Source organism: Chroococcidiopsis cubana SAG 39.79 (genome assembly GCF_003991895.1).
Classification (GTDB): domain Bacteria; phylum Cyanobacteriota; class Cyanobacteriia; order Cyanobacteriales; family Chroococcidiopsidaceae; genus Chroococcidiopsis; species Chroococcidiopsis thermalis.
The window spans coordinates 1-56,196 of the sequence record NZ_RSCK01000034.1; the positions used below are offsets into that span (position 1 = coordinate 1).

Below are 56,196 nucleotides of genomic sequence, written 5' to 3' on the forward strand. Positions count from 1 at the left end.
TGGGGGTCGCCCCACGGGACAATAGCTCCGCGCCAGGTCGATTTTTCAATCGAAGCCTCTCTAGGAATAGAGGGGCTTTTGCTATTTATCTATAGATATTTTTTATAACTACTTATATTTTAGAGAGCGCATCAAAATTATACCAATAATCAATCCAATCCCATGCATCCAATAGCTAAGATTAGAAGGATTTATACTGCTATGAATGCTTAAATTACCAAAACCATAAAATAGCTGTTGAATAAACCACCAATACAAATAAAAGGATGCTGGTATTTTCAGGGGAATAAATATAATTAGTAAGGGTAATATAGTATCAATTTTAGTTTTAGGAAACTTGTAGAGATAAGCTCCTAAAACTCCCACAGTCGCACCATTCGAGCCAATTAAAGGTAAGTTGAGTGTAGGCTCAACTAAAATCTGCAATCCAAAGGTTAAAACGCCACACAGTAAATAAAAATATAAAAACTTGAGATGTCCTAATAAGTTCTCTAAAGTTTTGCCAAATACTAATAAAAATAGTGAATTACCGATTAAATGGCTGAAACTACTATGCAAGAATAGTCCTTGAACTAGGGACAACTGAAGTAAAAGCCAAGCTATCCAAGCAGCAGGATTCAAGGTAGTAAAAGCTGCTGTCGTGACATAAAATATTTTTGTTGGAGTCACTCCCCAACTATTAATGATATAGCTTAGTTCTCCTTTAACATCGAGTTTCCATTCCCAGATAAATAAAACAATATTTATACCTATTATTAAATAGACAACAACTGGTTGCCTACCGCTAGGAATGCGATTGCTAATTGGAATCATAGTAGTTGGGGTAAAAACTCATTCTTTTGTCAGACATCGATTGGGCAGACAGAGGGCAGAATAGACGTAAATACTAGAATAGGAAAAAGGTATCGTCAGCATACATTGCCGAAGTAGAGAAACACGCACTGCGCTCACAGTGACATGGAGAAATGACAGAAAAGTTAGGTAAATTTGTTCGATTTGAAGAGAATGAGAGCGATCGCGCAGGTCGATCGAAGAATATGATTTAATAGAATTTTTTTCTTTCTCATTTTTAACTTATAATCCCATCACCGCACGATAGCGAACCTCAATATCTGTCACAGTTTTAGATTGGCGCTGGCTACTCCATTGGCTGCGATGAAATAGTTTTTGTCGTAGTTCGTCAATATCAATAGTTGTTAACTTCCCACCACTCACAATTTGTTTGCCATTTACCCAGACACTATCAACAACCTGAGTTGGACGACCTAATATTAGTAAACCAATTGGATCGGTACGAGGTAGGAGCGATAAATTAGTCAAATTATAAACTACTAGATCGGCTTTTTTTCCTACTGTTAAGGTTCCTATTGTATCTGAAACATTTAGTCCTTTTGCCCCGCCGCAAGATGCCATTTCTACTGCTTGACGGGGTGTAATCCAGTGACGATAATCTGGATCGGTAACAGTGTGTAGAATTGAACCAATTTTGATTGCTTCTAGCAAATCTTGCGAATCGTTACTCGCAGAACCATCGCAACCAAAACTCACGTTTATTCCTGCTTGACGGTATTTTAAAATAGGGGCGATGCCGCTACCTAAACGTAGGTTACTTAAGGGATTGTGAACTACAGTTGATTTCGTTTTGGCAAGGATAGCAATGTCGTCGTCATCCAACCATACACAATGGGCTAAAGAAGTGCGATCGTTCAAATAGCCAATTTGTTTTAAGTGTTCTACAGCACTGCAATCGTACTTTTCTCGTGCTAATTTTTGCTGGGCTTTGGTTTCGAGTAAGTGAGAATGACGACAGAGATTGTAGCGATCGCTCAATTCAATACACCCTGTAAATAAAGCATCAGAACATAGTTGAATTCCTGTAGGGGCGACGAGTAGATTAATTCCTTCCTCTGGGCGGTGGAATTGAGTCACAACGTCCTTCATCATTGCCAATATCTCATTTGTAGAACGAAAGAAAGCTTCTTTTTCTACTTCCTTCCCTCCAGTTGGTATTCCCGCAGTCAAAGCTTCATCTTGAATTAGGGGCGCAACGAAAGCCCGAATGCCAATTTCACGATAAGCCCTCACTGCCGCTGCTACAGTTTCAATTTCCTTTCCTGGGATCAAAACTAAGTGATCGACAACGCTAGTCCCTCCTGAAAGTAGGGTTTCCACTGCCGTACCCAAAGCACTGAGATAGACTTGTTCGGGATCGAGGGGGGCAAAATCGTACAGTTCGGCAAGCCACAACTCTAAAGGTACGGGAGGAATCATCCCCCGTTGCCACATTTCAGAAGAATGCGTGTGAGCGTTAAAAAAACCAGGTAGGAGTAACTTATTTTTACCATCGATCGCCGTGCCGTTTATAGGTAATTGGGGAGCAATAGCAGCAATGCGATCGTTTTCTATCTGCACGTCTACTGTTGTGTAACCGTCTTCAACCGGAATTAAGGCTTGTTGAATCGTATAACTCACAAACTTATCCTTAAATATCAACAAATATAAAATCTTGTTATTTAGTGTGACACCAATTCTGTAAAAAAGATTTCTACTCAGAGTACAAAGTCACTGAATAATAATCTTGCATATAGAGGCGTGCGATGCATCGATCGAACCGCATCTGGACAAACATTTATGCACGCCGACTCCCGACTCCCAACTCCCCTCTAATATGAACCACCTAACAACTCTAGGAATACCACCCAACGCCTGGGCAGTCAATGAAGCGATCGCAGATATCACTCGTCCGCCTCTAGACACAAAAATTATTACCCTACTAACTCAAACCAAAACTCTACGCCTCGACTTGGCAAAGTCTGCCATTCTAGTTATAGATATGCAAAATGATTTCTGTCATCCCGATGGCTGGCTGGCACATATTGGCGTGGATGTGACTCCCGCCCGCAGCCCGATTTCACCGCTAAAATCTTTACTGCCAGTTTTGCGGCAAATTGATGTCCCTGTCCTCTGGATCAACTGGGGCAATCGTGCCGATTTAGTTAATATTAGTGCTGGTTCGCGCCACGTTTACAACCCCACAGGTACGGGAGTCGGGTTAGGCGACCCTCTCCCTACCAACGGTGCTAAGGTACTAACGGCTGGAAGTTGGGCGGCGGCGGTAGTAGATGAGTTAGAACAACTTCCCCAAGATATCCGCGTCGATAAGTACCGCATGAGTGGTTTTTGGGATACTCCCTTAGATAGTATTTTGCGTAATTTGGGCAGAACGACGCTATTTTTTGCAGGCGTAAATGTCGATCAATGCGTCATGGCAACATTACAAGATGCTAATTTTTTAGGCTACGACTGCGTGTTAGTCGAAGACTGTACCGCTACCACATCCCCAGAATATTGCTGGCTGGCAACTTTATACAACGTTAAGCAATGCTTTGGTTTTGTCACCGATTCCCAAGCTATCGTGGAAGCAATTAAAGATACAGTGACTAGTGACCAATGACCAGTTATCAGTTACGTCTCGCCTCTTGCCTATTACCAACTACTAATTACCACGTATGAATACAAATCGTTGTGTAATTCCCGTTATTAAGTCTCCCCAAGACTACCAAGCCTTTCGGATTAGCCCTCAAGATACCAACAGATTGGCGCTTGTCTTTGACACGGCAACTGCTAACAAGTCACTGACGATGTGTGTAGAAATTTTTGATGTGGATGGCAAGACTCCTCCTAATCGACACCGACGGGCAGTAGAAATGTTTTTTATCCTCAAAGGCGAAGGACGAGCAATGTGTGATGGGAAAACGGTTTCTATCCAAGCCGGAGATAGCATTTTAGTCCCTGCTACGGGAACTCATATCATAGAAAATACTGGTTCGACTCGGTTGTATGCCCTGTGTATCATGGTTCCAAACGAAGACTTTGCCGAACTAATCCGTAGCGGTACGCCTGTAGAGCTGGATGAGGAGGATATTTCCGTGTTGCGTCGCTTACCTGCACCAGTTTTATGTTAGCAGTGCGCCCGAAAAAAACTGTTTCGATGCTGACGCGCGATCGCGTGCGGTTGGATGCAGATGTCTACTATCCTGATGCTGAAGGTGAATTTCCCGTATTATTAATGCGTCAACCCTATGGTAGAGCGATCGCGTCTACTGTAGTCTATGCCCATCCAACTTGGTATGCTGCCCGTGGATATATTGTCGTAATCCAAGACGTGCGAGGGCGAGGCACATCAGAGGGAGAATTTAAGTTATTTGTCCATGAAATTGAAGATGGTGAAGATACGGTAAATTGGGCAGCAAATTTACCTGGTAGTAATGGCAAAGTTGGGATGTATGGCTTTTCTTATCAGGGAATGACGCAGTTGTATGCTGCTGCTGCCAAGCCTCCTGCTTTAAAAACAATTTGCCCGGCGATGGTTGCCTATAACCTTTACAGCGACTGGGTATACGAGGGTGGGGCTTTTTGCTTGCAAACGAATTTGGGCTGGGCAATTCAACTCGCTGCCGAATCCGCCAGGATACAGGGTGATGTTGCGGCACATTACACTCTCTACGCTGCGGCTCAAGATATATCTGTCTACGATCGCGTTCCTAGCTTAAACGAGTGCCTGCGTAAATTCGCGCCTAATGCCTTTTATCACGGGTGATTGGAACATTCTCAAGATGATGACTACTGGCAGGAAATTTCGCCTCAGTGCTACTTGCAACATGTCGATCTACCGATGTTTCATATTGGCGGCTGGTTTGATACTTACCTGCGCGGGACGCTGCGTTTGTACAAAGATATGGCAGAACGGAGTCAATATCGTCAGCAATTGCTCGTGGGACCTTGGGCGCATTTACCTTGGTCGCGCAAAGTCGGTGCAGTTGATTACGGGCTGGAAGCTGTCAGTCCCGTAGATGAGATGCAAGTTCGTTGGTTCGATCTGTTTTTAAAGGGTTTGGATACAGGCTTAGAAGCAGAGTCACCAATTCGTTGGTTTGAGATGGGAGCTAATATGTGGCACACTTTACCCATAATAAGCAAATCAAACCAGAAATCGTATTTTTTGTCAAGCACTGGATTGGCAAGTATTCGGGAAGACTCAGGGATGCTAAGCGAATCTTGTCCCGAATCCTATGCTTCAGATGTCTTCGTTCACGACCCTTGGCGACCCGTGCCAGCGTTGGGAGGTCATGCAGTCGTACCCGCAGGATCGTTTGAGCGATCGCAAATTGACTGTCGTACCGACGTTTTGACTTATACTACTGCACCCTTAGTGACAGATTTGCATTTGGCGGGGGAAGTGATGGCAGAGATTTGGTGCAGTGCCGATACACCCAGTCATGACTTGTGTGCGGTGGTTTCTGAGGTACACCCGAATGGGAGTGTCTATAACCTGACTCAGGGTTACATTCACGTTCCGTCAGGGCAAGATCGACCTTTAAAAATGTCTCTGCAAGCGACATGTGTGTGTATTAGAAAGGGGAATGCTTTGCGGTTGAGTTTGAGTGCGGCTTGTTTTCCGGCTTATCCGATGAATCCTGGTACGGGTTCGCCTTTGGGTAGCACGCGGTTGATGGATGCTCAAGTTGTGACTTTGAGGGTTGAGTGTGGTGGCGATCGCGCTTCTAGGTTGTTGTTGCCAGTTGTGGATCTTGGTTGAAATGTCACGCAAAGACGCAAAGACGCAAAGTAAGGGCGCAAAAGGTATTTTGGTTGTGATGCAAGGTTGTTAAAACCAAAGTCGTGTTTTTTGCATTTCTATTGTTACTTCTGGTTCAATATCCGTACTCCCAAGGTAGCGGGTTGGGGGAGAAATGGGGCGATTTTTTGCATTGGTTGATAGCCATGATGCTGCTACTAAACAGATGTGGACAATTGAGTAAGTAATGATGAGTTCCATGTTTCGTTTAGTCAGAGTGGTAGTAGCGTTGCTCGATCCAAATTCGCATTTCTGCCTCGGAACTGAGACTAGTAGATTTACGGGTTTTTGGATCGAATGCTTGCCAGTAAGCGTTACCATTACGGTCTTTTTTGCGCCAAACTTGTAATTCATGACTGCGAGTTAAAGCCTGAATTAATTTTTCAATAATTGCCTTGAAACTCTCAATGAGCAATAAAGATATTTTTGTTTTTTGCGTAGGTAAAACTGAAGTTTTCATCATAATAAACCTGGCGATCGTATTTATTTGCAGCAAAATTTACGGGCAATTTTCTATATTTTTGCCTTTTGACTTTTGCCTTTCGACTTGCTTACATATAGTTTTATCCACACCCGTTAAATCTGATAAGGTACGGATTCAGATATTTTTAATAGAACAGTTGACTCGATCTAAAACTGTTCTAGGTAAATAAAGTCAAAGTGTACCATCACAGATTCAGATGAATCATTTATCATATTCAAACAGGCTGAATTCTCATCTTTAAAAAGGATTGCATTGTGAGAATTCCTATTGAAAGACACTCATCTACGGCTGTTTATCTCCAGATCTGCGATCGCATCCGTCATTTGATTGAAACTGGTGCATTGCGATCGGGGGATAAACTTCCTTCCATTCGCACCTTGTCTGCTAGTACGCGGGTAAATAAGCTTACCGTCATCGAGGCTTACAATGTCTTGGCAGCAGAAGGACTGGTAGAAGCCCGTCAAGGATCTGGCTACTTTGTCTGTCCGGCAAAAATCGATCGCGTCGAGTCAAAGCACCAATTTGCGCCACCCCAAGACACGATTGTTCTAGAACAACCCCCCCTACCACCACGAATTGAAGAATTCCAGGGCGGTTCGTCTTTCAATCTCTACATGAAATCGGTGCAAGCCCGTCAGCAACCAGGGACGATCGATCTTAGTAGCGGTTTTTCTTTAGCTTCTGGATTGGACGATTTACCGCGTGTTGCCCGACGCGCTGTGAAGCAAATATCGGGTAGTTTATTTAACTACGACTTACCTCAAGGACAGTTCGTACTACGGCAACAAATTGCGCGGCTATTGGTACAGCAGCACGGTTTAAATGTTACGGCAGACAATTTAATTATTACTAACGGTTCCAAACAAGGAATATTGTTAGCCGTACATCACTATGTCAAACCTGGTGATTGGGTGTTGGTTGAAAGCCCCACCTGGTACGGTATGCTATCCCTGCTGTACAACATGGGTGCAAGGGTCATTGGTATACCAATGACACCCGAAGGTATAAATTTGGAGTTGTTGGAAAAAAATCTTTATACTTACCGTCCCAAGCTGATTTTTACCGTTAGCACTTTACACAATCCTACAGGTCTTACCACTTCCTTAGATCATCGCCGTCAATTGTTGGCATTAGCCGAAAAATATGATTGTGTCGTACTAGAAGATAATGCTTATGAAGGACTGAATTTTGAACCCGTGCCAGTGCCAATTAAAGCATTAGATACAAGCGATCGCGTCATCTACGCTGGTACGTTTTCTAAAACCATCATGCCAGGTATCCGCGTCGGCTATCTCGTTGTCACTGGAGAAGATTATCAGCCTTTGGTAGAGCGTAAATTGCACTACGATATCCACGTATCTACAGTTTCCCAAGCTATTGTCAGCGAGTATTTAGCATCTGGACATTATCGCCACCATTTAGCACATTTGCAAGCCGTCCATCTGCAAAGTCGCAATGCCATGCTAAATGCCATGCAGCGTCACTATCCTCCTGCTACTTATTGGACGATTCCCAAAGGTGGAACCTTCTTGTGGGTGCAAATGCCTGCCCACTTACCACTAGCAGAAATTTGTCAAAAAGCGTTAGCTAGAGGTGTATTCGTTGCCGAAGGAACGCCATTTTTCCCAGGCGGACAGCAAAGCTATCCTGCTTTGCGTTTGAATTTTACCCTTTTACCAGAACAAATCGAGCAAGGGATCGCCATTCTAGGAGAAATCTTGCAGAAGTACGTTTAGTCAAAATCAAATGTAGAATGGGCAATCCCCACCTTACTAAAAATCGTCAGCAAGACAAATAAAACGTACTATCAAGCTGTTGTAGAATTAGAATGAGATTATTAGCTCAATGTTAGAATCTACTTCACCTAATTTCTCAGACGAATTATCAAATATTCAGAATATTCAAATTATTACCTACCAGTCTCAGTATCAAGCAGCAATTATCAAGCTCATTTTAAACATTCAACAACAAGAGTTTGGCTTGCCAATTACTCTTAAAGATCAACGCGACTTACTAGACATTCCAAACTTCTACCAACAAGGTAACGATAACTTTTGGATTGCCTTATACCGAGAAAAAGTTATTGGTACGATCGCAGCTATTGATATGGGCGATCGTCAATTAGCTTTAAGAAAAATGTTTGTCGATCCTAACTATCGCGGCAAGCACATCGGGGTTGGTCAAAATTTATTGCATACGTTGCTAAATTGGGCGCAAAATAAAAATATCTGCGATATTTATTTAGGAACAGTTGATGTTTTTCAAGCTGCTCATCGTTTCTATGAGAAAAATGGTTTTACAGCAATTAGTAGAAAGCAATTACCCGTAACTTTCCCTACAATGGCAGGCGATACAACCTTTTATCAATTGAAGCTAAAGTAATAATTTTTTTTCAGAATCTTCTTTGTGCTTTTCTTCGCGTCTTTGCGCCTCCGCGTGACATTATTTTGCTATAAGTTTATTGAAGCGATCGCGAGTAGAATTAGATGACAAATCTCAGCGTTAATTTGAATAAGGTTGCTTTGTTGAGAAATACTCGAAATCTTGGCATACCAAGTGTTGTAAACGCAGCACAAATTTGCATTGATGCAGGCGCAAGTGGAATTACCGTTCATCCTCGTCCCGACGAACGACATATCAAACCTTCAGATGTTTATGAGTTAGCAGAGATGTTATCAGTTGAGTTCAACATTGAAGGGAATCCTTTTCAACCTCCATTTATGGAGATAGTTCGTCGAGTAAACCCAACTCAATGCACTCTGGTTCCAGATGCACCAAATACATTCACTTCAGATTGCGGGTGGGATTTGGTGCGAGATGGGGAAAAGCTGATACCAATTATCAACGAATTAAAATCTTTAGGAATTCGCGTCAGTTTGTTTATGGATACCGATCCAAATCAAATTCAAATTGCTAAAAAGATTGGTAGCGATCGCATTGAATTATATACAGAACCTTATGCTACAGCATTTCGTCATGGTAATGTAGAATCAGTTTTTCAACAATATGCTGCTGCCGCTAGACAAGCTCAGGCGATCGGTTTAGGTGTCAATGCCGGACACGATTTGAACCTACAAAACTTGGCAAAATTCTGCTCAATTCCCAATATACTTGAAGTCTCAATCGGTCATGCTCTGATAGCAGATGCATTGGACATGGGACTATCAACAGCAGTAAAAGAATATCTGAAAGTGCTGCCAGAGTCAAAAATTTGAAAAAGTCAGACATCGGTTTTACCGATGTCTGACTTTTTGTCGTTGAACAAATCTATCTTTCGAGCTATTAAACTTGGTCACGCTTTCTGCAAAAATAGCTTGATTTTCCAAAAATCTAGCTCGATTTGCCTCTTTCATAGCTAACAAGTGGCATTTTTCTTCCGCCAGTTCTAATACAGTTATTCTCCTGCTGGGGAAGTTACTAACAGTTTCCTTGGCAAATACTTCTGATTCAATTTCTAATTCACTCAAATCACTATCATTTATTGCCTCAATTCCCAACGCTTGCTGTACGATCGCTAAATTCTTCTGAATGACTTCTCCAATTGCTTTAATTTTTGTTAAGTCTATATCTTCTGGCATAGCGCACCCCATAACTTGACCAGATTTTGTCCGTTCAACTTGTTAATACTCTTTGCTAAAACTACTAAACCATAAACCTAATACTATTGTTTGTTCGCTGACAGACAAGTTAATCTATCTAGCCACAGAGATTTACATACAGCTTTAGAGCGAATTCTAATCGTTACCAAAGCTTTTTTTCACTGTGTTAAATAATACTTCGTTTAAATTCTTACAGGCGCACCAGGAGCGAGGAGCCAGGCTAATCAGATCTAGATTGCGAATAAAATTGACCAACAAATGCTAAGTATGCTGCCAAAGCATAGATTGCCCAGCGTAAGCCCTGGCTCTCGTTCGAGGCAGGTTGGTTGATACTAGTACCAATTACCATCTAATTTTTCACAATTGCGGCACAGAATCAGTCTCTTGCGATACCGCTATTTGTTAAACGCACAAGATATCGTGCTAGTCTATACAGAAGCTCGTTGTGGGTTTTAATGTTACTTCAACTGTAGACAAGTGGCTAAGGATTCAAAGCAGTGGATCACCTTCAAAGTTTCGGAGCTAGAAATGCAAGCGCTCGAAACATATTGTCATCAAACTCAGAGAACAAAAACTGACTTGCTGCGGGCAATGATCCGCAAGCTACCTACATATTCTGAGGACAGTCAAACCGAGTGATTTATGGCGACGCGCCTATTTCACTCCCTAAGCGGCGTGCCAATGAGTTTTGGCTAGCCTGTCATACTTCACCATTAATTCCGCTAGCTGAGTAATTTCCGCACAATCAGCATCCTCGGTGACATCGTTATACAAACAGTAGTAACATTCATCGCCATAGGCTATTTGCATCGTCCAGTCACCCCTGCTGACACTATAGATAACCGCACCAGTTTCTTCATCGTAATCGTCATATAGAAAACCATTGTTAGCCAAAAACTGCTCTAACGCGGCTATTTGAATTGGTGTCATGTTGCTGCTGCGCTCCAATTCCGAGTTTATACTCAAGAACTTATAACTATTAACCTACAGGTGAATTCCAGAGACGGCAATTCTCGATCTAGTTAGAGACACACACCCCATAATCAGTCACTCACATCACTAGCCATGTTCAGAAGAATTATTCTGCTAGCTGTCTAGCGACATAGTTTTATTCTTTTAGATAAATTTGAACTATATGTTAAACCACTACTAAGAACAAGATACATTAAGATACGCTATAAGTGCTCCCGATTTCGAGCAGTAACGAACATTGTTTACAAGTTCTTTAAATAACAGCGATTAATTGACCATGTTTATGAATTTTAGATTAAATCTTGCGCTCGGTTGTTCGTTTTTGGTAAGAGGCGAGAGGCAAGGGACAGTAGAAAAATAGCCAGTCTTAGGGGCGATCGCTAGCAACTTGCAAATCACAGCCCGTCCTCTAGCGATCGCGATCGAGATTGCTATCACGAGATTGCTATCAATAGTTAATAAAATATCGTGCGGGTTCGGTGACGCGGACGTGCTTTGTATTCAGGTTGCTGTCCGCGATTCCAAAGGAAATAGTCTAATTTTAAGGCAGAAACTTTATGCCCTAAGCGGCGCAACTGTGCGACTATCAACTCCGCAGCGTGAATAGTACAGGCACGGATCTCAATTTCTTCCTCAGTTCCCGCACCAATTAATTCTTCGGCATCGATTTTTGCAGCCAAACTTTGCTCGTATTGTAAAACATTATCGACACGCAAAACGTGAGGAATGAGATTGTCAGCAAAAATTGTCAATCGTGGTAAGTCGTTGAAAAAACCAAAACTTTGATTTCCTAGTGCAATGGATAAATCGGCAGCAGTTAGTTGGGCGCGTTTATAAAATGGAACTTCTACATTGCTATATGTTTGTATATCTTGAAAATGAGGCATTTTTGCCAACAATTCTACTAAACGCTCGGCTGATGAGTCAGCAGCATTGACTAATCCGACAAAATCTCCTTCATAGCGATCGAGTAGATGTCGTCCTAATTCATTCCAAGCTGAGGCAAATAACCCCATCAACTCTCGAATTGGTGGTTTAATGAGATTTTGCTCGAAAATATTCGCACAATCTTCCGGCGTTAGGCGACAAAGTTCTCGCGCTCTAAAAGCTCCACGAGTTTCAAACCGCTCTTTCAAACAGGTGGCAATGGTAAAGTATCCCGAAAGACGAGGACGTTTTTGTAGGTGGGGAAAGTAGCCAGAACCAAAGTTGATCGCATTGAGCGTGAGAATATAAGCGACTATTTCTCGCGGATCGCCAAGATAATGATAGCGGGGATCGAGTTTGGGCGAACTAGCCTGTTCTATGGGCAAAGAAGCAACATAGGCTGGAATACTTGACTCGTCAATGCGGACGTAATTTGCCCTAACAGCAACTTCTTGCGCGGCTGCACGGACTCGATCTAGTATACCTAAACTCATCTCCACTCCCCTAACTTCATAGCATCGGCATCTTACACCAATTAATTACAAGATGCACGGACGGCATTCCTCAAGTAAATCCCACAAGTTGTGGCGGAAATTCAAATTTGCCATTTGCGCCTCGTGCAAACTCGATTACCTTAATTACAGCATCTATGTTGAGCGAACCGTAAATATGAGGATATTGCTCCTCGGGTTCCGATTCTTCATATTTAATCTCAACTAGCACGCGCCGAGAATCGATCCAAAGCACGATTAATTCTTGATGCTGAAAGAAAAACTTATTGGCTACTTTCACAATTTGTGCTGGCGTAGAGCAGTGAATAAACCCTTCAGTATCGAGCGTGTCACCTCGATAGATTCCTTCTCTACGTGCTTGTTCCCATTGCGATCGCTGCGTGATGTGCAAGATAAGTTGTGGAGCAGTCGTATCTGCCTGAACTGACATGAACCTGAGCTGACATTAAATTTACTATCGGCAATATTAATCCCTACTATTTATGATAGTGTTACGCTGAGTCATATTTGGCATTTTTTTATTTTTTAGTAATGTTTTATAGCGATTTTTAATAGAGGATGAGATTTGTTTAAACTGAGCGGGGCGCGGTGTGTGAAAAGAAGTCACTGATTATTGATAAACTGATAACTGATAACTAATTTTTAGTACAAAACAAGAGTTAGTTGCTTGCGATAGCTCTTAGTTAAGGGATGGTCGTCTCCTAGTAAGCCAAAAATCGTTATCATCGCTTTGCGAGCGGCATCATTTTGATACTCGCGATCGCGCTCTACCATTGCTAATAAAATAGATAGTGCTGATTCGTAATCCCCCTTAAGAGTCAATTGAGCTGCTTGCAAATATTGTTGGTCTAAATCTGTTTCTGGTCCCAACTGTGCTGCTTGATGCTGCCATTGCATCAACTCTCGCAGCGTTCGTACTTTAGCATCGTATTCTCGACTACCAGAAGGGACTGCTGCCAGCAATTTTTCTGCCGATTCCAAACTACCAATTCCAATTAAAAACTCTACGGCAGCGATCGCTAATTTGGGATTTTGAGGATAGAGTTCGATCAGTTCGCGGAAGCGTTGCTTAGCTGTTTCAATATTACCAGCAGCGCGATCGAGTTGGATTGCTTCTATTTCGGTATCTAAAGTAGATTTTAAGCCGTATTGAGCTAGTAATTCCCGAATTTGTGCCTCTGGTAGCACGCCGACAAATCCTGGCTGCATTTGTCCTTGGCTAAAAATTTTGACATCGGGAACCCCTTCCACGCGATACGCCTGCGCTAGTTCCGGGTTTTTGTCGATATCGACTTTAGCCAGGGTAAAGTTATATTCTTCTACAAGTTTTTCGAGAATTGGTTTGAGAACCTGACAAGGACCGCACCATTGAGCAAAAAAATCGACTAAAACGAGTTGTTGTTGCGATCGCTCGATAACCTCAGTGGCAAAATTATTTTGATTTGCTTCAATCGATCGTCCCATACGGTTGTCAGTTATCAGTTATCAGTTATCAGTGTACAGACGTTATATGTAACGTCTGTACAAAGTTGTCAGAGAGTAGTTAACTGTCAACCGTTAACCGTTAACCAACAACTATCCATTACCAATTTAATCGCGACTAACTAACTTTTCTGTACCAGAGACAAAACTTTTCGCCCCTGGTTGCGCTTCTGGTTTACGAGTATACCACCATGCCCAAGCAATTAAAACTGCTTGTAACGGCAGCCTCACCCAATACATAATCGGGCTATGTGGAATGCCTTCAATGACAATATCGCTGTGAGTTGCTAAATAAATGTTGGCGGGAAAGACAGCAATAAATAAAATAATCAGCCCCCAAGCCGCAGCAACGCTAATAAAGGGAATTAACAAACCAATGCCGCCCAAAATTTCAAAAAAACCGCTGATATAAACTAGTTCGACGGGATTGGGCAGTTGAGGCGGAACAATCTTAGCGTATTCTAATGGTTTGAGAAAATGAGTCATTCCTACAATAATAATTGCTACAGCCAGAATGCCTCGAAAAATTTCTTTGCGTCGATTGGGCTGACTGGTACTTGAGTTCATAGAAAAGTCAAAAGTCAAAAGTTAAAAGTCAAAATTGTGACGAGCGGTTCTCTTCTGCCAGTTCTAATGATGATATGAGTGGAAATGCTTCTATCTAAAGACGTAATTTCTAAGTCTTCCTACACCTTACACCCCACACCTCACACCCTTATTGCCAATAGGAAGTAACACGCTGTTGCCATTGTTGCCAATAAGATGCGATTGCTTCTGGTTCAAACCAAAAGATTTCTGCTGGCGCTTGAGGAATTGCGACAACAATTAAGGCCCGATTCAACTGAATTCCATAGTCGCGATAATAGTGATTGACTGCACCTAAATAAGCTACTAATTGCAAAGGATAATCAAATAGCCGTTCGAGGGTTCTTTTTGGTCGATCTGCTGTTTTCCATTCACAGACACAAGGTACACCTCGATAACTGGCAACGCAGTCTACAATTCCAGCATATTTCAAATCTGAGTGAAAAACTGCCCCTTCAATTAATCTGACGACATCAATTTCTTCCAAGACTGGTGCGATACTCTCCCAGTAAGGACGGCTGGCTTCAGAACAAGATATATCTTCACCCTGCAAGTAACGCTGAATGTATTTGTGCGTTTGCGTACCGCGACGGCTGGCGGTGGAGGAGATTTGATTTGCAGTTTCTACACCAACACGCTGTTTCCAGTTGAATAGTCTATCTCGATCTGCTTGAGGTTTTGTAGCGTTGAGGATGGTAGAGACGCTAGGAAGGCGATCGCCATTTGTACTTAAGTAATATTGCTTGCCATTCTCGCGCACGGATTTGGCATGAATGCTAGGTAACAGCTGAATCTCAGATGGCATGAGTTAGATTATTTGCAGATCGATGCTGTTTCATTTTAATCGCCTTAATCGCTTTTCAATTATCTCTGTGCTTGCTTTGCACCTGTAGGCAGAAATACGGCTGAATCGTAGTAGGTGCGGAAGGCTTGTACTAATCCATTGTCAATTTCAATAATGCTGACACCTCGATAATGTACGTCTTCACCATTGGATAAAGTCCCTTGCGATCGCCACTCCATAACCGCAGTGTTGCTATCTGCGGTGACATGGGTGAAATCAGAGTGGATGCGATCGAACACTGAGAGATACTTTTGCCAAAATCGCCGCACGCCATCCTTTCCCTTGAGTGGTTCTACCATTGCTAGGTTAGTCGCTTCTGCATCCTCGGCAAACATTTCAACTAATGGTTTTACATCGCCACTAGCTTCGATTTGCTGTAGCGTCTGCATGAAGCGATCGGCAATTTCACTCCTCATTTCGCTGAACTCCTATAACTTCCGTTCTAAAATTATTAATTTTTGTCAAGGTAGCTACCTCTATCTGTAGAGACATCAGGAAGTCAAAAGCCAAAAATCAAAAGTCAAAAGTCAAAAGTCAAAAGTCAAAACGACAAATTCTTCCCTTTTTAGGGATGATTAGGGGGAATCGAGATCTCGATGCTTCAATTGCGTAACTCTCGAGCGCAAAAAAACCTAGCTACTGCGTGAAGCTAGGCAAGTTGATTCTGTGATTTTATAGACAGAAAAAAGTGCAATAAGGGAGTAAGAAGAAATTTTCTTACTCCCTTATTGCTTATCCCTCTAAATTAACTTTGACCACTTTATTTTTTTCTGCCGTAGTCTTAGGGAGAGTCAGATTCAAAATTCCATCTTTATATTCTGCGGTAACGTTGGTGTTTTGAATCCGTGCTGGCAAAGGAATGGCACGCTGAAACTTACCGTAGTAAAATTCGCTGCGAGTCTTGCCGTTTTCTTCCTGCTTAGTTTCAGACTTGCGATCGCCACTAACGTAAACAGCAGCTTCTGTAACTTGCACGTCTAAATCTTTCGCTTCCATTCCAGGTACTTCTAGTTTGAGGTAGACGGCATCTTCAGTTTCAGAAATTTCTGCGGCTGGCATTTTAGCGATGTTACCATTCACGACAGAATTAGATGCAAATGAATCTTCAAATAAGCGATCGATATGACGTTGCAGAGTATTCATTTCTTGCCAAGGATTCCAGCGAACTAATACCATAACTACACCTTAATTGATTGCTTTAAGTTTGTTTTCCGGGTTCTTGCTTCTTATCTTACTGGTGTAGAAAGTTCGAGGAAATTCGGTTTTTATGAATGCTGAAATGATGATTACCGAACTGAAAATATCAGTTGAAAGGTAGGTAAAAGTTTGTACGGATATCTGCAATATTAGGAGTGCGGGAAACCTAACCTAGTTCGACGCTTCGACTATCCTAGTTTCTGTTTTTCAATTATTTTTGGATTTCAAAACAACAACACCCAAGCATCTACTTGCTTAGCGATTTCCTCATGTTTGTAATCCTATCTGGGGTTGCACCGATCGCAATTCCTGTTCAGAGAAAGGTTAGATTGCCGGTTACATTGCCCTCTGTTTTCAACTAGGAGGAAATATCAGCGTTCGAGTTGGGTGTTGCTGTCGGTCGGTCGGACAGATAGTAAAACAGCTTCTTTTACCTCTTAACTCAGTTGATCTATCGGACTTTTGGCTGTTTATCTGCCACAGAAGCTATGGAAAGCTTCTATTTGTAAGATACTACTAACGACTAGAAAAACACATTTCCTGCAACTAATCTTTACTAATTCAGTTATCAGTTATCATTTATCAGCAAGTGAGGGTGAAACGATGCTCGCCAACTTTCATCTCAGTTCCCAGTACGGGTAGGACGAGATAAAAACCGCAACCATGCGCTCGGTACAATACGGCGCGATCGAGATCAATTCTACTCGCGTTTGTGCGTGCAGCGTGGCTCCACGGCTCATGCAATAATAACCAACTACCACACACTAGGCTGTTCAAACTGTTATTTCTGAGATTGTGGCAAAACGCAAACTCTTTTAAACTGCACTCTTATCGAGTATTTATTTGCGTTCTGGAAGCAATTCATGAGCAACGAGAGCGAGTACATTAGAGAAACTGAAGCCACGCGGGTAAGAATTCTCAGCGAAGCACTACCCTACATTCAAAAATTTGCCGGACGAATCGTTGTCGTCAAGTATGGCGGCGCAGCGATGAAAGAAAGCACCCTGAAAGATAAAGTGATTCGCGATATCGTGTTTTTAACTTCTGTGGGAGTGCGCCTTGTCGTAGTTCACGGCGGGGGTCCAGAAATTAATAGTTGGTTAGATAAACTCGGCATTGAACCGCAATTCAAGCACGGACTGCGGGTAACGGATGCGCCGACAATGGACGTGGTAGAAATGGTGTTAGTTGGCAGGGTGAACAAGGAATTAGTTTCTCTGATCAACCGTGCTGGTGGTTCTGCAATTGGGCTATGCGGTAAAGATGCTAATTTAATCAAAGCCCGTCCTGAAGGTCGCGAGGGGATTGGCTTTGTCGGAGAAGTAACGAGTATGGACGTGCGACTGTTGAATTCCCTACTCAAAGAAGGTTATATCCCGGTCGTCTCCAGCGTAGCAGCAGACGAAAACGGACAGGCATACAACATTAATGCCGATACTGTAGCGGGAGAACTCGCCGCAGCCCTGGGAGCAGAAAAATTGATTTTACTGACAGATACAGCCGGAATTCTCAAGGACTACAAAGATCCTTCAACGCTACTACCTAGATTGGATATTCAAGAGGCGCGAGATTTAATCGCTGCTGGTGTTGTCGGTGGCGGGATGATTCCCAAAGTTAAATGCTGCGTGCGATCGCTCGCCCAAGGAGTGCGTGCTGCTCACATTATCGACGGTCGCATTCCCCACGCCCTTTTACTAGAAGTATTCACTGACGTAGGGATTGGTTCGATGATCGTTGCTTCTGAATACACCTACTAGCCCCACATGTAACTTTCTCTTCTTCCCCCCTTTTTAAGGGGGGCTAGGGGGGATCTTTAAGTTTTCACACAGCGCGATCGCCAATAGCCTATCTGTAAGGATCGAGTCCATTTGGAATTGGGGGAGCGGGTATAACTTCTATAGTACGTACTCTCGGATACCCCACTTCATTTGGATAGCGATCGTGCGGATATCGGTCATACGAGCGATCGACATTGATAATCGTGATATTTTGGTCTCTGCTAGGAGCGGAATCGGGGTAGCGATCGAAGTAGCGATCGGCGGGTTTAGGAGTCATCCCCGTTGCTGGATTAACTGGAATAGGTGAGGGAATAGGACTACCGTAGATGTAGGGGGCAGACTGTGGCTGGTTCCTGCGATAATAGTTGCCATCAGAATAGTTCCCACCACCATTGATAATAATTGTAGATTGTGCAGATGCGGGTGTTGCATTGACTAATAGTATTCCCAATGGTAAAAGCGCAGCAGTTGAGCAAGCCACTCTACCCCATCTAACCCAGCTTGTATATATATGTAAAATCTGTTTGCGTGGTATGTGTGGAACCTCGGTGATTTTTCTCATATCCAGAACCTAAAATTTTGAGTAACGCTTAATACCCAAGCGCGATCGGCAGTCTAAACACTCTGATGTTGCATTGTTGTCTCTATGTTCCCGATATTTCAGCCCACTATCTAAAATTTTAGATAATTATGGCGATTAATGTTGCGTAAAATTGTTACTTAAGTCAGATGTCGTTAAGCTGCCCATGAGTGACACAATCGAGAAAGAGAGATTCATGCAATCAAACGTGAGTTCCCAATCCCAAGAAATTATCAAGACCGAGTACAAAGCAGGTTTAGCAACATTTGAGCGAGGACAGTACCGCCAAGCCGTACAACACTTAGAAAAAGCTAGCGCCTTATCTAACCGTAACAGTCGCCAGGGTGGTGAAGTGCAGCTATGGTTGGTTAATGCTTACGAAGCTGCTGGACAAAGACAAGAAGCGATCGCGCTATGCGAACAGCTCAAACGTCATCCTCACTATGAAATTAATAAGCAAGGACGGCGGTTGCTGTATATTCTGCAAGCACCGCAATTGCAACGCCCCGCCGAATGGATGACTCAAATCCCCGATCTGGGGGCAATATCAGATAATGAGTCGCAAATCAAACTGAGCATCAAGAGCGATAATCGCAAGCGATCGCCACAGTCAGAACCAACCCGCGAAATCGAAGACCTGAGCAAAATCAACACGAAAGACAATCGCTTTATCGTCGTTGCTCTATTCGCGATCGCTCTAACCCTTGGGGCATTGATTTGGTGGGGACTATAGAATGCTGGGTTAAAATGCTAATTATTTGGGGTAGGAAAGCTCTTTTTCGGAATGTCTTGAAGTTCTTCGTCTGCCAAGCTCGAAAAAGCCCATTCAATATTGGCGCACAGTCCATCAAGATCGGGAAATAGCGTTGCTGAATTAACCTCCAAACGATCCAATTGAAAGCGAATGTGGGCAAACGCATTAGAGGGAATGATTATTTTTACTAGACGAGACGCATAGGATGAATCATTTTCTAAAGCAATAAATTTCTCTTGTTCTAAATTGAAATAATGCACGGTAAACCAACCAAACTGTGCTTGAATGCGAGACGCAACCAATTTACCTCTCAACAAATAAACTCTACTGATGCTGGTTGGATCTGCTTGCTTTGAGGGTACAGCATAATCATTAGCATCAGGATAAAATAGCCACACTACGCCGGACTCGTTCTCAGCAGGTGGTTTGCAGACGCAAAACCAAAGAGCCGCTAGGGGATTAAGACTCCAATCTAGCAATCTCGTTGCTAGCCCGTGGTGCTGCATGATTGTCAGCCAGTCCCAATCATTATCGGGGTGCTGCTCAAGCAGAGGAAGACTTCTGAGTTTAAAAACTTCGAGCATTTCCCGTTCTGCTTGAAGAATAGGTAAGTAAGTTGTGAGGCGAGCAATTTTAGGTAATAGGCTCCGATCGCGTCGCTGACCACGGTAAACAGCGCGTCTTCCACGGTTAATATCCGAAAGACGCTCTACATATTCGGAGACAGTATGGATGGTGATTTCTTGCATAGATCCTTCCCTACGACTTCTAACTTCTGATGAGTAGTCTTATGGATCGAGTAAAAATACTATGTCATCATGCGACAAGCAATGATGATATCAATAGTAAATAAGAGCGATAACTTTATTAAGTTGCGCCCTTCACGCCAGAGTATTCAGAGGGGGATCTGTGAAACTATCGATCTTGATGGCATCAGCCAGACAAATTATCGGACAGTTGCGCTTATTCGGAATCGTGCTGCTGTCGTCCTTACTGCTTTCTGGCTGCGTTCAGTATCAAGTCGGAGTGAATTTTGACAGCCCCAACTATGGCGAAATCGTGCAGCACATCCAGCTAGACGAACGGCTGATGAGTTTGAGTGGTGATTCGGTAAAGACTTGGCTAGACAGCATCGAACGTCGCGTCAAGCAACTGCACGGAAAAGCCAAGCGGCGATCGGATCGAGAAGTCACGGTCACAATTCCGTTTAAAAATGGGGCGGACTTAGCAGAAAAATTCAATGCATTTTTCCACTACATTGACAAGGAAAATCCAAATAATTTAACAGAAACGGATTTGCCACCAATAGACTCTCAATTGAGTTTGAAGCAAAATAATTTTTTATTATTAGTGAGAAATCGGTTGATTTTCGACTTAGACTTGCGATCGCTCTCCCTAATTTCTACAAACACAAATCTCGCCATTAACCCTAGTTCGATCTTAGATTTTGAATTCAGCCTCAACGCCCCTTGGGGAGGACGCAGCATCGAGAAGGCAGAAAACGCCATTCCCGCTAACAAACAGGGTAATCGGTTGATATGGCGGCTGCAACCAGGACAGATGAATCATATAGAAACTATTTTCTGGCTCCCCAGTCCCCTGGGAATTGGCACAATTTTCATTATTTTATTCATTGCGTTAGGGGTTTATTTACGCGATCGAACTGCGCCAACTTCAGGAGGGAGTAGGGAGCAGGGAGCAGTATAGAGACGTTACACGTAACGTCTCTATACCCTAAGGAGACAACCGCTCGATCGCCCAACTACCGTTTTCTAGCAGGCGATAGCGGAGGCGATCGTGCAATCTACTCGGTCTACCTTGCCAAAATTCAATTGCGTTAGGAATAACGCGAAAACCTCCCCAGTGCGGCGGACGGGGAATGTCTCGATTTTCATACTTGGTTTGCAATTCTTGCAAGCGCTGTTCTAAAGCTGCGCGACTTTCCACCACTTGACTTTGCTCGGAAGCCCAAGCTCCCAAGCGGCTATTTAACGGACGGCTGCGATAATATTCATCTGACTCTTGGGCTGAAACTTGTTCTACCCGCCCTTCAATCCGCACTTGGCGTTCGAGTTCCGCCCACCAAAAAACTAGCGCTGCATGGGGATTGGTTGTTAGTTCTTGCCCTTTATGACTTTGATAATTGGTATAAAAAACGAAACCGCGTTCGTCAAAACCCTTGAGCAAGACAATTCGAGCCGAAGGTATAGCATCAGTCGTAGCAGTGGCTAAGGTCATAGCATTTGGTTCGGGAATTTGAGCTGATAGGGCGCGATCGAACCAAATTTGAAATTGACGCAAAGGATTCGGATCGACATCAGTTTCCTGCAAACCTTCAAGTTGATAATCTATGCGAAGATCGGCAACATTAGGATTCATAGTTTTAGCGACTGTAATGGGTAATGGGTAATGGGTAATGGGTAATGGGTAATGGAAAAGTCGGAAGTCGGGTATTCGTAAGTGAAAAGAGAGTACCCACCAACTACCAATGACCAATGACCAATGACCAACTACCAATTTGCCTTCTCAAGCGTGTAACGACAAATTACAATTAAAGTTGAAGTACTAGACCATTGTGGTTAAAAATCTATGACACCTTCTTTAATGAACTTCTTTTTCAGTTTGCTGGCAGGTTTGGCAATTGTGGTGATTCCAGTCACAGTTGGTTTGATTTTTATTAGCCAACAAGATAAGATTCAACGTTCGTAAGAGGGAACAGGGAGCAGGGAGTAGGGAGAATTCGGAAGCGCGGAATTCGGAAGCGCGGAATTAATGGAGAATTCCCTTACCCCTCACTCCTAACTCCCGATCCCTCGTTTACCCAGCAAATTTTGACGATCTTCTAGTTGACTCGCTAGGCTAGACATACTTGAGAGAACGAAAATGGTCAACTTCAACTTTAACTTTGCGAGTATTTCGGGCATTGTCTTAGCTGTAGCTGGGGCAGCGCTATATTTCCTCCGCAACTTTCGCCCTGGATTGGCGCGAGATCACGACATTTTTTTTGCTGCGATCGGTTTAGTCTGTGGTTTCGTCCTGATTTTTCAAGGTTGGCGGTATGACCCAATTATGCAATTCGGTCAACTGCTGCTGACAGGAGGAACAATATTTTTTGCTGTAGAAAGCGTGAGGCTACGGAGCGTAGCTACAGAACAAGCTCGACGCAATACTCGAATTGTAGACGAAGAAAGACCCGTCAGCTCTGCATATCAATACGAAGCAGAGTTAGACGAATACGATCCTTTAGAGGAAGAACGCACGATCCCACGGCGGATTCGAGGGAGCAGAGATGGACGTTCCACGCGCACAAACGATTACGATCGCGAGTACGATCGCGAGGATGAAATCCCCCGACGCTATCGCCGCGATGAGGAAGAACCACCCCGCCGCTCGTCAAGCCGTAGCGGAACTGAAAGAATTGCACCTGCCGACCGAACTCGTACCAGCACCAGCAAGCGTCGTTCTCGTCCAGAATCTCGTCCCCTCCCGCCAGACACACAAGATGAAGATTGGAACGATTCAACTCAGGCAACTAGAGAAGATGACTGGGAAGAAAAAGTGACTCGTACCAGCAAGCCGCCTCGCTCCGGTAGTAACGGCTCCAGACGTGTGGAACCAGCGGATACAGAAGTGTCATCTAGACCCAGAAAACGTCGTCCGCCTCAAAATTCAGTTTACGGTCAGGATGATGTCCAAGTTCCAGCTTCCGATTATGTCGATTACAAGCCAATCGAGCGGTTTGACGACGATCGCGGCGACAATTCGACTAATTTTGACGAGCCATAGTTTCGCACGGATGGCGACAGCATAGATGAAAAAATCTACGCTGAGACGGTGGCTGAAGTGGCTGTGTTGGACGCTCACTATAAGTATCTTGAGTTTGGCGATCGCAGCCTGTAGTCCTAGCGATCGCCAAGTTTGTTTGTCAGGCTTCCTGAATAGCCCCTATAGCGACGAGCAACCAGCCTTGAGCGGTGATGGGCGTTGGTTAGCGTATGTCTCAAATCGCGATGGCAAGCACCGTTTACTGTTATACGATCTACAAGACCGCTGCCTCATTTCTCTACCGCGCATTCCCGCCGCAGCGATCGCAGAACATCCGAGCTTGAGTTATACGGGGCGCTATTTAACTTATTTAACTGGCGATCGCGGTAAACTTGTTTTGACACTATACGATCGCGCTACGCAACAAACGCAGATTGTCAGCCAGTGGTATCAGGCATGGGTGCGCAACCCCAGCATCAGTCCTGACGGGCGTTACATTGCCTTTGAAAGCAGTAAAAACGGGCAATGGGATATCGAAATTCTAGACCGAGGCGATCGCGTTGAGTTGGATATTCCAGATGGTACGATGACAGTTGTTAGGGAGTAGGGAGCAGTTATCAGTGACCAGTGACCAGTGACCAGTGACCAGTGACCAGTTAGTTATTTTATCTCCTCAGCTCCCTTGTCCCCCTTGTCTCCCTTGTCCCCCTTGTCTCCCTTGTCCCCCTTGTCTCCCTTGTCCCCCTTGTCTCCCTTGTCTCCCTTGTCCCCCTTGTCTCCCTTGTCTCCCTTGTCTTCCTCGCTCCTTGTCTCCCTTGTCTACCTGTTTCTCTCTATTGATATTGCTCCTAGTTAGTTTCCTGAGTGGCTGTAGCGGCTCTCCCCATCTTTTAAGCTATCCCTTCGATCTAGGGGGACGCAGCCTCAACAGTCCTGCCGCAGAATTGTCTCCGCGCGTTGCAGGTGAATACGTAGTGTTTACATCCGATCGCTTCGGGCGACAAGATGTTTATTTATTTAATTTGAAAACGAGTAGTCTCGTAAATCTGCCAGGGTTAAACTCTGTTGATGCGATCGCCTCCGATCCCGACTTATCAGCCGATGGTCGCTACATTGTGTTTACTAGTAGTAGGCGAGGTCAAGTTGGTATTTTTCTCTACGATCGCGAAACTCGCCAATTAAGGAATTTGACGGCAAATTTAGCAGCAGAAGTGCGCCACCCTACCATTAGCAACGATGGCAACAGGATTGCCTTTGAATCGAGCGCTAACGGTCAATGGGATATTTTAGTTTGCGATCGCGCTGGTAACTTGATTAACGTGCCGATGAACCCGCAGTGAACGGTTGTCAGGGGAGAGTGAGGAGTGAGGAGTGAGGAGCGAGGAGTGAGGGGTAAGAGAGTGGTGCATGTTTTAATTGCGACTTGCGACTTGTCTTGCTCCCTCAGCAACCTTGCGCTCCCGCAACTCTTTTATCCCCTTATACCCCTTGTCTTCGAGAGTCCCCTCACTCCTCGCTCCTCGCTCCTTCTTTCACAGCTTCAATCAGCGATCGCACTTCTGCCACGCCTTCGGAAGGCTCGAATTTGAGCGGGAATTTGCCGCGTCCGAGCATTCGCAATCCTAAAGGTCCTAAACTGAGTAAGCCCCTAAGATCTCGCAGGTAATTTGATACAACGTGCAACCCAAACTTACGCTCGTCGATCCAGCCACCTTCTTTGACTAACTCGACTAAAACTTTACGGTGGCGGATGGAACGGCTATCGGCAGCATCTTTTAATGGTAAGATTTCCTGCTTGATCTGACTGATGCGATCCATCGGTGCAACATCCATTGGACAAACAGTGTTGCAGTAATAACAACGAGTGCAGCCCCAAACGCCTTGGGTTCCTTGGTTATACTTTTCTAACCGAGTTGCGGTTTCAGCATCGCGAGTATCTGCTACCATGCGGTATGCTTTGGCTAAAGCATGAGGACCGACAAAATCGGGATTGATTTCGCGAGCATTGCATTCAGAATAACAAGCACCACACATAATACAGTTACCCGTTCGATCTAATTGCGATCGCTCTGCTGGTGATTGCAAAAACTCCCGTTCTGGGATTTTTCTTGCCCCCGTGCTGACATAGGGATCGACTGCCTCTAGATGATTCCAAAAACTCTTCATATCCACTACCAGATCTTTGATGACTGGCATATTCCCCAAAGGAGAGATAATGATTTCTGGTGTCTTAACATCTCTATTCCTGCTCTCACCCGTGCTTAATTGCAGTCGGCTGACTTCGCTACCAATATTTTCTTTACAGGCTAAAGCCGAGCGACCATTAATTCGCATTCCACAACTACCACAAATAGTATTGCGACAATTTTTACGAAATGCTAAGCTACCATCTTGCTCCCACTTAATCTGATTTAAGCAGTCCAAGATTGTATTTCCTGGTTCTACCTCTAGCTGATAAGACTGAACGCGAGGCGCGGAATTTTCTGATTGTCGGATGATTTTAAATAGAACTTGCATTGCCATCAACTAAATTTTGTACATAGGAGCGATCGCGCTGATAAATCGTTGTTAACGCTACTTGACATTTAATCCATCCTTTCAAAGGAGATTTTGCTGTCTGGTTAGTTAAATTACTGCTCTGTAGTCGATCGCGCTGGAACTGCTTCTAGTCTAGAACGATCGACCTAAATCTGGTGGAATTTATCTAGCCCCAGGGTCAAGTTTCAGGTTTGTCAACCCCTTTTTTAAAAAAATATATTTTCCCTCTTTGTGGGCGCATGAGTCGCTGGTGCTAAAGAAATGAAGCTAGAGCAATTTCGTACTCGTAAAGGTCAGGGATTTTAGATTGATACCAATTTTATCTGCTCTGACAACAGATCCGATTCCCTGACCTCTTTAATGATTTGGGGGCTAGGCAGATCTCTTTTCTCGCCATAAATCAGTAGAAAGGGATGACCTCTTTCCTCCGATTTTACCTGTCTCGATCGAACTTTTTTTGGTTCTTTGCTGTGAAAGCTAAGCGCTTGCAACCATTTTTGGGAGTTAGATTCTGCTATGCCTAACCAAATTGTCCCCTTATGGCTAGCGTTTAGTTCAGTCTGCTACAGAAATGGGAAAAATTATTGATGTTTGTTGCATTTCCCAGTTAGAGTCCGAGGAGTGTCTGCTTGACTAAAAAACTTCGATGTTAGCGATCGAAGATTGTATATTTGGTAAGGTTGGTTAAAAAATTAAGATTAAATTTGCAAAGTTGAATTTAAAATGGGTAGTATCTAATTATGGAAAAATTTTTTGGAGAACAGGAGAGATTTGGACATACTTCTTCTATAAAATAAGAGATTAGCTACTTGGCAATTAGCCAGAGCAGTCGGCGATCGAAGATCGCATGTCAGTGGCAAATAAACAGCCTACAACTGACAAAGTGTAACTGATGGCTGAAAAAATCGCACAAACAATGTGCGACTAGCAAAGAGCAACTTGACGATAGACAAAAAGCAAACAGCTCAGTCAATATCTGTCAAGCAAACTTTACCCACTTTGGAGAACGTAAGGATATTTGGAGCGTGAGTACTGAAACTGCAACCCATCCATTAACTGGAAAAGCATTGCTGCAAAAGGTAAAAGAACTTTCTAACTTACCTAGACGAGAAAGAGCAAAAGCCTGTGGCTATTATACGGTCACAAAAAACAGCCAAACTCGCGTCAATTTAACCGATTTTTATGATGCCTTACTCGCAGCAAGGGGCATTCCTCTGAGTCCTGAAGGACCAAAAGATGGTCGCGGACGGGAACCAACCTATCGCGTCAGCGTACACAAAAACGGTCAAATTGTAATTGGTGCTACTTACACCGAAGCAATGGGCTTAAAGCCAGGTGATGAATTTGAGATTAAATTAGGTTACAAACACATTCACCTAATTCAACTCGATAGCGATAAAAGTAGAGACGATAACTTAGACGATGAAGACGACGAATAAAAATGGTCGTTGGTCAATTATCATTGGTTAGCCACCAGCAATCAATGGCAAGTGACCGATGACAAATTTTATCTGAGGCGTGCTAATCGCGGATCGTAGTAACTGCCAAATCTTAATGTCATTCCAGACAATTGCACCTGTATCGATGATACAGGTGACAGAATTTTTTCTAGTATGGACTGCTTGCTGGCTACCATTAGCAATTGGCTGCGCGATCGCAATTAAATGGCGACCGTCTCAACCAATTACAAGTGGACAAAAATTACCACTGCTTGCCTCACTTTACGCGATCGCGCCCTTGATTTTATGGCAAGCCAGCCAGATTTTGGCAGTACCTTTTACCGATTGGGGCTTCACCTGGAATTGGCATCTGTTAATTTCTAGTGGTGGGGGTTTTGTAATTGGCGCGATCGGTATTACTAGTTTATTTGCCGGACAAATAGCTCTTGGTTGGGTGAAATGGCAGCAATCCGAACCAAAAAAATCTAGACAAATTGCATCAGTTGTGCTGCTAACTTTACTATTAGCAGTGTGGATTAGCGGCACGGAAGAATTAATTTTTCGCGGCTTCGTTTTCACTCAACTAAAACACGACTTTTATTTAGGCTGGGCAGCTGCGATTTCCAGTCTAATTTTTGCTTTGTTACATCTAGTTTGGGAGCAAAAAGAAACATTGCCACAATTACCCGGACTGTGGTTAATGGGTATGGTGTTGGTGCTTGCCCGTTGGGTAGACAATGGAAGTTTGGGCTTAGCTTGGGGACTCCATGCGGGTTGGGTATGGGCGATCGCGTGTTTGGATACCTTACAAGTCGTAGATTATACGGGTAATGCAGCAGAATGGGTCACGGGGAAATATGGCAAGCCTTTGGCTGGTGTTGTAGGGTTACTATTTTTACTTGCAACAGGCACGCTTATTTGGTTGTACCGAGTTTTTTACGCTTAAATAAAAGCGCGATCGCGCCAGGATGTTAAAACATGCAGAAGCTCGGGAAATGCTGCAAAGCGATCGTTAATACCGTCATGTAGTATCCAACGTTCAAATTTTTATGTCACGCAAAGGCGCAAAGGCGCAAAGTGGCTTCTCGTAGAGTAGGCGTGAAGAAGATCGCTAAAGGTGTTTAGCTGTGATAATTGTAACTGGATTCAGAGGAGCAAAGCGGGTGAGTTGCGCTATGGGTACGGAACGGGAGAGTTGGACTTGCAATAATTGATATTCCCAGCTATTTTGATGCTTGAACCAGTCTAGAGCTGTACTGAGGTGTTCTAGGGTAGCAAGAGCAATGACTAAAACTCCGCCAGAAGATAAGCAGGAACAGGTTTCTAGAATAGAGGTTAAGTTACCACTGCTACCACCGATAAAAACGCGATCGCATCTAGGAAGATCCTGTAAGATTTCTGGAGCAGTACCGTGGATTGACATAACGTTTTTGACTCCGAATCGTTGGCAGTTTTGAGCAATTAACGTGCTACCAGCTGCCGTTTTTTCAATTGCGTAAATTTTACTAGTAGGAAATAAGCGAGCAATTTCAATCGAAACCGAACCAGTTCCCGCCCCAATATCCCATACAATTTGTTCGGGTTGCAGCGCCAGTTCGCCTAAAATCAACAGGCGTACTTCTCGTTTTGTCATCAATCCTGGGCGATCGCTAAAACTGAGAAATAAACGATCTGGTATCCCTAGTTGCGGTAAGTTGGCTAAGTTCAGTTGCAGTTCTGACTCGGATTGGCGGAGTAAGACAACAATATTTAAAGGTGCAAAAGACAGATTGTCTGTAGAAACGTTACAGTTAATCTCTCGACATACTTCGTCCTCGCTACCCAAATTTTCGCATACCCAAAGTTTGTATCGAGCGAGTAAATCTAGCGATACTAATAGACGAGCGATCGCATGAGGGTTATTTGTGTTATCCGTCAATACGGCAATCTTCTCTACCCCTTGCTGCAACGCCTGAATTAATTCATCTAGCGATCGCCCGTGAGCGCTGATCGCTCTAGCATCTTGCCAGGGAACTTTGAGCCGATTAAATGCTAACTGGATTGAGCTGAGGTGGGGATGAAAAGTTAGGTGTTCTGGTGGGAGTTCCGCGAGTAGCAATCGCCCTAAACCAAAAAATAACGGATCGCCCGATACTAAAATTACAATACCATCTTTCCCATCTGCTAAATAACGGCGAATTTGAGCGATCGCTTCGATGAAATCTCCTAGTATCAGGCGTGGTGCTGGGTGGTGTGGGAAGTAATTTAAATGGCGATCGCTCCCTACAAGTAATTTTGCCTTCACAACCAATTGACGTAGTGAATCAACTAGTCCCTCAGTTCCATCTAATCCAATGCCAATTACGTGTATTGGTGTCATTTAATAATTATCAGTTGACAGCGATCGGCGATCGGTAGAAAGTGGTGCGTGGCGTGGGAAATACTGACGACTTACGACTGACGATTTACGACTTACGACTCCCGTTCTAATGCCAACATAATTAAAGCATTTAAGATCGCAGCAGCGATGGAGGAACCTCCTTTGCGTCCTTCTACACGAATTTGATTGACTGGGGAGCGAGCTAATGCAGCCTTAGATTCAACTACTGAGATAAAACCTACTGGCGCACCAATTACCAAAGCTGGTAGCGTACTGGCGCTTTCTAATTCTTGACATAAAGCTAAAAGCGCTGTGGGAGCATTACCGATCGCAAAAATTGCTGTAGGAAACTTTGCATAAGATTGGATTAATCCTGTTTCCGTGCGGGTTTTGCCTGGAAGAGCTACTTCAACTCCTTCTACAGCACTAATGAGTGGATTATCAAAAGTTTTTCTGAGCAAACTCACTACACCCTGTTTCACCATTCCTACATCAGTAATAATCGGCACGCGATCGCGAACTGCCTGAATTCCTGCTTCAATGGCGTTGGGACTAAAACGAATCAAATGCTGAAACTCAAAATCAGCCGTACTATGAATTACCCGTCTGACGATCGCATACTCAGCCGGACTAAATTTATCTTTATACGTGCCAATTTCGCGATCGATAACCGCAAAACTCTGCGTCATGATGGGATGGATAGGGAAGTTCACAGTTGTCAGCTATCAGTTATCAGTTATCGTAGGGGCGGGTTTAGCCAATAGATTAACAATTAAAACAGTAGATCGGGAGTCAAAACCCGCCCGTACAGACGTTACTTTGTAGAGACGTTACATGTAACGTCTCTACAAAGTAACGTCTGTACAAAACTAGTTCCACCATAAAACAAGTTTACTCCACTGAAACTATACTTCTCATTTGATTTGGTCAATGTGCGACGATCGAGATGCTAGAGTATGTCAGTTGTCAGTTGTCAGTTATCAGGAAGCAGGGAGCTTCTGAGTAGTTACTTACGAATTACGACTTACTAACCGTGCCAATCTACTTCTACTGGGGTGAGGATGAGTTTTCGTTGCAACAAGCAGTCAATGGCTTGCGCGATCGCTGCCTCGACCCAAATTGGATGAGTTTTAACTACACGCAAATTCCGCCTACACAATCCGATGCTGTAATTCAGGGACTCAATCAAGCGATGACACCACCATTTGGGATGGGTAGTCGTCTTGTTTGGCTGGTGGATACCACTGTTTGTCAAAATTGTTCGGATGACTTATTGGCTGAACTAAAACGCACCCTACCAGCTATTCCCGAGACTTCAGTTTTGTTACTGACAAGTCGCAATAAACCGGATGGCAGGCTGAAATCGACTAAACTTTTCCAAGAACATGCCGAAGTGCAGGAATTTGCGCTGATTCCACCGTGGAAAACAGATTTACTGCTTCAGCAGGTACGACAAGCCGCTCAAAGTTTGGGGGTGAAGCTTACTCCCAGTGCAGTAGAAGCGATCGTTGAATCTGTAGGAAATGATACGCGACTGCTTTATAACGAACTGGAAAAGCTCAAACTCTATGCAGGTGAGAATTCTCCACCCATAGGCGAGAGTATTGTAGCAGACTTGGTTAAAGTCAATACTCAAAATAGCTTAAAGCTAGCAGAAGCAATTCGTCAGGGAGATACAAACAAAACTTTGATTCTCATCGGGCAGTTGATCGGTCGCAACGAACCCGTACTCAAAATCGTGGCGACGTTGATCGGACAGTTTCGGACTTGGCTATGGGTAAAGCTAATGTTAGAACGAGGCGAAAACTCGGAACAACAGATCGCTCAAGCAGCAGAAATTAGCAATCCTAAACGAGTATTTATTCTCAAGCGAGAAGTGATGCAGATTTCTACACAGCAACTGATCGCTGCTTTACCCGTCTTGCTGGAATTAGAAGTGAGCTTGAAACAAGGTGCAGAACACATAACGACGTTGCAAACAAAAGCGATCGCCCTTTGCCAGATTTTTTCATCATCTAACAGCTAGCTGTAAGCTGGAATAAAGCGCAGTGAGAAATGGCTGGAACTTCTAACTCTGAAAATGATTCAAAAGAACTGATGCCTCCGGTATGACATTTTCTGCCAACATAAAATATGACTAAATTTTGCTATCTCTATTTACTGACCAACTTCAACCGGATGTTATCGCGATCGCTGCTGATTGGGGCAATTAGCGCGTTGAGTGTAGTTGCTGGACTACCCGATCTGCACAATTTCAGCAATCTCAACTTCAGCACTGCTGCATCTGCTCAAGACTTCAGCGAAGCAGAAGTTAACAATTATGCTAGGGCTGTTTTGGAGGCAGAACCAGTCCGCCAAACGGCTTTAACCGATCTCAAACAAAGTATGGGTTCTGAAGAGTTACCCCGCATTGCGTGCGATCGCGAAGATAGCATCTCTAACCTACCAGATAACGCTCGCAGTATTGCCAAAGGCTATTGCTCGCAGTATGAATCAATTGTGAAAAAATACTTTAGTTCTTTTGAAGAATTTAATCAAATTACCAAAACAGTCCAAAATAATCCCGATTTAAGACAGCGAATTCAAGATGAAATGCTGCGATTACAAGGTAGCCCTTAACGAAGTCGTAATTCGTAATTCGTAATTCGTAATTCGTAATTCGTAATTCGTAATTCGTAATTCGTAAGTAGAGAATTAACTGCTCCCTGCTCACTGGTCACTGGTCACTGGTCACTGGTCACTGATAACTGCTCCCTACTTCCTGATAACTGATAACTGATGTTAACTATAACCGATCGCTTACCAGCTATTAACAGTGCTGTCAATGCTTTTACCTTGGTGCTGACGGCGGAGGAACGTACGAAAAGCCGCCATCGCTTTGAAACTGAGGAAGGAGAAACGGTATTTCTACGTTTACCCAGAGGAACGGTGTTGCGAGATGGAGATATGCTGCGATCGGATAATGGCGAATATTTGATTTTAGTCAAGGCAAAATCAGAACTAGTCTTGACGGTCACAGCAGCTACATCTTTAGATTTACTGAGGGCTGCATATCATTTGGGTAATCGTCACGTACCCCTAGAAATTGGTACTAACTATCTTCGCTTATCTCCCGATCCAGTATTGCAAGCAATGTTAGAACATCTGGGAGTCATCGTAATAGAAGAAAACGCTCCATTTCAGCCTGAAGTTGGCGCATATGGACACCATTAGGAATTCGGAATTGGCGCTACTAAGTTTGCTGCAATTGGCGAGTCCGGCTTTACCAGTAGGGGCTTATAGTTATTCTGAGGGTATAGAAACGCTGGTAGAATGGGGGGCGATCGCAGATGCTCAAAGTTTGCAACATTGGTTAGAACGGGAATTGCATTTTGGCGCAATTCGGATTGAAGCGGCGATGACGATCAGAGCATATAATGCTGTTTTGGCAAGCAATTTAACAAATTTAAATTATTGGAATAGTTGGCTATCGGCGGCGCGGGAAACGGAAGAGTTGCGTAATTCTAGTTGGCAAATGGGGCGATCGCTGATGCGGTTGTTGTTGGAACTTGAGCCACAGTTAGAATCTATATTTAATGCGGTAGGTATTTCGGTGAATTATGCGATCGCCTTTGGAGTGGCTGCGCATTGCTGGCAAATTTCCCAAGAAACTGCTGTTTTAGGTTATTTACACAGTTGGGCAACAAATTTAATTACTGCTGGGATTAAACTGATTCCCCTCGGACAAACTGCCGGACAACAGATTTTAATTAATTTACAAGCTCATATAGTTGATGCAGCTGCTCGGATTTCAGTCTTAACTGATGACGAGTTGAGTAGTTGTAGCTGGGGTTTATCGCTGGCTAGTATGGCACACGAAACTCAATATACGCGCTTATTTCGGAGTTAATAGTATTTCTGACTAAAAACTATAAGTAGAAATTGCGATCGCCCCAATTCCTAATCCCAACCAAATGAAAAAACTATGCCGCGTCAGTTGTAGGGCTTGATGAATCTTTTCAGCTGTGATGGGATAAATCGGTTCTCCAAGTAAAGGCTTTTGCTTGGCTACTCCGCGATACCAATTTGTCCCCCCCAGTTGTACGCCTAAGACAGCTGCATAAGCGCATTCACTCCAACCTGAATTAGGACTAGGATCTTTAATGGCATCTCGCTGACACATTTGCCATACATACAAAGGCTTAAGCGATCGCAATGCGAGAGTTAATACTGTTAAACGACAAGGCAACCACGTTAATCGGTCTTCCAACTTAGCGCTGAATCTGCCTAAATGAGTGTATGGTGCTTCTCGATAACCTACCATCGAATCAAGAGTACTTGCTGCTTTGTATGCCAAGGGCAGAAACGCCACATTTGTATATGGTATGAAGGCAGAGGCGATCGCGTAAAATAAGGGAGCCATCACCCCATCAGTGGCATTTTCCCCTACTGTTTCTAAGACTGCTCTCAAAATTTCTGGTGCTGAGAGTTCTTGCGTATCTCTACCAACATAAAGACTTAATTTTGCTCTCGCTCGTACCAAATCGCCAGTTTTTAAAGGTTGCAAGACATCTTCTGCTGCTGTTCTCAGACTGCGCCCAGCAAAACAACTGGCTAATAAAATGCTATCTGTCACTAGACCCAATAATGGATGTACTTGGCTAGCAGCATAAACCAATAACCAGCTAACAGCACCACTACCAAGAATTAATCCCAAACCTAAAACCACACCCGCCCAGTAGAGCGATCGCTCGGATTTCAAATATTTGAATGCGAAATAATTAAACTGAGAAATTAGCCATCCCATCACCCGCACCGGATGTGGAAAACCCCAAGGATCGCCAATTAAGTAGTCTAAAACTGCGGCGATGAGAAGAGGGCTGGGGGAACTGGGGACAAAATTCAAAATTCAAAATTCACGCATTCAAAATTGGGACAAGGAAGACAAGGGAGACAAGGGAGACAAGGGGCTTCAGGTGCAACTACCAACTACCAATTACCAACTACCAACTACCAATTACCCACATCATACTCATTCCTCGCTTCTCACTCCTAAACCACAAAATTTGTTTCTTCTCCTTGAGCGGCTTGCCAACTACGGGCATCGTAGTAGAGATCGGCAAGAGTAATACTATACAATGCTTCTCTCATTTTTTGATGCAATCGTTGCCAGAGCGTAAAAGTGACCCAATCTTCTGCTTGTCCTGGTTCTGGTTGATGGTGGGGCAAAGGTTCGATAGTTTCTCCGACAGCAGCGAGAATTTCACCTAATGAAATTGCCGCAGGCGATCGCGCTAATTTGTATCCTCCTTGAACTCCCCGCACCGATGTTACTAATCCTGCTCGTCGCATTTCAATCAGTAATTTCTCTAAATAAGGAGCAGGAATTTCTTGCCGAGCGGCAATTGCTTTAACTGCTACCGGAGTGTAATTTGGTTGCAGGCTCAGATCGAGCAATGCTTTAACGCTGTAGTGACCCCTAGTTGTCAGTTTCATTTCTCAGTTATCATTTCTCAGTTATCAGTTATCAGTGAGTGATGAGTCATTAATTGCGACTTGCAACTTGCAACTTGCGGCTTGGAGACTTTTGACTTTTGGCTTTTGACTTTTGACTTCTATCGCCCACTCTTTTTATATTTAGAGAAAATTACTTTACACATTGATGCGTGCAGCAAAAATCACGTAGTTGTCTTTTGGGGGAGAGCAATTTTTCAGTTTAATTACCTACTGAGGGTAGATAAATAGACGAAGTCACTCGTTCCCGAACGAATAAATTTTCCCGAAGATGACGATCGCGATCGCTACCACACAACCAACAGTACTTCAGTCAGTTTTTGCCGATGCTATTTCCTGGGGATGATTCGATTGGATCGGGGATTGACAAAGTTCGGACAGTTATTAGGATGATTCATACTATTTTCAATCAAAAAAAATTTCAAAATTAAGATCGAAAAGCTGAAAGAATTACTATAATCAGTGTATTATAGTTAGCTAAGCTGATATAAAGCTAAATTAAACTAAATCATAGCTTCAGTTAGCTGACAATCAAAACTGTAAACCACCTGCTCCAGTTAAAACAGAACTAAGTTGATGAATAAAAAGAAAAAGATCGAGCCTCTAGCCGGAGAAGCACTGCTCAAGAAAGTCAAAGAGCTAGATAGCCTGAGTAAAGAAGAAAAGGCAAAGGAATGCGGCTACTACACGACTACCAAAAATGGTGTAGAGCGTGTCAATATGATGAAGTTTCTCAACGCGCTAATAGATGCGGAAGGCATTGAATTAGATAGCACTTCCAACTCAAATGGGCGTGGCGGACGTAGTGCCAGCTACCGCATTAGCGTTCAATCGAACGGTAATTTGCTAATTGGTTCGGCATATACGAAGCAAATGGGTCTACAACAAGGAGATGAATTTGTCATCACTCTAGGGAAAAAACACATTCATCTCAAGCAAATAGATGGAGCAAAAGAAGACGTAGAGGCTACAGCTTGAGATTTAGGGGACGCGATCGCATCCAAATCGATCTGCTATTTCGTCAGACTTCAAGCTCAATTTTATCAGCAGCAAACAGTACCTCAAGTTTTGCTAGAAAAGCGCTTTTTGAGAGTTGCAGAGTTAGTTTCTCACCCGAAAGTAAAGCTAGCGGGTGAAAAACTAAGCTGTTCGACTTGTAAGAGTGCGATAACTTTATTGAGTTACTTAGGCGGGTACTTATCGAGTTCCCATTGGAGAAACGCAGCTTAACAAACTTGCCACCAGAGGCAAGCAATTTATTGTTAAGGTTTCCTGACTAGAACTGATAAAGCCCGCCACTATATTTTCGATCGCAAGTTCAATTTGCGATTGACAGGACGTTGACGATTAAATCTACTACTCGCTAGCCACTAGCCATTACTCACTTTTTGGCAACGCTAATTCTTCTACAGGTAGTGAAACTTTGAGATAAGGATGAAGCGCTTTGCGAGTTGTTGCTAGTTTACAAGTTAAAGCAATTTGTTCCCGTTCGAGCAAGCCTAAAACTTGTTCTGGCTGATCTCGATCGACAATTGGTAACTGATGTAACCCCCTGGCTCCCATTCGAGATAGAGCCTCAGATAAAGGTTCATCCGTGTAAGCATAAAGTAAATCGGTCGTGCAAATATCGACCAATTGAGCATCAGCATTTTCCCAAGTTGCGATCGCCCGATTAATATCTTCTAAAGTCACAATTCCTAGTAGTTGCAGTTCGGGATTGACCACCAAAGCACTACGACAATGAGCGTTAGTCATGGATAAACCTGCTTGAGAGACAGACATAGAATCTGGCAACATGAGAGGCGATTCGTAAATTGCTTCTCTTACCAATATTTGCTGCACAATTTCTCGATCTTCGTCCCCAACTAAATTCAAATTCAACTGTTGTAAATTGGCGCTAGATTCAGGAGTTACGCTTTTTTTCAGCCGTTCTACTAACCAGACACTTAAGCCAACCGCCGCCATCAACGGTAAAACAATGCGATAGTCGCGCGTCAATTCAAACAATAATAGAATTGCTGTTAAAGGAGCTTTAGCACTTCCAGCTAGTACAGCTGCCATTCCCACCATCGCGTAAGCTGGCGGACCAGCCATATACATGCCAATTTGTGGTAGCAGTGCCGCTAAAATTTTGCCATATGCTGCTCCCAACGAAGCACCGAGAAACATAGCTGGAGCAAAAACCCCGCCAACCAAACCGCTGCCCATACTAATCGCCGTGGTTACTAGCTTCAGCACCAGCAGAATTAACAATAGCAGCAAAGAAAACTCAACATCCTGAAGCATAGCTTCTATGGTTTCGTATCCAATGCCTAAAATCTGCGGATAGAGCAACGCCACCAAGCCGACACAAGCACCACCAATCACCGGATGCATTGGCAAGGGAACGCGACCCAGCCAAGCAAAACCTTTAACTTGTCCGCGAAAACAGGCTCGTCCCCAAAGGAGTAATTGAGTGTAGGCGATTGAAATAATGCTAGCAGCTATTCCCAAGCCGACATAGAGCGGTAACTCTAAGGGGCTGCGAACCTCGTATACAGGTAAAGCAAAAGCTGGCTGTCCTCCCAAACCAATTTGGGCAACCAGCGCCGATACAACCGCTGCTAGCAAGACGACGCTGACAGCCGAATTCGCAAATGTCGTTCCCAACACCACTTCTAGAGCAAAAAATACTCCCGCAATGGGAGCATTGAAACCCGCTGCCAAACCTGCTGCTGCCCCTGCACCTAAAAGTAGACGCTGGCGTTCTTGCGAGACTTGTAGAACGTGAGCGAGTAACACGCCAAAATTAGCTCCAACTTCGACGCTGGGACCTTCAGGACCGAGCGAAGCACCACTACCCAAAGATACAGAAGCAGCTACCATCTTGGTTACAGGCTGAAGCCGCTGCAAAATAGCATGTCGCGTGGCACTACCAGAAGCCGCAGCAATTAAAGAAGACAGCCCAGGACCGAAATCTTGCCTGCGCGTCAGCATCAATCCGACAATGAATCCGCCCAGAGTTGGAACCAGAGCAATTGTCCACGCACCCCAAGCGGAGAGCGTCCCCATCAAATTAACAAAAGCAACGTAGTGAACGAGTTCGATTAAATAGTGAAATGTCACCACACCCATACCCGTACCGCCGCCAATCAAGACCGCTAGAAGTAAGACAACGGCTTCTGGAGAAGGCTGAAAGCGATTGAGAATGTGGGCAATAGGGTTAGAAGGAGCAGCAAGCCCGCCAGATTGTGGCTGACTCACCTCAGACAGGGAACGATCGGTCATTTAGAGATAAAAAACGAAAAATAAAGTTAAATTTTTTTCACAATCTACTATTACTCATTCTCAGCGATTTTTCTGAAGCCAGACAAGTAGATAGTTGCGATCGTTTAAGAAGCTTTGCTAAGCAAGTGCGATCGCGCTCGAAAAAGAGTTATAAGAGTGCTTAAATGTAGGTTGGGAGCTAATTAGCAATCCCTAATCCGCTCGCGTTCGTCATAGGCAACCGCAAATGACAAATGACTAGAGTAAAGTGAGTAGTGAGTAGTGGCGATATGAGTTGGTAGCAACGAGAGCTGGTGGCTAGCCACTCACAAATGACAAATGACAACAAACACCATCTAGCTTGTAGCTTAACTATTTTCAGTATGCATATAAAATCAGACGATATATTGAATTAGCGTTTAAGATAGAAAAAATAAAAATTTATAGATTCACGTAATCGAACGCTCTAGGCGTGAAGAAACTCGTAAAGCCCCGAATACTCTCAAAGATAGGGGCTAATATCAGAGCGGCTGGTATATACTTCTACCAGTTTTGTCAAAAAGATTTGGCAGGAGCTGCCTATTGCCGTGGTTTGCATCCGCCAGTCCTCGTTATCTCTTGTGAACAAAAGCTAAATTTTTAGTTTGGTTCGATCGCGATCGCTTTATTAGTTGGAATTAGCAGTTTTACATTGCTTATGCCAACAATTTCTCACGCTCCCCAGGTTCGACGCATTAGGTTATCGCTGATGAACACTCACACTGGAAACCACTCTCTCACTTGCCCGATTTGTCAACGTACCGAACAGCTCAAGCCAATCAAAGGCAATCGTGGGCTTTTTACCTGTCCTAATTGTCAAGAAAAATTAGTTGTCAGTTGGAGCGGTCATTACGTGCGCGATCCCCAATGCTTAAAACAAGTTATGGTAGCGCACGCGCTGCGTCGTCAAAGCCGACCTTGGGCAAGAATCATCCGCGACCTTGGTTCGCTCAAACGTCCTGTAGCAGTCTTAACGGCGGGTAGTATCTTTTTGTTAGGGATTAGTATCTTCAGTCTAGATAGCCTCAACAAACAACAATCTCCCTGGGACAGATTGGTAGAAGATGTGAAGGAAATAGCAAATTGAGTCAGTTATCGGCGAACAGGGTGTGGGTAATTGGTAATTGGTAATTGGTAATTGGTAATTGCCCCTCTGCTCCTCTGCTCCCTGCTCGATCGCTCGTGCGCTCCCTACTCCCTTGTAACTAACATCCAGCCAGAGGCTTGACCGAGGGATTCGATCGCTGGTAGCTTTAAACGTTCTAGGGTAGGGCGATCTAGAAGTAAATATGGATGTGGTTGCTGCCACTGTTGTTGCAGTTGGTTGAAGTTACTACTAATGACGCGGCGATCGCTGTAAAAATCTAAGGAAGGACGATTATAGGCGAAGGAAGTGTAGATTTCTCGGTTTGGAGGTGTGCGAGCTTGAATGAGAGCAGCTACGGGTTTGACTTGGTAGGCTTCTGCTAGTTCCCAAACCCAGTGGCGAGAGGTGACGAAGAGTAACAGGGCAACGTACATGCCCCAAATAAGTACGGCGATAAATTGTCTATCTCCCCTCACAGCTAGCCAAGCACTGAAAGTCATCGTGCCTGCTACTGCTGCCAAAATCCACTGTAATTCCCAGTCGGGATCGGTATTCCAAGGACTGTAGTAGAAACTGGCTGCCCACGTCGCCACCGCTAGTAAAGTTAAAAATGCGATCGCGTAGCGGGGATATTTAGCTGGATAGGGTTGCTGCCAAAACTGAGCCAATTGGACTCCTACAGCCAAAGCGATCGCGGGGTAAACTGGTAAAACATACCAGGGCAGTTTAGTTCCCATTAAGGAAATTGCTAGCAAGTAGCCTCCGCCCCAAACTAAGATCAGTTTTGCCCACCTCCAGTTGCGATGATTCCAGGTATAAAGCAGACCGCTAGGTAAAAAGATTAACCAGGGAAAGCAGTATTTGAGAATTTCAAGCAAATAAAACCAGGGGGGATGTTGGTGGTTTTCTACCGCTTGCCAAATCCGGCTGAGGGACTGATCGACGACAGCGCGATCGGTAAACTGATGTCCGTATTGCCACCACTGAGCAGCATACCACGCTGCTACAGGCAAGCTCCCGATCGCGATTCCACCCCATAAATACCAACTACCTAACAAGCGGGGCGTATCCCAAAAGAGAAATAACAGGGCGATCGCTCCGAGTAACAACCCTACCATACCCTTAGTCAGTCCAATCAGTCCTAAACCGATGCCTACGCCCAAGCAGTAGCGCAGATTGCGACGCGATCGCAACAAACACCAAACTGTAAATAGAAAAAAACTGACGATCGCACCATCTAGCATTGCTAGCCTGCCGTGACGTAGCACGGGTAGCATGACTAGGTAAACTAAAGCCGAGAAAATTGCTGGCTGGCGATAGTGAAAGATTTCTCGTCCAATACTGTATAAAATTGGTATACCAAGCGCGGTTAGTAATGCCCCTGGTAAACGAGATGTCTGCTCATTTACCCCACCAATTGTATAGGTGAGAGCTATGAGCCAATGCATGAGGGGTGGCTTATTTAAATAAGGTTCGCCGCCTATAGTTTTTGGGTGCAGCCAGTTTGCAGGCGATCGCCATATTTCTCTTGCGACTTGCGCCACCGTGCCTTCGTCCCAGTCTCGCAACGGTAAGTCACCCAAGTTCTTAGTATATAGAAGTAGTGCTGCCAAGAGCAGTCCCCCAATCCATAACCAATCGGCTCGGCTATGCAGCTGAGATTTCCAATGCTTAGCATTATCCCCAGTCAAAATCCAACGACGCATCTAAGTTTTAATACTCAAGGCTAGGTGTCAATAGAGTAGTGAATTAACGTTCCACTTTGTAGCTGTTTGGCTTGTCTCAGGTGTCAGCAGGGAACGAGTACAATTTACCACTTCTTTCTATTCTTGCCACAATGACGCGATCGCCCAAATTTTGAAACTATCCTAGATGCTCCACGGGCTGCACTGACAAGGCGATCGCTTACCATTCTTGATATAGCTTTTGGGCGTAAAACATAATTTCTTCGTTTGGCAGGCGGATTTTTGGTTTTTGCCTGGGATATAAATTCTCGATTGTTTCTGTATCTTGGCGGATGACTTCATCTACTGCTTTGAGGAGCGAATTCTTTAATAAGATTTTTAAAACTAAATTCTGAATTTTGGCAAAAACTAAAACAAATGTCTTAGTACGATTTTCTGTTTCAGGATATAAAGAATGAATTTGAATGAATTGACCAGAAGGAATTGTAGCAATAAATGAAGTTAGAGAAGGAAAGGAATATTCAAATTGATTGACAAAAGTTTTGGGAACGGTGAACAACACTGGATTACTGGCAAGTTCCTTGAATGTGTTGTCATCTCTAGTCACTTTTTGTAGAAGCTTAGTAGTGTAACCATTTTCTTGATAATCGTTCACCTCAATTGCTTTAATTTTGAATATTTCTCGATGCGTACCATTTTGATGATTGTAATCGTAATTAATTAAAATATTGCTTAAAAAATCACCTTGAATGCTTTTACTTCCAGCAATCCCAACAAATTCAAAACCAGGGGTAATTCTTTCAATTAATTCGGGAATGGGAATTTTCGGCTCGCATCCCCCATACGTCCAGATATTATCGCCAATAACCGTCAAATCTAATTTTTCTAACAAAGGTTGAGTTACTGTTTCCTCTCGGTACAACTGTCCTTGCGTGTCAAATTCTAGGGCGTGAAACGGACAAGTAATGGTATCTCGCGCTCGACAAATCCAGCCATCGGAGAGCGGGGCTTGCATGTGAGGGCAAATATTATCTAAGCCAAAGACTTCGCCTCTTTGATTTTGCCACAGTACGTAATCTCGACCGTTAAGAGTAATTTTATGAGGTTTATTAACTCCTAGCATCGAGCGATGAGCAATCAACCACGGCGCACCAGGAAGAATAGGATGCATAGACTGACCTCTTAAAGATCTAAAATATATGACGGTTTATTCGTATTTTCTCAAAATATGACGGATTGTTCGTGTTTGTCAAGCAAGGGTGGTGAGTCACCTACAAAATCTATGCGTCGTTCACCGAAACAGCAACGAGGTAAGCAAAGGGTAGAAAAAATTTTGGATGCTGCGGCTGAGGTATTTGCTGAGGTAGGTTATGAAGCCGCTACAACCCATGCGATCGCAACACGGGCAAATACAGCTGTTGGTTCGCTTTACCAGTTTTTTCCTGATAAAGCAGCTATCTTTCGCGCCCTAGAAATTCGTCATGTCGAACGAGTAAAAGCAATGTGGGCTAAGGTAAACACGCCTAGCATTATTCAGTTACCTCTGAGACAGATGATTCAACAGCTAGTAGCCGCTGTTGCCAAACTATTCGAGCAACCGACATCTCGTGTTGTTTTCGTGCAATTTTTCACCGCACCAGAAATATTTCAAACAATTGACGAGAGTTTGACTCAAGAGGCGATCGCATTTATGGCTAGTTTATTGAAACAGCGCCACCCTACCTTAAGCGACGAGAGAGCTAGCTTATTAGCCGAAGTCTGCGTTCATTGCAGCAACACATTAATTTTGATTGCTCTCCGCAGCAGCGAAACTCACAGTCAGCAGCTCATCCAACAGATTGAAGATCTACTCGTATCCTACCTAAGTCCTCATGTTGGCGATGAGGTATTGCAGGGCGAGGTAATGAAAGTAATGAAATGCCCTCACTGCCAATCCGAACGACTATCTAAAAACGGGCATCGCCACGGCAAGCAGCGTTATTTGTGTAAAGATTGCGGCAAGCAGTTTCCAGCATGGAAAGGAGCATTGCCATGATTCAGTTTTCACCAAAGCTCTAAATGACTAGATCCGTTTACATTTATGCGCTGCCAAACTAGCGTTAACTTCAGCTACTCTTCGTATTGTGTCATTACTTTTCGGTACTGTTGTGCAGTCAGCGCCATCTCCGCTAATATTTCGCGTTGCTCCTGCACGATGCTTTGTGCCTCTGCCGCTGCTCGTTGTGCCTCTTGCGCTATACGACGGGCTTCAGCAGCCTGCTGTCGTGCCTCTTCCGCAGCACGTCGCGCCTCTTCCGCAACACGCCGCGCCTCTTCCGCAGCACGTCGCGCCTCTTCCGCAACACGCCGCGCCTCTTCAGCCTGCTGCCTTATAGCCTCTTTGGTCTGCCGCATCTCCTCCGCGAATTCTCGGCTCTCCTCAGAAGCCTGACGGTCTTTCTCCGACTGGATGCGCTGTTGTTCGGCAGCATATTGGTGCAATGCAGCTTGCTGCTGCTGCTCAGCACTTATCTCTCGCTTTACTTCCGACTCGCGCCGATGTTGTTCGGCGTTTTGCCGTTCCCGTTCCGCTTCCTGTCGCTGTGGCTCGCTTGCTGGCATTGTTTTCTTCTCCATCTAGTTAGTCAAGCCGCAAGGTTAAACTAACAATCGAGTTGACATCACGAGCAGATGCAAACAACTAGAGTATATCTATAATTTTTCATGCAAGGAATCTACCCAACGCGATCGCCTGTGTCACTCCGATCGCATCTCATCGACAAAAACTTTCACGGAAAGTATCCTTCAATACAGCAAATAAATCATTATTCCCATGCTTCCCTTGCTTATAAATCCTCAGATACAGTAACAGTACGACTCGCGTGGAGAAGATTCAACCATGCTATGTGTAGACGAACTGTTAACGCTGGAGTTGTTTCAACAGCTTTCCCAAGAGCAGATTCACTGGGTTTGCGATCGCGCTCAAGAAATGGAGCTATCTAGCGGCGAAGTCTTCGTCAAACAAGGAGATCCGCCACGGGGATTTTATGTCATGCTATCAGGTCGGGTGAGCATTACCCGCATCAGCGAAGGGATCGAAATGCCGATCGGACAGCACCAAGCACCTGCTTTTTTTGGCGAGATTCAAGTCTTAACCGATGAACCAGTCCCCGTAACATTACGCGCTCTTTCTGATTGTCGGCTCTACGAAATCTCAGGCGATGACTTTCGCACCCTCCTACATAGTTGTCGAGGCTTCGAGCGCTTAATATTTCGAGCCGTACAGAAACGATTGCGCGGTTTAGAGTCTTTTATTCAAAATCGAGAGAAAATGGCGGCTCTAGGCACGCTAGCGGCTGGCTTAGCACACGAACTTAACAACCCTGCGGCAGCTGTAATTCGTGCTTTGCAAGATATCACCCCAGCATTGCTCGAACTCCAACGGATGAATTTTGTTTACGGACAGCGCCAAGTAGAGGTAGAACATACAGAAAAATGGCTCAAAGTGCGTGACGATGGTTGGGATGCGGTTGTCAACCGTCGCATGAACCCCATTGAATTTAGCGATCGCGAGGAACAATTGCTTGAGTGGTTAGAAAACTATGGCGTAGAAGATGCTTGGAAACTCGCCGAACCATTAGCAGCTGGAAATGTAGATATAGAGACTTTAACCCAGCTGATGGAGCGCTGGAAGGACGATCCGACAGAATTAAAAGATATGGGGTTGCGCTGGCTGGCGCTGTCTTTTGAGGTTATGTGTACGGTTTCGAGTGGCTTGCGGGGAGCGCAGCGAATTTCTCAGCTCGTCCAGTCGATGAAATCTTATTCTTACATGGATCGCGGCGCGCAACAAATTGTTGACGTTCACGATGGAATTGAAGATACATTGCAATTATTTGCTTACAAATTCAAGCAAGGAATTGAAATTCAGCGGAATTACGATCGCTCTTTGCCCAAAATTCTCGCTTTTGGTAGCGAGTTGAATCAAGTTTGGACGAACTTAATTGATAATGCAGTTGATGCGATATCTTCGATAAGCTTTGCTAACGCGGGGAAAGGAGTCATTGAATTAGCTACCGCTCAAAATGGCGATTATATCCAGGTACAAATTGCCGATTCTGGTGCTGGGATTCCTGTAGAAATTCAATCGCGTATTTTCGAGCCTTTCTATACGACAAAGCCTGTAGGTTCTGGTTCGGGTTTAGGTTTAGATGCAGTACGGCGGATTGTCGAGAACCGTCACCAAGGAACAATTACATTTACATCGCAGCCTGGTAAGACTTGTTTTACAATTTGTCTGCCAATTGCTACACACAGTTATCAGTGAACAGTTACTTTTTATCTACTCCTCAATCGCGTAGATTGCTGGTAGTTGACGATATTTTTCGTCCATATCTATACCGTAACCGACAATAAAGCGATCGGGAATTTCAATTCCTAAATAATCGATTTCAACTTGAACTTTGCGGCGTGAGGGTTTATCGAGTAAGGCACAAAGTTTGAGCGAGGATGGATTATCAGCTTTCAATATTTCTATTGCTTTTGAGGTTGACAACCCAGTATCGACAATATCTTCAACTAAAATGACATCCTTGTTGTTAATAACACCTTCAGTTAAACCCATTAACATCTTGACTTCACCCGAACTAGTGGTAGAACAACCATAGCTAGATAAACGGATCAGTTCGACATTACAAATCGGAGTTTGCATCTGCCGGATCAAATCGGCGAGAAAGATAAACGATCCTTTCAAAACACCAATGACAATTGGAAACCTATTCTGATAATCTCGATCCAACTCCCGCGCTAATCGCTGCACAGTTGCTGCTATTTCTGACTGAGAAATGAGTGGAACGAGTTTTTTATTCATAGTTTTTCTATTTCACCATAAACTCATCTAATTCAGTAATTCGAGTCTGCTTCTCTTCCGCACTCAAAAACGTTGCTTGAAAGGAATTTTTCACCAATTTATAAATATCTTGCCTACTCAAATTTAAAGCCGATTCTATTTCTTGTAAATTCTCAGCCACGTAACCGCCAAAATAAGACGGATCGTCAGAATTTACTGTCACGCACAATCCCATGTCTAATAATTGTTTAATGTTGTGCTTTGCCATCGAATCGAAAACACAAAGTTTGATATTAGATAGCGGACAGACAGTCAGAGGAATTTGTTTTTCAATTAAATATTCTAATAACTTTGGGTCATCGATGCAGCGTACACCGTGATCGATACGCGATACGCCTAAAAGATTTATGGCTTCCCAAATATATTCTGGTGGTCCTTCCTCGCCCGCATGAGCAACAGTAAGAAATCCTTCTTCTCGGGCTTTATCAAAGACTTTTTGGAATTTTGAAGGTGGATTTCCTACTTCTGAAGAATCCAAACCTACTGCTGGAATTGTATCTTTATAAGGTAAAGCTTGTTCTAAAGCTTCCATTGCCGATTCTGCGCTTAAATGTCGTAGAAAACAGAGAATCAAATAAGAAGAAATATCGAGTTGTTGTTTTGCTTCCTGTAATGCACGATAAATTCCTCGATGAACTGTTTCAAACGAAACCCCTCTAGAAGTATGACCTTGAGGATCGAAAAAGATTTCAGCGTGGCGCACATTTTGAGCAGATGCTTTTTGCATGTATGCCCAAGTTAGATCGTAAAAATCTTGTTCTGTCTGCAACACGCTCATTCCTGCATAATAAAGGTCGAGAAATGATTGCAGGTTTTGAAAGTTGTAAGCAGCACGAATTTCTTCTACCGATTTGTAGGGTAGTTGAATATTGTTGCGATCGGCTAATACAAACATCATTTCTGGTTCGAGGGAACCTTCAATATGTAGGTGTAACTCAGCTTTAGGAATCTGGCAAAAGAATGAATTCATCTTTAGAGAGTTAGTAGTTGCGTGTAGAGACGTTACATGTAACGTCTCTACATATAAATATGAAATTTATTCAGATGTACCGAAGCGCAATGTCATAAAGACAAATCGAATTATGAAAACTGCGGCTAAAATCCAAGTTGCGATCGTAACTTCGTGGGCTTTGCCTTGCAGTGCTTTGGCAATTGGATAGGTGATAAAACCAACTGACAACCCAGTGGCAATTGAGTAGGCAAGGGGCATAAACAAAATCGTCAAAAATGCCGGAACAGCTTCAGCTACATCACCCCAACGAATATCTGATACACCTGTCATCATTAACACGCCTGTAATGACTAGGGCTGGTGTAGTAGCGTAGGCGGGAATTGCCTCGAATAAAGGAACTAAGAAGATCGCCAGGATAAATAATACACCTACGATCGCAGCTGTGAAGCCCGTGCGCCCCCCTTCCGATACGCCTGCGGCTGATTCTGCATATGTAGTGACTGTAGACGTACCGATCAGCGCCCCAGCAGTTGTTCCTACTGCATCGGCAAACAGTGCTTGATTGACTCGCGGTAGTTTTCCATCCTCTTTAATGTACCCTGCCTTCATGCCGACTCCAGACAGAGTACCAACGGTGTCAAAAATATCGACGAATAAGAATACTAAAAGTATGGCGATAAAGTCGAGGAAGTTGTTAGCAGTCAATCGCGATAAACCGAAAATGCCTTGTCCGATCAGATCTGTCGGTAGGGTAGGGATCTGAAAAATTCCTTTGGGCGGGGGTGTAACACCTACAATCCAACCGAGTAAGGCGGTGGCGAGTACCCCCCAGAGTAATGCCCCCTTAACGCGGCGTACTAAAAAAGCTGTAGTAATAATAATTCCGGCAACAGCTAGTAGAGTATTAGGTTCTCTGAAGCTACCCAGGGTTGTTTTTGTCACTTCGCTGGCGATAATTAGCCCAGCACCTCCAGTTTTCGGATCGCCAGATATCCCAATATAGGCAATAAATAAACCGATCCCTACTGATGTTGCTGTTTTCAGCGACATGGGAATGGCATTGACAATTTGACTGCGAACGTTGGTAAGGGTGAGGGCAATAAAAATCAATCCTTCGGCAAATACAGCCGCTAGTGCCAAACGCCAATCGATTTTTAGGGTTAAAACGACAGAATAAGCAAAAAAGGCGTTTAATCCCATGCCAGGGGCGAGGGCAAAGGGATAGTTGGCAACAAATGCCATTACCAGCGTTCCAATTGCGGCTGAGACTGCGGTAGCAAAGACTTGTTCGGCGAATAAATCTTTTGGCTGCTGTAGAAAAATCGCATCCGACAAAATTAAGGGATTGACGACGAGGATGTATGCCATCGTCATAAAAGTTGTCAATCCTGCCAGAGTCTCGATCCGAAAGTTAGTTCTATACAGGTCAAATTGAAAAAAACGAGCGATCGCTGCTTGCCAACCCGTATACTGTGGCGTAGGTGGTTGCTGTAGTTCTAATCGATCTGTATCGCTGCTCATTCTTTGGCTGTCTCCACCAAGTTATCTTTGCTTATCAATTTTGAGGAAGTTCTCAGCAAGCGTCAGTCAGGCTTGTTACTCTAACGACATAAAAGCTGTCTTTTGCACCTAAATTTAGTGACTACTGGGTGCATACTGTATGTCGTTGTTCGATCGGTTTTTTGTGTCAAAAAACACCAACTCTAAACTTGATAAGAAAAGTTAACTGGCGCTGGCTAAAGCTGACTATTGCAGTTAGAGCGCCAGAGACTCGAATGTGGCTCAAATTAACCTTCCACCTCAGATACCATTAACAAATCTCAATGTTTCATGGGAATACTCCCTAAGATAGAGATTGTTTGAAGCGATACACATCTTTGACAACAGTATTGGATTATTTTCCTAAATATGCCTCTAGCACTTGAGGATGTTGTTGCATTTCCTCTGGGCTACCATGAGCTAAGTTACGCCCCTCTGCCATCACCCAAACGCGATCGCACAGGGACATAATCACATCCATATTGTGTTCGATAATCAAAAATGTCATACCTTCGCGGTTCCAAGTTAAAATGCGATCGCAAATTTGTTCGATCAACTTGGGATTTACCCCCGCCGCAGGTTCGTCTAACAAAATTAACTTGGGTTGCGTCATTAACGCCCTTGCCATTTCCAATAACTTGCGCTGTCCTCCCGATAGCGCCCCCGCATACTCGTGCGCCATATGCGCCAAGCCCACCGATTCTAGCAGAGCCATCGCTTGTTCTCGCAGGATTTGCTGTTCTTTGGCGATCGCCCAAGGTTGAAATTGCAGCCGCCAAAAGTTCTCTCCGTCTTGCTTTTGCGCCCCTAGCATCATGTTTTCTAGTACTGTCAGCCGCGAAAGCGTCCGTGCGACTTGAAATGTGCGTACCATACCCTGTAAGGCAATTTGATAGGTTCTCAATTGCTGGACTGGCGCACCGTCAAAAATTACCCAGCCGCGATCGGGACGAATAAAATTTGACAGTAAGTTGAATAAAGTTGTCTTACCCGCACCATTGGGACCAATTAACCCCGTAATACTTCCTTTCGCTACTTCTAAATCGGCATTATCCACAGCCTTAATCCCGCCAAAACTTTTGGTAAGACCGCTAGCTGATAATAGTGGCATTGGTTGGGATTGTAGATCTTTGGATTCCATTGATAATGATTGGTAATGGGTAATGGGTAATGGGTAATGGGTAATGGGTTGTTGGTTGGTCTTAGACAAATGACAAATGACAAATGACCAATGACTACTTTCCAAGTGTCAATTCTTCTTTCTTACCTAATATTCCTTGCGGTCGCCAAATCATCAGTATCATCAGTAGTAAGCCGATAACCATAATCCGAAACGCACTCAGGCGCACGTCATCGAGGGGTACGATTTTGGGCAAGATAAAACGGGTGGCGCTGTCGTAAGCAAAGAAAACAACTGCGCCGAGGATCGTACCGAAATTGTTACCCGCACCACCTAAGATCACCATAATCCAAGCATCGAAAGTTGTCTGCGGCTGGAAATCGTTCGGATAAATTGAAGTTTGCTGCCATGCATACAAAGCACCAGAAATCCCAGCGATCGCCCCGCCTAACATTAAAGCTTGCAATTTATACCAAAAGACGTTTTTTCCTAAAGCGCGGGCAACTTCCTCATCTTCGCGAATTGCTTTTAATACCCTTCCCCAGGGCGATCGCGCTAGCACTTCTAACCGCCATACGACAAAAGCTAGCACCAACACCGAGATCAGCATCAATCCCGATTTTTCGTAGTTGGTGAAGTTGTATAGTCCAATAGCTCCCGCCGCATAGGGGACAAAAATCAACAGCGTCGCCACTATGCCGACAATTGCCCGAAAGACTAGTGGTAAATAACGAGTCACAAACGACTTTTGACTTTTAACTTTTGACTTTTGACTTCCGATCGCCCATTTCCAAAGTTTCCAGTAACACGCAACCACAACTAATGTGAGTAGCCCTACCATTATCCATTTCATCACCGTGTCGGGGTTAAAATCTGTTAAGGGTAGAGGATATCCCTGCAATCCAAAAGCCCCAGGTGTGGGAGTATTAGGAGTTGGTAAATCTTGATTGTTGACCACCAAGCGAATGAGTTCCGATACCCCAATCGTGACAATTGCTAAGTAGTCTTCCCGCAACCTTAGTGTTGATAAACCAATTAACCATCCTAAGAGAGCGGCTACTAAAGCTCCAGCTAGCGTTGCTACGATTAAGGGTACGCCATACATGCTTAACAATACAGTCGTGTATGCTCCCAAAGTCATGAAAGCAACCAGACCAAAGTTAATTAACCCCGTTAAACCCCACTGCAAGTTTAACCCCAAGCTGAACAGGGCAAAAATTGCTGTAGAAACTGTCAGAAACAAGATATAGGCAACCCAACCGATAATTGTTGGATCGTTCATCAGGGCGTTTAAATCTAACATAAGCGTTGCTAAACCCGTCGCCACACTAGGGAATGTATGCTTTTGTGCTAAAAGATTTTAACCCAACAAGGATAGAAGTCAGTAGCGATCGCATCTTTATCTCACCGAGACTGTTTTCTGCAACAGCTACGAGAAATCAAACTAAAGGGATACACAGCAAGCCCGTCCTCTAGTCAACACTAAAAACTATATAAGACTGCAAAACGCAAGCAACAGCTTCCTTTAAACTAAGACTTGTTATCAGCGCAAACAGTAAGTAGAGAATTGTTATGGATGCTGCGGCACTTTGGCAACGCTATCAAGACTGGCTCTATTATCACGCCGGACTCGGATTTTACGTAGATATCAGTCGGATGCGCTTTGACGATGCATTTGTAGAGGGGTTGCAGCCCAAGTTAGAGAAAGCATTTCAAGATATGGCGGCTTTAGAAGGGGGAGCGATCGCCAATCCTGACGAAAATCGGATGGTAGGACATTACTGGCTGCGCGATCCCGATCTGGCTCCAACTCCAGAAATTAAACAAGAGATTGTTGAATCTGTAGACCAAATTGAAACCTTTGCCCGAAAAATTCATAGCGGAGCAATTCATCCACCCCAAGCACCCCGCTACACTGATATTATCTCTATTGGTATTGGCGGCTCGGCACTCGGTCCCGAATTTGTCGCTGAAGCTTTAGCTCCTGATTTTCCTCCCCTGGCGATTCACTTCATTGATAACACCGATCCGGCGGGGATCGATCGCGTGTTAACGCGGGTGAGAAATCGTCTCACCAGCACTTTAGTTATCGTCATTTCCAAATCTGGAGGCACGCCAGAACCGCGTAACGGCACGATTGAACTCAAAGCAGCCTATGCAGGTCACAATTTAGACTTTACCAAACACGCGATCGCCATCACGACTCCCGATAGCAAACTCGATCGGCAAGCAAAATCAGAAGGCTGGCTAGCCACTTTCCCCATGTTTGACTGGGTGGGGGGACGCACTTCAGAACTGTCCGCCGTCGGCTTGCTACCAGCCGCTTTGCAGGGGATCGACATCCGCGCGATGCTGGCTGGCGCAAAAGAAATGGATGTAGCAACCCGCGTTGCCGATCTCAAAACCAATCCCGCCGCTTTGCTTGCCCTCGGTTGGTATTACTCTGGGAACGGACGCGGTGAAAAAGATATGGTGGTGCTGCCCTATAAAGACAGCCTCTTACTATTTTCCCGTTACTTGCAGCAATTGGTGATGGAATCTCTGGGTAAAGAAAAAGACCTCGACGGTAACATCGTCCACCAAGGAATCGCTGTCTATGGTAATAAAGGTTCGACCGACCAACATGCCTACGTCCAGCAATTGCGCGAAGGCGTACCTAACTTCTTTGCTACCTTTATCGAAGTCTTGGAAGACCGTTCGGGTTCCTCACCAGACATCGATCCAGGCGCAACTGCTGGAGATTATCTCTCTGGCTTCCTCCAAGGAACTCGCCAAGCCTTGTATGAAAAACAGCGCGATTCCATTACCATTACCATTCCCCAAGTCAACCCCCACACAGTAGGCGCATTAATTGCCCTTTACGAACGAGCTGTAGGTTTTTATGGTTCGCTAGTCAATATTAACGCCTACCACCAACCAGGCGTGGAAGCAGGGAAAAAAGCAGCCGCCGTGGTGTTAGATTTGCAAAAACAAGTCTTGCAAGTCCTGCAAGAGGCTAAAACTCCTTTATCTCTGGCACAAATTGCCGAGAAAGCCGCAGCCACAGACCAAATTGAGGCAATTTATAAAATTCTGCGCCATCTGCAAGCAAATCGGAGAGGGGTGGCAATGCAAGGCGATCCCGCCCAACCCGGTAGTTTGACGTTTTCTTTAAGTTAATCGGGATTCGGGATTTGTAGGGGCGGGTTGAGCGAAAGTTTGACAGATGAGGCGATCGATCTTGGTTCAAAACCCGCCCGTACAGGATTCGGGAGAATTGTAGAGACGTTACACGTAACGTCTCTACAATTCCTTACCACATTTGGTTACATTCTGTTGCTAGCGCAACACTTTTTTACAGAAAACTGGGTTAGATTAGGAGCGAACCACTTAGTCTAAACGGGTTTGGTATGGCTGCTCATCGGGGTATTGAGATCTATCCGCTAGCTTCAATTCAAGGGGGAATGGCTCAGTTTTATACTCCCCAGTCCAGCCACGAGACAATGTTGGTACAGATTCCGCCGCACACGATTGACGATCTCTTCGTTCACAAATCTCAGACAGACCAGATTTTAGTTGTTAGAGGGCGTTTAGCCCTCGTGACTTTAGAAAATAAGCAGTATCGCTACACTCCATTGAGCGATCGCCTGCCTCAAGTTGTTAAAATTCCCCCAGGCGTGCTACACGGTGCAATAAATCTAGATTCCGAACCATGCACGATCGTTAACGCCGTTCTGCGCCATCGTCCGACGCAACCGCGAGATTATATTCCTCGTCCCCGTCCTTTTCCCTACAATCTCGCGATCGCGGGAGCTAAACTAGCAGAGATGGAGGCTGTAATTATTCAGCAAGCCTTGGGTAGTGTGGGAGTATGACTGATTGGTAGATCCGGCATTTCTTTTATTCGTGCAGCACGGCTGGGCAGATGATAACCGTGCCATGATGCTACTGGCGCGTCGGTTGGTCACAGATACAATTCCAGTGTTTGCGCCGAGTCTGGGTTACGTTCAAACTTGGGTGAGAATTGAGCCTTTGATTCAGGCAGTGGAAAAGCTGGCTAGCGAACAGATTGCCAAATATCCAGACGTACCGCTGAAGATTATCGGTCATTCGATGGGTGGTTTGATCTGGTTAGAGGTATTGCATAAGCATCCTGAGTGGTGGTCTAGTATTCACTCGTTGGTTTTGATTGCATCGCCAGTCGGTGGTGCAGATGTGGCACGGGCGATCGATCCTTTAAATTGGGGAATTGGGATTGCTGGCGATCTGGGAAAAAATCGTAAGCCAATTGCAGCCGCGATCGCCTCTATAATTCCCACATTAGTTATTGCTGGCGATATTGATGGTGGTAGCGATGGCACGGTTCCAGTAGAATCGACAAAGTTTCAAAATGCTCGGTTTATCTGCTTGCCAGGACTAGCTCATGCCGTTTTGCGAAATTATCCTACGGTTGCCACCATCATTCAAGACTTTTGGATGGATGCTAATGTCGGTGAGGCGATCGTCTATGACGATATCGTACAACGGTTGCAGGCAGTACCAGGCATGACAGACGGTCATCGCCGCGATTTTAGTAAAGCCCAAATTGCGATCGCACTGCCAAATGGTGCTACTATTCGCACTTGCAAGAACTTATTTGGGATTGATTGTGTCTTTGTTGCCTCTCCTACCGGAGAATGTTTGTATGCAGGCTTTGTTGGTTGGTTGCACGCACCAGATTTACAAAAAGCTCTAGAAGATATTCAGCAAGCATATTAATTGATTAAATGCTGCAATACTCAGTTCACCCAGCTCCTAGATTCATTCGCACTCATTTAAATCGGCTTTTACCGAGTTGGTCGTTGCCAGTTTTATCTGTGGTTGTAGTTTTACAACTGTGTCAATTTGCTTTCTTGGAACGGACAGTTGAGACAGAAATCTATAAGAACGAATTTCGGCAACAATTTCTAGAATTTGGCAGCCAAATCATTGCCCAACTGGGAACAATGGGATACTTAGCAGATATGTTCGACCCGCGCACTGGTTTCCCTATGACTTCTCCTCCCGGTCAAGTGCGGTTGAGCGATGTGAAAGTTGTCGGCGCTACCCTGGGCTATACAATCGATCGTAGCGGTCAGTGTGCCGCGATCGTCCATCCAACTTGGGGAAAAGCAGTTTATCCTTCTACGCTTGTCTCATCTGCCCAACCAGATGTAGTTGCAGAAATCGTGGCTAACATAGCAGCTAATAGCACGCACTACGATATTCAACCCGTAGCAGGATCGAGCGATCCAACCGTAGAGGGGCAATCTTTTCCAAATATAAAGTCAGTATAAGAGAGCCAATATAAGAGCGTGCATCTGCGATCGCAGCTTGAGAAAAAATTTATGAAAGCATCCACACAAGGTTCTGGTAAAGAAATTGTACTGCCTTTGGCAACACTATTTGCTATCTTGGCGACTCTCAGCGTTAACGTCTTGTCAAATTTCTTTCCAGTTCGAGGATTAAATATTGGTGAAATTGCCAATACCATCCTTCAAGGCGTGCAAATTACGCCAGCAAATTATGCCTTTGCTATTTGGGGATTAATTTATCTCGGATTAATTGCCTATGGCGTTTATCAGTTTCTTCCAGCACAGCGCCAAAATTCAACTCTGCATCGAGTTGATGTCTTACTAATTATTGCTTGTCTAGCTCAAATTGCTTGGGTATATCTCTTCACGCTACAGCTATTTTGGCTTTCAGTAATAGCAATGCTAGCAATTCTAATTTCCTTAATTGGAGCTTACTTGCAATTAGAAATTGGCAAACGAGTATCGCGAGAATTCAAATGGCTGGTACACGTACCATTTAGTATTTATTTAGGTTGGATCTCTGTAGCAACGATTGTTAATATTGCCTCTGCTCTGTATATTTCTAATTGGGATGGTTGGGGCATAAGCTCTCTAGGATGGACTGTCATTATGCTACTTATTGGTGCAGCGATCGCCTCTGTAGTTGCCCTTCAACGGGCAGATATCGCCTTTACGCTGGTATTTGTTTGGGCGTATGTGGCGATCGCAGTTCGTCATTTATCTTTAAATAATCCTGTCATTTCAACAACCGCTGTAGTAGCAGCGATCGGACTTGCAGTCATATTAGGATTTAGCAGGGTGAAGAGTCAGAAGTGAGGGAAACTACTGCGCTAGCTGATTACCTCTGAGTGGATAATGCTTTGCGATAAACGATCTTGTCATCGCCCGTTTTGTAAAAGTCACGGATTCGCGCTTCTTCGCCATAACCGCACTTGCGATAGAATGCTCGCGTGCGCTCGAAGTCCGGCAGTCCTGACGTTTCTACCAATAGTACGCGCCCGCCACTTGCCGTCAACATTTGTTCAACATACTGTAGCAGGTTCGTACCACGTCCTTGTCCTTGGCAGTCGGGTCGGATGGCAATCAATTGCAGGTTCCACGTCCCATCAGTCATCCGTTCCATCTCGCAGTAGGCAATCCCCACTAATCCATTATCGTCGTCAACAATCCAGAAGCGATCGCTGTTACTGTTATTGCCAAAGTAATCGGACAGTATTTCGCCAAGCTCCTCAAGTTGGTTCGGCTCGAACAGTCCGGTCGCGTCGGCTAGGGCAATCAGTGGGGTCGTGTCATCGGGTGCGATTGGTCGAATCATACGATAACTGTCAAAATGGAGTTTTTACCTGTAGAGAAATACTTTTCCCTAAGTGGGGATGCTCGAA

Annotated in this window: 63 protein-coding genes and 1 pseudogene (1 of these 64 only partly in view); 32 read left to right on the forward strand and 32 right to left on the reverse strand. The window is 44.3% G+C overall.

Annotation, left to right across the window (positions count from 1 at the left end):
- Positions 1–108: 108 nt before the first annotated feature.
- The gene (locus DSM107010_RS19320) at positions 109–813 is read right to left on the reverse strand and encodes a rhomboid family intramembrane serine protease (protein ID WP_106166367.1); all 705 of its coding nucleotides are present in this window, start codon (positions 811–813) and stop codon (positions 109–111) included.
- A gap of 261 nt (positions 814–1,074) precedes the next feature.
- Positions 1,075–2,472 (reverse strand): amidohydrolase, encoded by a 1,398-nt coding sequence (locus DSM107010_RS19325; RefSeq protein WP_015156862.1) that lies wholly within the window; start codon positions 2,470–2,472, stop codon positions 1,075–1,077.
- A gap of 196 nt (positions 2,473–2,668) precedes the next feature.
- On the opposite strand from DSM107010_RS19325, the gene DSM107010_RS19330 reads away from it, so the two are divergent.
- From DSM107010_RS19330 to DSM107010_RS41395, 3 genes and pseudogenes are all read left to right on the forward strand, one after another.
- Positions 2,669–3,454 carry a cysteine hydrolase family protein gene (locus DSM107010_RS19330; RefSeq protein WP_015156863.1) on the forward strand — a complete coding sequence of 262 codons (786 nt, stop codon included), beginning with the start codon at positions 2,669–2,671 and terminating at the stop codon, positions 3,452–3,454.
- A gap of 55 nt (positions 3,455–3,509) precedes the next feature.
- Positions 3,510–3,965, forward strand: coding sequence for a cupin domain-containing protein (locus DSM107010_RS19335; RefSeq protein ID WP_015156864.1), 456 nt, complete (start codon positions 3,510–3,512; stop codon positions 3,963–3,965).
- Positions 3,959–5,599: pseudogene (locus DSM107010_RS41395) on the forward strand (CocE/NonD family hydrolase). Before DSM107010_RS19335 ends, DSM107010_RS41395 begins: the two are co-directional and overlap by 7 nt.
- 247 nt (positions 5,600–5,846) lie before the next feature.
- Here DSM107010_RS41395 and DSM107010_RS19345 read toward each other — a convergent pair.
- Complete coding sequence (locus DSM107010_RS19345) at positions 5,847–6,101, reverse strand: hypothetical protein (protein WP_015156867.1); 255 nt, start codon at positions 6,099–6,101, stop codon at positions 5,847–5,849.
- A gap of 275 nt (positions 6,102–6,376) precedes the next feature.
- Between DSM107010_RS19345 and DSM107010_RS19350 the strand changes: the two genes are divergently transcribed.
- The 3 genes from DSM107010_RS19350 to DSM107010_RS19360 all read left to right on the forward strand — a co-directional run bounded on the left by DSM107010_RS19350 (position 6,377) and on the right by DSM107010_RS19360 (position 9,337).
- Positions 6,377–7,858: an aminotransferase-like domain-containing protein gene (locus DSM107010_RS19350; protein ID WP_015156868.1), complete on the forward strand. Its 1,482-nt coding sequence runs from the start codon at positions 6,377–6,379 to the stop codon at positions 7,856–7,858.
- A gap of 109 nt (positions 7,859–7,967) precedes the next feature.
- Positions 7,968–8,504: a GNAT family N-acetyltransferase gene (locus DSM107010_RS19355; RefSeq protein WP_106166369.1), complete on the forward strand. Its 537-nt coding sequence runs from the start codon at positions 7,968–7,970 to the stop codon at positions 8,502–8,504.
- A 104-nt stretch (positions 8,505–8,608) separates the two neighbouring features.
- Positions 8,609–9,337, forward strand: coding sequence for a pyridoxine 5'-phosphate synthase (locus DSM107010_RS19360; protein ID WP_106166370.1), 729 nt, complete (start codon positions 8,609–8,611; stop codon positions 9,335–9,337).
- Positions 9,338–9,355: 18 nt separating this feature from the next.
- Here DSM107010_RS19360 and DSM107010_RS19365 read toward each other — a convergent pair whose 3' ends face one another.
- The gene (locus DSM107010_RS19365) at positions 9,356–9,700 is read right to left on the reverse strand and encodes a hypothetical protein (protein WP_015156871.1); all 345 of its coding nucleotides are present in this window, start codon (positions 9,698–9,700) and stop codon (positions 9,356–9,358) included.
- 498 nt (positions 9,701–10,198) lie between these two features.
- Here DSM107010_RS19365 and DSM107010_RS19370 point away from each other — a divergent pair, with 498 nt between their 5' ends.
- Positions 10,199–10,360 carry a molybdenum-pterin-binding domain-containing protein gene (locus DSM107010_RS19370; RefSeq protein ID WP_071925454.1) on the forward strand — a complete coding sequence of 54 codons (162 nt, stop codon included), beginning with the start codon at positions 10,199–10,201 and terminating at the stop codon, positions 10,358–10,360.
- A gap of 27 nt (positions 10,361–10,387) precedes the next feature.
- On the opposite strand, the gene DSM107010_RS19375 is transcribed toward DSM107010_RS19370, so the two are convergent.
- The 9 genes from DSM107010_RS19375 to DSM107010_RS19415 all read right to left on the reverse strand — a co-directional run bounded on the left by DSM107010_RS19375 (position 10,388) and on the right by DSM107010_RS19415 (position 17,017).
- A complete protein-coding gene (locus DSM107010_RS19375) occupies positions 10,388–10,651 on the reverse strand; it encodes a hypothetical protein (RefSeq protein ID WP_015156872.1) in 264 nt (87 codons plus the stop codon).
- Between the two features lie 497 nt (positions 10,652–11,148).
- Positions 11,149–12,114 (reverse strand): queuosine 5'-phosphate N-glycosylase/hydrolase, encoded by a 966-nt coding sequence (locus tag DSM107010_RS19380; RefSeq protein WP_106166371.1) that lies wholly within the window; start codon positions 12,112–12,114, stop codon positions 11,149–11,151.
- A 70-nt stretch (positions 12,115–12,184) separates the two neighbouring features.
- Positions 12,185–12,562 carry a DUF952 domain-containing protein gene (locus DSM107010_RS19385; RefSeq protein WP_015156874.1) on the reverse strand — a complete coding sequence of 126 codons (378 nt, stop codon included), beginning with the start codon at positions 12,560–12,562 and terminating at the stop codon, positions 12,185–12,187.
- 212 nt (positions 12,563–12,774) lie between these two features.
- On the reverse strand, positions 12,775–13,596 hold the full coding sequence (locus tag DSM107010_RS19390; RefSeq protein ID WP_106166372.1) for a tetratricopeptide repeat protein: 822 nt from the start codon (positions 13,594–13,596) through the stop codon (positions 12,775–12,777).
- Between the two features lie 126 nt (positions 13,597–13,722).
- Positions 13,723–14,181, reverse strand: coding sequence for a DoxX family protein (locus DSM107010_RS19395; protein ID WP_015156876.1), 459 nt, complete (start codon positions 14,179–14,181; stop codon positions 13,723–13,725).
- A gap of 148 nt (positions 14,182–14,329) precedes the next feature.
- Entirely contained in the window at positions 14,330–15,004 is a 675-nt protein-coding gene (locus DSM107010_RS19400) for a PD-(D/E)XK nuclease family protein (RefSeq protein WP_106166373.1), read from the reverse strand.
- A gap of 59 nt (positions 15,005–15,063) precedes the next feature.
- Entirely contained in the window at positions 15,064–15,459 is a 396-nt protein-coding gene (locus DSM107010_RS19405; protein ID WP_106166374.1) for a nuclear transport factor 2 family protein, read from the reverse strand.
- A gap of 316 nt (positions 15,460–15,775) precedes the next feature.
- Positions 15,776–16,219 carry an Hsp20/alpha crystallin family protein gene (locus DSM107010_RS19410; RefSeq protein ID WP_106166375.1) on the reverse strand — a complete coding sequence of 148 codons (444 nt, stop codon included), beginning with the start codon at positions 16,217–16,219 and terminating at the stop codon, positions 15,776–15,778.
- Between the two features lie 603 nt (positions 16,220–16,822).
- Positions 16,823–17,017 (reverse strand): hypothetical protein, encoded by a 195-nt coding sequence (locus tag DSM107010_RS19415; protein ID WP_127023651.1) that lies wholly within the window; start codon positions 17,015–17,017, stop codon positions 16,823–16,825.
- 86 nt (positions 17,018–17,103) lie between these two features.
- Here DSM107010_RS19415 and argB point away from each other — a divergent pair, with 86 nt between their 5' ends.
- Positions 17,104–17,997: an acetylglutamate kinase gene (gene argB / locus DSM107010_RS19420; protein WP_106166376.1), complete on the forward strand. Its 894-nt coding sequence runs from the start codon at positions 17,104–17,106 to the stop codon at positions 17,995–17,997.
- A gap of 88 nt (positions 17,998–18,085) precedes the next feature.
- Here argB and DSM107010_RS19425 read toward each other — a convergent pair whose 3' ends face one another.
- Positions 18,086–18,499, reverse strand: coding sequence for a hypothetical protein (locus DSM107010_RS19425; RefSeq protein WP_106166377.1), 414 nt, complete (start codon positions 18,497–18,499; stop codon positions 18,086–18,088).
- A gap of 295 nt (positions 18,500–18,794) precedes the next feature.
- Here DSM107010_RS19425 and DSM107010_RS19430 point away from each other — a divergent pair, with 295 nt between their 5' ends.
- A complete protein-coding gene (locus DSM107010_RS19430) occupies positions 18,795–19,331 on the forward strand; it encodes a tetratricopeptide repeat protein (protein WP_241994271.1) in 537 nt (178 codons plus the stop codon).
- Between the two features lie 17 nt (positions 19,332–19,348).
- On the opposite strand, the gene DSM107010_RS19435 is transcribed toward DSM107010_RS19430, so the two are convergent.
- Positions 19,349–20,101: an FRG domain-containing protein gene (locus DSM107010_RS19435; RefSeq protein WP_106166378.1), complete on the reverse strand. Its 753-nt coding sequence runs from the start codon at positions 20,099–20,101 to the stop codon at positions 19,349–19,351.
- Between the two features lie 160 nt (positions 20,102–20,261).
- Between DSM107010_RS19435 and DSM107010_RS19440 the strand changes: the two genes are divergently transcribed.
- Positions 20,262–21,059, forward strand: coding sequence for a DUF3153 domain-containing protein (locus tag DSM107010_RS19440; protein WP_106166379.1), 798 nt, complete (start codon positions 20,262–20,264; stop codon positions 21,057–21,059).
- Between the two features lie 27 nt (positions 21,060–21,086).
- Here DSM107010_RS19440 and pdxH read toward each other — a convergent pair whose 3' ends face one another.
- Positions 21,087–21,731, reverse strand: coding sequence for a pyridoxamine 5'-phosphate oxidase (pdxH, locus tag DSM107010_RS19445; protein WP_106166380.1), 645 nt, complete (start codon positions 21,729–21,731; stop codon positions 21,087–21,089).
- Between the two features lie 210 nt (positions 21,732–21,941).
- Between pdxH and psbX the strand changes: the two genes are divergently transcribed.
- The 4 genes from psbX to DSM107010_RS19465 all read left to right on the forward strand — a co-directional run bounded on the left by psbX (position 21,942) and on the right by DSM107010_RS19465 (position 24,457).
- The gene (psbX, locus tag DSM107010_RS19450) at positions 21,942–22,061 is read left to right on the forward strand and encodes a photosystem II reaction center X protein (RefSeq protein WP_015156886.1); all 120 of its coding nucleotides are present in this window, start codon (positions 21,942–21,944) and stop codon (positions 22,059–22,061) included.
- A gap of 174 nt (positions 22,062–22,235) precedes the next feature.
- Complete coding sequence (locus DSM107010_RS19455; RefSeq protein ID WP_106166381.1) at positions 22,236–23,138, forward strand: Ycf66 family protein; 903 nt, start codon at positions 22,236–22,238, stop codon at positions 23,136–23,138.
- A 25-nt stretch (positions 23,139–23,163) separates the two neighbouring features.
- Positions 23,164–23,724, forward strand: coding sequence for a TolB family protein (locus DSM107010_RS19460; RefSeq protein WP_015156888.1), 561 nt, complete (start codon positions 23,164–23,166; stop codon positions 23,722–23,724).
- A gap of 232 nt (positions 23,725–23,956) precedes the next feature.
- On the forward strand, positions 23,957–24,457 hold the full coding sequence (locus tag DSM107010_RS19465) for a TolB family protein (protein WP_373425476.1): 501 nt from the start codon (positions 23,957–23,959) through the stop codon (positions 24,455–24,457).
- Between the two features lie 166 nt (positions 24,458–24,623).
- Here the strand turns inward: DSM107010_RS19465 and DSM107010_RS19470 are convergent, their stop codons facing one another.
- Positions 24,624–25,634 carry a succinate dehydrogenase/fumarate reductase iron-sulfur subunit gene (locus DSM107010_RS19470; RefSeq protein WP_084739233.1) on the reverse strand — a complete coding sequence of 337 codons (1,011 nt, stop codon included), beginning with the start codon at positions 25,632–25,634 and terminating at the stop codon, positions 24,624–24,626.
- Between the two features lie 1,046 nt (positions 25,635–26,680).
- Between DSM107010_RS19470 and DSM107010_RS19475 the strand changes: the two genes are divergently transcribed.
- Together DSM107010_RS19475 and DSM107010_RS19480 are read left to right on the forward strand one after the other, a co-directional pair.
- Entirely contained in the window at positions 26,681–27,094 is a 414-nt protein-coding gene (locus DSM107010_RS19475) for an AbrB family transcriptional regulator (protein WP_015156891.1), read from the forward strand.
- Between the two features lie 115 nt (positions 27,095–27,209).
- Positions 27,210–28,040, forward strand: coding sequence for a CPBP family intramembrane glutamic endopeptidase (locus tag DSM107010_RS19480; protein WP_051033300.1), 831 nt, complete (start codon positions 27,210–27,212; stop codon positions 28,038–28,040).
- A gap of 165 nt (positions 28,041–28,205) precedes the next feature.
- Here the strand turns inward: DSM107010_RS19480 and cbiE are convergent, their stop codons facing one another.
- Positions 28,206–29,453: a precorrin-6y C5,15-methyltransferase (decarboxylating) subunit CbiE gene (gene cbiE / locus DSM107010_RS19485; RefSeq protein WP_127023659.1), complete on the reverse strand. Its 1,248-nt coding sequence runs from the start codon at positions 29,451–29,453 to the stop codon at positions 28,206–28,208.
- A 92-nt stretch (positions 29,454–29,545) separates the two neighbouring features.
- Positions 29,546–30,142 carry a precorrin-8X methylmutase gene (locus DSM107010_RS19490; RefSeq protein WP_241994272.1) on the reverse strand — a complete coding sequence of 199 codons (597 nt, stop codon included), beginning with the start codon at positions 30,140–30,142 and terminating at the stop codon, positions 29,546–29,548.
- Here DSM107010_RS19490 and DSM107010_RS39800 point away from each other — a divergent pair.
- The 5 genes from DSM107010_RS39800 (at position 30,141) to DSM107010_RS19510 (ending at position 33,342) form a co-directional block, all read left to right on the forward strand.
- Positions 30,141–30,278 (forward strand): hypothetical protein, encoded by a 138-nt coding sequence (locus tag DSM107010_RS39800; protein WP_181246573.1) that lies wholly within the window; start codon positions 30,141–30,143, stop codon positions 30,276–30,278. The genes DSM107010_RS19490 and DSM107010_RS39800 overlap by 2 nt on opposite strands.
- Positions 30,279–30,486: 208 nt before the next feature.
- Complete coding sequence (holA, locus tag DSM107010_RS19495) at positions 30,487–31,479, forward strand: DNA polymerase III subunit delta (protein WP_106166205.1); 993 nt, start codon at positions 30,487–30,489, stop codon at positions 31,477–31,479.
- A gap of 107 nt (positions 31,480–31,586) precedes the next feature.
- On the forward strand, positions 31,587–32,072 hold the full coding sequence (locus DSM107010_RS19500) for a DUF4168 domain-containing protein (RefSeq protein ID WP_015156896.1): 486 nt from the start codon (positions 31,587–31,589) through the stop codon (positions 32,070–32,072).
- A 159-nt stretch (positions 32,073–32,231) separates the two neighbouring features.
- A complete protein-coding gene (ureE, locus tag DSM107010_RS19505) occupies positions 32,232–32,666 on the forward strand; it encodes an urease accessory protein UreE (RefSeq protein WP_015156897.1) in 435 nt (144 codons plus the stop codon).
- The gene (locus DSM107010_RS19510) at positions 32,653–33,342 is read left to right on the forward strand and encodes an urease accessory protein UreF (protein ID WP_106166204.1); all 690 of its coding nucleotides are present in this window, start codon (positions 32,653–32,655) and stop codon (positions 33,340–33,342) included. Before ureE ends, DSM107010_RS19510 begins: the two co-directional genes overlap by 14 nt.
- A 12-nt stretch (positions 33,343–33,354) precedes the next feature.
- On the opposite strand, the gene cbiB is transcribed toward DSM107010_RS19510, so the two are convergent.
- Positions 33,355–34,338 (reverse strand): adenosylcobinamide-phosphate synthase CbiB, encoded by a 984-nt coding sequence (gene cbiB, locus DSM107010_RS19515; RefSeq protein ID WP_106166203.1) that lies wholly within the window; start codon positions 34,336–34,338, stop codon positions 33,355–33,357.
- Between the two features lie 24 nt (positions 34,339–34,362).
- Between cbiB and DSM107010_RS42310 the strand changes: the two genes are divergently transcribed.
- A complete protein-coding gene (locus tag DSM107010_RS42310; RefSeq protein WP_255409970.1) occupies positions 34,363–34,488 on the forward strand; it encodes a hypothetical protein in 126 nt (41 codons plus the stop codon).
- On the opposite strand, the gene DSM107010_RS19525 is transcribed toward DSM107010_RS42310, so the two are convergent.
- Complete coding sequence (locus DSM107010_RS19525) at positions 34,485–34,928, reverse strand: Rrf2 family transcriptional regulator (RefSeq protein WP_015156901.1); 444 nt, start codon at positions 34,926–34,928, stop codon at positions 34,485–34,487. The two genes, DSM107010_RS42310 and DSM107010_RS19525, sit on opposite strands and share 4 nt — an antisense overlap.
- A gap of 594 nt (positions 34,929–35,522) precedes the next feature.
- On the opposite strand from DSM107010_RS19525, the gene DSM107010_RS19530 reads away from it, so the two are divergent.
- The gene (locus DSM107010_RS19530) at positions 35,523–35,924 is read left to right on the forward strand and encodes an AbrB family transcriptional regulator (RefSeq protein ID WP_015156902.1); all 402 of its coding nucleotides are present in this window, start codon (positions 35,523–35,525) and stop codon (positions 35,922–35,924) included.
- A gap of 399 nt (positions 35,925–36,323) precedes the next feature.
- Here DSM107010_RS19530 and DSM107010_RS19535 read toward each other — a convergent pair whose 3' ends face one another.
- On the reverse strand, positions 36,324–38,213 hold the full coding sequence (locus DSM107010_RS19535; protein ID WP_106166202.1) for a chloride channel protein: 1,890 nt from the start codon (positions 38,211–38,213) through the stop codon (positions 36,324–36,326).
- Between the two features lie 727 nt (positions 38,214–38,940).
- Between DSM107010_RS19535 and DSM107010_RS19540 the strand changes: the two genes are divergently transcribed.
- Positions 38,941–39,318, forward strand: a complete 378-nt coding sequence (locus DSM107010_RS19540) for an RING finger protein (protein ID WP_041463490.1) — start codon at positions 38,941–38,943, stop codon at positions 39,316–39,318.
- A gap of 104 nt (positions 39,319–39,422) precedes the next feature.
- Here the strand turns inward: DSM107010_RS19540 and DSM107010_RS19545 are convergent, their stop codons facing one another.
- The gene (locus tag DSM107010_RS19545; protein ID WP_106166201.1) at positions 39,423–41,024 is read right to left on the reverse strand and encodes an ArnT family glycosyltransferase; all 1,602 of its coding nucleotides are present in this window, start codon (positions 41,022–41,024) and stop codon (positions 39,423–39,425) included.
- Positions 41,025–41,223: 199 nt separating this feature from the next.
- Positions 41,224–42,174, reverse strand: a complete 951-nt coding sequence (locus tag DSM107010_RS19550) for a Rieske 2Fe-2S domain-containing protein (RefSeq protein ID WP_127023666.1) — start codon at positions 42,172–42,174, stop codon at positions 41,224–41,226.
- 111 nt (positions 42,175–42,285) lie between these two features.
- Here DSM107010_RS19550 and DSM107010_RS19555 point away from each other — a divergent pair, with 111 nt between their 5' ends.
- On the forward strand, positions 42,286–43,038 hold the full coding sequence (locus DSM107010_RS19555; protein ID WP_181246281.1) for a TetR/AcrR family transcriptional regulator: 753 nt from the start codon (positions 42,286–42,288) through the stop codon (positions 43,036–43,038).
- Positions 43,039–43,112: 74 nt separating this feature from the next.
- On the opposite strand, the gene DSM107010_RS19560 is transcribed toward DSM107010_RS19555, so the two are convergent.
- Positions 43,113–43,604 (reverse strand): hypothetical protein, encoded by a 492-nt coding sequence (locus DSM107010_RS19560; RefSeq protein WP_127023669.1) that lies wholly within the window; start codon positions 43,602–43,604, stop codon positions 43,113–43,115.
- 277 nt (positions 43,605–43,881) lie between these two features.
- Between DSM107010_RS19560 and DSM107010_RS19565 the strand changes: the two genes are divergently transcribed.
- Positions 43,882–45,309: a sensor histidine kinase gene (locus DSM107010_RS19565; RefSeq protein ID WP_106166198.1), complete on the forward strand. Its 1,428-nt coding sequence runs from the start codon at positions 43,882–43,884 to the stop codon at positions 45,307–45,309.
- Between the two features lie 15 nt (positions 45,310–45,324).
- Here the strand turns inward: DSM107010_RS19565 and hpt are convergent, their stop codons facing one another.
- The 5 genes from hpt to DSM107010_RS19590 all read right to left on the reverse strand — a co-directional run bounded on the left by hpt (position 45,325) and on the right by DSM107010_RS19590 (position 50,805).
- The gene (gene hpt, locus DSM107010_RS19570) at positions 45,325–45,852 is read right to left on the reverse strand and encodes a hypoxanthine phosphoribosyltransferase (protein ID WP_106166197.1); all 528 of its coding nucleotides are present in this window, start codon (positions 45,850–45,852) and stop codon (positions 45,325–45,327) included.
- Between the two features lie 7 nt (positions 45,853–45,859).
- Entirely contained in the window at positions 45,860–46,861 is a 1,002-nt protein-coding gene (locus DSM107010_RS19575; protein ID WP_106166196.1) for an adenosine deaminase, read from the reverse strand.
- A gap of 66 nt (positions 46,862–46,927) precedes the next feature.
- Positions 46,928–48,364 (reverse strand): NCS2 family permease, encoded by a 1,437-nt coding sequence (locus DSM107010_RS19580; protein ID WP_015156912.1) that lies wholly within the window; start codon positions 48,362–48,364, stop codon positions 46,928–46,930.
- Between the two features lie 373 nt (positions 48,365–48,737).
- Positions 48,738–49,523, reverse strand: a complete 786-nt coding sequence (locus DSM107010_RS19585; protein ID WP_015156913.1) for an ABC transporter ATP-binding protein — start codon at positions 49,521–49,523, stop codon at positions 48,738–48,740.
- 94 nt (positions 49,524–49,617) lie between these two features.
- A complete protein-coding gene (locus tag DSM107010_RS19590; protein WP_015156914.1) occupies positions 49,618–50,805 on the reverse strand; it encodes a branched-chain amino acid ABC transporter permease in 1,188 nt (395 codons plus the stop codon).
- A gap of 269 nt (positions 50,806–51,074) precedes the next feature.
- On the opposite strand from DSM107010_RS19590, the gene DSM107010_RS19595 reads away from it, so the two are divergent.
- Genes DSM107010_RS19595 through DSM107010_RS19620 form a run of 6 tightly spaced genes read left to right on the forward strand, consistent with a single transcriptional unit; the run spans position 51,075 to position 55,630 of the window.
- A complete protein-coding gene (locus DSM107010_RS19595) occupies positions 51,075–52,661 on the forward strand; it encodes a glucose-6-phosphate isomerase (protein ID WP_106166195.1) in 1,587 nt (528 codons plus the stop codon).
- Positions 52,662–52,688: 27 nt separating this feature from the next.
- Positions 52,689–52,880 carry a hypothetical protein gene (locus tag DSM107010_RS19600; RefSeq protein WP_127023672.1) on the forward strand — a complete coding sequence of 64 codons (192 nt, stop codon included), beginning with the start codon at positions 52,689–52,691 and terminating at the stop codon, positions 52,878–52,880.
- A gap of 11 nt (positions 52,881–52,891) precedes the next feature.
- On the forward strand, positions 52,892–53,356 hold the full coding sequence (locus DSM107010_RS19605) for a cupin domain-containing protein (RefSeq protein WP_015156916.1): 465 nt from the start codon (positions 52,892–52,894) through the stop codon (positions 53,354–53,356).
- A gap of 4 nt (positions 53,357–53,360) precedes the next feature.
- The gene (locus DSM107010_RS19610) at positions 53,361–54,239 is read left to right on the forward strand and encodes an alpha/beta hydrolase (protein ID WP_106166194.1); all 879 of its coding nucleotides are present in this window, start codon (positions 53,361–53,363) and stop codon (positions 54,237–54,239) included.
- An 8-nt stretch (positions 54,240–54,247) separates the two neighbouring features.
- The gene (locus DSM107010_RS19615; protein WP_015156918.1) at positions 54,248–54,796 is read left to right on the forward strand and encodes a methylmalonic aciduria and homocystinuria type D protein; all 549 of its coding nucleotides are present in this window, start codon (positions 54,248–54,250) and stop codon (positions 54,794–54,796) included.
- A 51-nt stretch (positions 54,797–54,847) separates the two neighbouring features.
- Complete coding sequence (locus tag DSM107010_RS19620) at positions 54,848–55,630, forward strand: tryptophan-rich sensory protein (protein WP_106166193.1); 783 nt, start codon at positions 54,848–54,850, stop codon at positions 55,628–55,630.
- 22 nt (positions 55,631–55,652) lie between these two features.
- Here DSM107010_RS19620 and DSM107010_RS19625 read toward each other — a convergent pair whose 3' ends face one another.
- Both DSM107010_RS19625 and DSM107010_RS19630 read right to left on the reverse strand, forming a co-directional pair.
- A complete protein-coding gene (locus tag DSM107010_RS19625; RefSeq protein ID WP_106166192.1) occupies positions 55,653–56,129 on the reverse strand; it encodes a GNAT family N-acetyltransferase in 477 nt (158 codons plus the stop codon).
- 10 nt (positions 56,130–56,139) lie between these two features.
- On the reverse strand, positions 56,140–56,196 hold the end of the coding sequence (locus DSM107010_RS19630) for an RluA family pseudouridine synthase (RefSeq protein ID WP_127023675.1). It continues 1,827 nt past the right edge of the window; only the last 57 of its 1,884 coding nucleotides appear in the window; its start codon lies beyond the right edge, outside the window — the gene reads right to left on this strand; the stop codon is at positions 56,140–56,142.

Coding starts and splice junctions, on each gene's coding strand:
- DSM107010_RS19540 (WP_041463490.1), top strand. CDS start 38,941: ATGAACACTCACACTGGAAACCACTCTCTCACTTGCCCGATTTGTCAA.
- hpt (WP_106166197.1), bottom strand. CDS start 45,852: ATGAATAAAAAACTCGTTCCACTCATTTCTCAGTCAGAAATAGCAGCA.
- DSM107010_RS19580 (WP_015156912.1), bottom strand. CDS start 48,364: ATGAGCAGCGATACAGATCGATTAGAACTACAGCAACCACCTACGCCA.
- argB (WP_106166376.1), top strand. CDS start 17,104: ATGAGCAACGAGAGCGAGTACATTAGAGAAACTGAAGCCACGCGGGTA.
- DSM107010_RS39800 (WP_181246573.1), top strand. CDS start 30,141: ATGATGGGATGGATAGGGAAGTTCACAGTTGTCAGCTATCAGTTATCA.
- DSM107010_RS19550 (WP_127023666.1), bottom strand. CDS start 42,174: ATGCATCCTATTCTTCCTGGTGCGCCGTGGTTGATTGCTCATCGCTCG.
- DSM107010_RS19480 (WP_051033300.1), top strand. CDS start 27,210: ATGTCATTCCAGACAATTGCACCTGTATCGATGATACAGGTGACAGAA.
- DSM107010_RS19595 (WP_106166195.1), top strand. CDS start 51,075: ATGGATGCTGCGGCACTTTGGCAACGCTATCAAGACTGGCTCTATTAT.
- DSM107010_RS19590 (WP_015156914.1), bottom strand. CDS start 50,805: ATGTTAGATTTAAACGCCCTGATGAACGATCCAACAATTATCGGTTGG.
- DSM107010_RS19605 (WP_015156916.1), top strand. CDS start 52,892: ATGGCTGCTCATCGGGGTATTGAGATCTATCCGCTAGCTTCAATTCAA.
- pdxH (WP_106166380.1), bottom strand. CDS start 21,731: ATGAATCCTAATGTTGCCGATCTTCGCATAGATTATCAACTTGAAGGT.
- DSM107010_RS19410 (WP_106166375.1), bottom strand. CDS start 16,219: ATGGTATTAGTTCGCTGGAATCCTTGGCAAGAAATGAATACTCTGCAA.
- DSM107010_RS19585 (WP_015156913.1), bottom strand. CDS start 49,523: ATGGAATCCAAAGATCTACAATCCCAACCAATGCCACTATTATCAGCT.
- DSM107010_RS19345 (WP_015156867.1), bottom strand. CDS start 6,101: ATGATGAAAACTTCAGTTTTACCTACGCAAAAAACAAAAATATCTTTA.
- DSM107010_RS19615 (WP_015156918.1), top strand. CDS start 54,248: ATGCTGCAATACTCAGTTCACCCAGCTCCTAGATTCATTCGCACTCAT.
- DSM107010_RS19405 (WP_106166374.1), bottom strand. CDS start 15,459: ATGAGGAGTGAAATTGCCGATCGCTTCATGCAGACGCTACAGCAAATC.
- DSM107010_RS19460 (WP_015156888.1), top strand. CDS start 23,164: ATGAAAAAATCTACGCTGAGACGGTGGCTGAAGTGGCTGTGTTGGACG.
- DSM107010_RS19430 (WP_241994271.1), top strand. CDS start 18,795: ATGCAATCAAACGTGAGTTCCCAATCCCAAGAAATTATCAAGACCGAG.
- DSM107010_RS19535 (WP_106166202.1), bottom strand. CDS start 38,213: ATGACCGATCGTTCCCTGTCTGAGGTGAGTCAGCCACAATCTGGCGGG.
- DSM107010_RS19355 (WP_106166369.1), top strand. CDS start 7,968: ATGTTAGAATCTACTTCACCTAATTTCTCAGACGAATTATCAAATATT.
- DSM107010_RS19560 (WP_127023669.1), bottom strand. CDS start 43,604: ATGCCAGCAAGCGAGCCACAGCGACAGGAAGCGGAACGGGAACGGCAA.
- DSM107010_RS19380 (WP_106166371.1), bottom strand. CDS start 12,114: ATGAGTTTAGGTATACTAGATCGAGTCCGTGCAGCCGCGCAAGAAGTT.
- DSM107010_RS19390 (WP_106166372.1), bottom strand. CDS start 13,596: ATGGGACGATCGATTGAAGCAAATCAAAATAATTTTGCCACTGAGGTT.
- DSM107010_RS19330 (WP_015156863.1), top strand. CDS start 2,669: ATGAACCACCTAACAACTCTAGGAATACCACCCAACGCCTGGGCAGTC.
- DSM107010_RS19335 (WP_015156864.1), top strand. CDS start 3,510: ATGAATACAAATCGTTGTGTAATTCCCGTTATTAAGTCTCCCCAAGAC.
- DSM107010_RS19435 (WP_106166378.1), bottom strand. CDS start 20,101: ATGCAAGAAATCACCATCCATACTGTCTCCGAATATGTAGAGCGTCTT.
- DSM107010_RS19510 (WP_106166204.1), top strand. CDS start 32,653: ATGGACACCATTAGGAATTCGGAATTGGCGCTACTAAGTTTGCTGCAA.
- DSM107010_RS19620 (WP_106166193.1), top strand. CDS start 54,848: ATGAAAGCATCCACACAAGGTTCTGGTAAAGAAATTGTACTGCCTTTG.
- DSM107010_RS19470 (WP_084739233.1), bottom strand. CDS start 25,634: ATGCAAGTTCTATTTAAAATCATCCGACAATCAGAAAATTCCGCGCCT.
- DSM107010_RS19455 (WP_106166381.1), top strand. CDS start 22,236: ATGGTCAACTTCAACTTTAACTTTGCGAGTATTTCGGGCATTGTCTTA.
- DSM107010_RS19385 (WP_015156874.1), bottom strand. CDS start 12,562: ATGTCAGTTCAGGCAGATACGACTGCTCCACAACTTATCTTGCACATC.
- DSM107010_RS19500 (WP_015156896.1), top strand. CDS start 31,587: ATGACTAAATTTTGCTATCTCTATTTACTGACCAACTTCAACCGGATG.
- DSM107010_RS19525 (WP_015156901.1), bottom strand. CDS start 34,928: ATGAAACTGACAACTAGGGGTCACTACAGCGTTAAAGCATTGCTCGAT.
- DSM107010_RS19320 (WP_106166367.1), bottom strand. CDS start 813: ATGATTCCAATTAGCAATCGCATTCCTAGCGGTAGGCAACCAGTTGTT.
- DSM107010_RS19375 (WP_015156872.1), bottom strand. CDS start 10,651: ATGACACCAATTCAAATAGCCGCGTTAGAGCAGTTTTTGGCTAACAAT.
- DSM107010_RS19400 (WP_106166373.1), bottom strand. CDS start 15,004: ATGCCATCTGAGATTCAGCTGTTACCTAGCATTCATGCCAAATCCGTG.
- DSM107010_RS19625 (WP_106166192.1), bottom strand. CDS start 56,129: ATGATTCGACCAATCGCACCCGATGACACGACCCCACTGATTGCCCTA.
- DSM107010_RS19575 (WP_106166196.1), bottom strand. CDS start 46,861: ATGAATTCATTCTTTTGCCAGATTCCTAAAGCTGAGTTACACCTACAT.
- DSM107010_RS19395 (WP_015156876.1), bottom strand. CDS start 14,181: ATGAACTCAAGTACCAGTCAGCCCAATCGACGCAAAGAAATTTTTCGA.
- DSM107010_RS19490 (WP_241994272.1), bottom strand. CDS start 30,142: ATGACGCAGAGTTTTGCGGTTATCGATCGCGAAATTGGCACGTATAAA.
- DSM107010_RS19360 (WP_106166370.1), top strand. CDS start 8,609: ATGACAAATCTCAGCGTTAATTTGAATAAGGTTGCTTTGTTGAGAAAT.
- DSM107010_RS19530 (WP_015156902.1), top strand. CDS start 35,523: ATGAATAAAAAGAAAAAGATCGAGCCTCTAGCCGGAGAAGCACTGCTC.
- cbiE (WP_127023659.1), bottom strand. CDS start 29,453: ATGACACCAATACACGTAATTGGCATTGGATTAGATGGAACTGAGGGA.
- DSM107010_RS19545 (WP_106166201.1), bottom strand. CDS start 41,024: ATGCGTCGTTGGATTTTGACTGGGGATAATGCTAAGCATTGGAAATCT.
- ureE (WP_015156897.1), top strand. CDS start 32,232: ATGTTAACTATAACCGATCGCTTACCAGCTATTAACAGTGCTGTCAAT.
- psbX (WP_015156886.1), top strand. CDS start 21,942: ATGACACCTTCTTTAATGAACTTCTTTTTCAGTTTGCTGGCAGGTTTG.
- DSM107010_RS19565 (WP_106166198.1), top strand. CDS start 43,882: ATGCTATGTGTAGACGAACTGTTAACGCTGGAGTTGTTTCAACAGCTT.
- DSM107010_RS19365 (WP_015156871.1), bottom strand. CDS start 9,700: ATGCCAGAAGATATAGACTTAACAAAAATTAAAGCAATTGGAGAAGTC.
- DSM107010_RS19555 (WP_181246281.1), top strand. CDS start 42,286: ATGCGTCGTTCACCGAAACAGCAACGAGGTAAGCAAAGGGTAGAAAAA.